At 66.4% G+C, this 57,671-nt stretch carries 49 protein-coding genes (1 of these 49 running past the window's edge); 30 read left to right on the top strand and 19 right to left on the bottom strand.

From position 1 onward, the window contains the following. Positions 1-1,723 carry the 3' portion of a glycosyltransferase gene (locus tag A9J21_RS11205; RefSeq protein ID WP_066735561.1) on the top strand. Its footprint begins 266 nt before the window's first position, so the window shows 1,723 of its 1,989 coding nt (coding positions 267-1,989); its start codon lies off the left edge, out of view; the stop codon is at positions 1,721-1,723. 22 nt (positions 1,724-1,745) lie between these two features. Next, positions 1,746-3,659, top strand: coding sequence for an efflux transporter outer membrane subunit (locus A9J21_RS11200; RefSeq protein ID WP_156545791.1), 1,914 nt, complete (start codon positions 1,746-1,748; stop codon positions 3,657-3,659). Between the two features lie 129 nt (positions 3,660-3,788). Here the strand turns inward: A9J21_RS11200 and A9J21_RS11195 are convergent, their stop codons facing one another. Further along, positions 3,789-4,337 (bottom strand): ferritin-like domain-containing protein, encoded by a 549-nt coding sequence (locus A9J21_RS11195; protein WP_231906884.1) that lies wholly within the window; start codon positions 4,335-4,337, stop codon positions 3,789-3,791. Positions 4,338-4,556: 219 nt separating this feature from the next. On the opposite strand from A9J21_RS11195, the gene A9J21_RS11190 reads away from it, so the two are divergent. The 5 genes from A9J21_RS11190 to A9J21_RS11170 all read left to right on the top strand — a co-directional run bounded on the left by A9J21_RS11190 (position 4,557) and on the right by A9J21_RS11170 (position 12,407). Next, on the top strand, positions 4,557-5,144 hold the full coding sequence (locus A9J21_RS11190; protein ID WP_066735555.1) for a sigma-70 family RNA polymerase sigma factor: 588 nt from the start codon (positions 4,557-4,559) through the stop codon (positions 5,142-5,144). After that, positions 5,141-5,893: an anti-sigma factor domain-containing protein gene (locus A9J21_RS11185; RefSeq protein WP_066735547.1), complete on the top strand. Its 753-nt coding sequence runs from the start codon at positions 5,141-5,143 to the stop codon at positions 5,891-5,893. Before A9J21_RS11190 ends, A9J21_RS11185 begins: the two co-directional genes overlap by 4 nt. Before the next feature lie 273 nt (positions 5,894-6,166). Beyond that, positions 6,167-8,116 carry a hypothetical protein gene (locus A9J21_RS11180; protein WP_066735544.1) on the top strand — a complete coding sequence of 650 codons (1,950 nt, stop codon included), beginning with the start codon at positions 6,167-6,169 and terminating at the stop codon, positions 8,114-8,116. A 107-nt stretch (positions 8,117-8,223) separates the two neighbouring features. Next, entirely contained in the window at positions 8,224-10,593 is a 2,370-nt protein-coding gene (locus tag A9J21_RS11175) for a DNA polymerase II (protein WP_066735542.1), read from the top strand. A 176-nt stretch (positions 10,594-10,769) separates the two neighbouring features. Further along, positions 10,770-12,407 carry an MBL fold metallo-hydrolase gene (locus A9J21_RS11170; protein ID WP_066735540.1) on the top strand — a complete coding sequence of 546 codons (1,638 nt, stop codon included), beginning with the start codon at positions 10,770-10,772 and terminating at the stop codon, positions 12,405-12,407. 161 nt (positions 12,408-12,568) lie between these two features. Here the strand turns inward: A9J21_RS11170 and A9J21_RS11165 are convergent, their stop codons facing one another. Both A9J21_RS11165 and A9J21_RS11160 read right to left on the bottom strand, forming a co-directional pair. Next, a complete protein-coding gene (locus A9J21_RS11165; RefSeq protein WP_066735537.1) occupies positions 12,569-13,942 on the bottom strand; it encodes an MmgE/PrpD family protein in 1,374 nt (457 codons plus the stop codon). An 84-nt stretch (positions 13,943-14,026) separates the two neighbouring features. Next, positions 14,027-14,998, bottom strand: a complete 972-nt coding sequence (locus tag A9J21_RS11160; protein WP_066735530.1) for a tripartite tricarboxylate transporter substrate binding protein — start codon at positions 14,996-14,998, stop codon at positions 14,027-14,029. A 126-nt stretch (positions 14,999-15,124) separates the two neighbouring features. Between A9J21_RS11160 and A9J21_RS11155 the strand changes: the two genes are divergently transcribed. The 3 genes from A9J21_RS11155 (at position 15,125) to A9J21_RS11145 (ending at position 18,572) form a co-directional block, all read left to right on the top strand. After that, positions 15,125-16,120: a LysR family transcriptional regulator gene (locus tag A9J21_RS11155; RefSeq protein ID WP_066735527.1), complete on the top strand. Its 996-nt coding sequence runs from the start codon at positions 15,125-15,127 to the stop codon at positions 16,118-16,120. A 103-nt stretch (positions 16,121-16,223) separates the two neighbouring features. Then, positions 16,224-16,664 (top strand): hypothetical protein, encoded by a 441-nt coding sequence (locus tag A9J21_RS11150; RefSeq protein WP_066735524.1) that lies wholly within the window; start codon positions 16,224-16,226, stop codon positions 16,662-16,664. 750 nt (positions 16,665-17,414) lie between these two features. Next, on the top strand, positions 17,415-18,572 hold the full coding sequence (locus A9J21_RS11145; RefSeq protein ID WP_231906882.1) for an AI-2E family transporter: 1,158 nt from the start codon (positions 17,415-17,417) through the stop codon (positions 18,570-18,572). A gap of 25 nt (positions 18,573-18,597) precedes the next feature. On the opposite strand, the gene A9J21_RS11140 is transcribed toward A9J21_RS11145, so the two are convergent. Continuing rightward, positions 18,598-19,128 (bottom strand): riboflavin biosynthesis protein RibA, encoded by a 531-nt coding sequence (locus tag A9J21_RS11140; protein ID WP_066735519.1) that lies wholly within the window; start codon positions 19,126-19,128, stop codon positions 18,598-18,600. Between the two features lie 304 nt (positions 19,129-19,432). Here A9J21_RS11140 and A9J21_RS11135 point away from each other — a divergent pair, with 304 nt between their 5' ends. The 7 genes from A9J21_RS11135 (at position 19,433) to A9J21_RS11105 (ending at position 27,613) form a co-directional block, all read left to right on the top strand. Then, entirely contained in the window at positions 19,433-20,212 is a 780-nt protein-coding gene (locus A9J21_RS11135) for an IclR family transcriptional regulator (RefSeq protein WP_066735517.1), read from the top strand. A 3-nt stretch (positions 20,213-20,215) separates the two neighbouring features. Next, complete coding sequence (locus A9J21_RS11130; RefSeq protein WP_066735509.1) at positions 20,216-21,274, top strand: cyclase family protein; 1,059 nt, start codon at positions 20,216-20,218, stop codon at positions 21,272-21,274. Between the two features lie 81 nt (positions 21,275-21,355). After that, positions 21,356-22,579 (top strand): ABC transporter substrate-binding protein, encoded by a 1,224-nt coding sequence (locus A9J21_RS11125; RefSeq protein WP_066735507.1) that lies wholly within the window; start codon positions 21,356-21,358, stop codon positions 22,577-22,579. Then, positions 22,576-23,751, top strand: a complete 1,176-nt coding sequence (locus A9J21_RS11120) for a thiolase family protein (RefSeq protein ID WP_066735504.1) — start codon at positions 22,576-22,578, stop codon at positions 23,749-23,751. The genes A9J21_RS11125 and A9J21_RS11120 overlap by 4 nt, the downstream gene beginning before the upstream one ends. Further along, positions 23,748-24,122, top strand: a complete 375-nt coding sequence (locus tag A9J21_RS11115; RefSeq protein ID WP_066735502.1) for a Zn-ribbon domain-containing OB-fold protein — start codon at positions 23,748-23,750, stop codon at positions 24,120-24,122. Before A9J21_RS11120 ends, A9J21_RS11115 begins: the two co-directional genes overlap by 4 nt. Positions 24,123-24,258: 136 nt before the next feature. Then, positions 24,259-26,355, top strand: coding sequence for an acetate--CoA ligase family protein (locus tag A9J21_RS11110; protein WP_066735498.1), 2,097 nt, complete (start codon positions 24,259-24,261; stop codon positions 26,353-26,355). Positions 26,356-26,506: 151 nt separating this feature from the next. Next, positions 26,507-27,613, top strand: coding sequence for a porin (locus tag A9J21_RS11105; RefSeq protein ID WP_066735494.1), 1,107 nt, complete (start codon positions 26,507-26,509; stop codon positions 27,611-27,613). A 135-nt stretch (positions 27,614-27,748) separates the two neighbouring features. Here A9J21_RS11105 and A9J21_RS11100 read toward each other — a convergent pair whose 3' ends face one another. The 3 genes from A9J21_RS11100 to A9J21_RS11090 all read right to left on the bottom strand — a co-directional run bounded on the left by A9J21_RS11100 (position 27,749) and on the right by A9J21_RS11090 (position 31,109). After that, entirely contained in the window at positions 27,749-29,107 is a 1,359-nt protein-coding gene (locus A9J21_RS11100; RefSeq protein ID WP_066735493.1) for a VOC family protein, read from the bottom strand. A gap of 157 nt (positions 29,108-29,264) precedes the next feature. Next, on the bottom strand, positions 29,265-30,176 hold the full coding sequence (locus tag A9J21_RS11095; RefSeq protein ID WP_066735492.1) for a LysR substrate-binding domain-containing protein: 912 nt from the start codon (positions 30,174-30,176) through the stop codon (positions 29,265-29,267). A gap of 42 nt (positions 30,177-30,218) precedes the next feature. Then, positions 30,219-31,109 carry an RNA polymerase sigma-70 factor gene (locus A9J21_RS11090; protein WP_066735490.1) on the bottom strand — a complete coding sequence of 297 codons (891 nt, stop codon included), beginning with the start codon at positions 31,107-31,109 and terminating at the stop codon, positions 30,219-30,221. Between the two features lie 188 nt (positions 31,110-31,297). On the opposite strand from A9J21_RS11090, the gene A9J21_RS11085 reads away from it, so the two are divergent. After that, positions 31,298-31,660 carry a hypothetical protein gene (locus A9J21_RS11085; protein ID WP_082926347.1) on the top strand — a complete coding sequence of 121 codons (363 nt, stop codon included), beginning with the start codon at positions 31,298-31,300 and terminating at the stop codon, positions 31,658-31,660. A gap of 115 nt (positions 31,661-31,775) precedes the next feature. Here the strand turns inward: A9J21_RS11085 and A9J21_RS11080 are convergent, their stop codons facing one another. Further along, positions 31,776-33,452, bottom strand: a complete 1,677-nt coding sequence (locus A9J21_RS11080; RefSeq protein ID WP_066735485.1) for a thiamine pyrophosphate-binding protein — start codon at positions 33,450-33,452, stop codon at positions 31,776-31,778. A gap of 263 nt (positions 33,453-33,715) precedes the next feature. Here A9J21_RS11080 and A9J21_RS11075 point away from each other — a divergent pair, with 263 nt between their 5' ends. From A9J21_RS11075 to A9J21_RS11055, 5 genes are read left to right on the top strand one after another with little or no spacing between them, the layout of a single operon-like run. Then, a complete protein-coding gene (locus tag A9J21_RS11075) occupies positions 33,716-34,711 on the top strand; it encodes a tripartite tricarboxylate transporter substrate binding protein (RefSeq protein ID WP_066735482.1) in 996 nt (331 codons plus the stop codon). A gap of 2 nt (positions 34,712-34,713) precedes the next feature. Next, complete coding sequence (locus A9J21_RS11070; RefSeq protein WP_066735478.1) at positions 34,714-35,808, top strand: malate/lactate/ureidoglycolate dehydrogenase; 1,095 nt, start codon at positions 34,714-34,716, stop codon at positions 35,806-35,808. A gap of 15 nt (positions 35,809-35,823) precedes the next feature. Beyond that, positions 35,824-36,615, top strand: coding sequence for a 2-dehydro-3-deoxyglucarate aldolase (gene garL, locus A9J21_RS11065; protein ID WP_066735475.1), 792 nt, complete (start codon positions 35,824-35,826; stop codon positions 36,613-36,615). A 24-nt stretch (positions 36,616-36,639) separates the two neighbouring features. Further along, entirely contained in the window at positions 36,640-37,539 is a 900-nt protein-coding gene (locus A9J21_RS11060) for a 2-hydroxy-3-oxopropionate reductase (protein ID WP_066735472.1), read from the top strand. Positions 37,540-37,547: 8 nt separating this feature from the next. Then, positions 37,548-38,486, top strand: coding sequence for a LysR family transcriptional regulator (locus tag A9J21_RS11055; RefSeq protein ID WP_066735611.1), 939 nt, complete (start codon positions 37,548-37,550; stop codon positions 38,484-38,486). A 166-nt stretch (positions 38,487-38,652) separates the two neighbouring features. Here A9J21_RS11055 and A9J21_RS11050 read toward each other — a convergent pair whose 3' ends face one another. Continuing rightward, the gene (locus A9J21_RS11050) at positions 38,653-39,012 is read right to left on the bottom strand and encodes a hypothetical protein (RefSeq protein WP_066735470.1); all 360 of its coding nucleotides are present in this window, start codon (positions 39,010-39,012) and stop codon (positions 38,653-38,655) included. 249 nt (positions 39,013-39,261) lie between these two features. Between A9J21_RS11050 and A9J21_RS11045 the strand changes: the two genes are divergently transcribed. Continuing rightward, positions 39,262-39,747, top strand: coding sequence for a GFA family protein (locus tag A9J21_RS11045; RefSeq protein WP_066735608.1), 486 nt, complete (start codon positions 39,262-39,264; stop codon positions 39,745-39,747). 193 nt (positions 39,748-39,940) lie between these two features. Further along, positions 39,941-41,245, top strand: coding sequence for a sorbosone dehydrogenase family protein (locus tag A9J21_RS11040; RefSeq protein ID WP_066735606.1), 1,305 nt, complete (start codon positions 39,941-39,943; stop codon positions 41,243-41,245). 138 nt (positions 41,246-41,383) lie between these two features. Here the strand turns inward: A9J21_RS11040 and A9J21_RS11035 are convergent, their stop codons facing one another. After that, entirely contained in the window at positions 41,384-42,430 is a 1,047-nt protein-coding gene (locus A9J21_RS11035) for a porin (protein WP_066735466.1), read from the bottom strand. 205 nt (positions 42,431-42,635) lie between these two features. After that, entirely contained in the window at positions 42,636-43,700 is a 1,065-nt protein-coding gene (locus tag A9J21_RS11030) for a porin (RefSeq protein WP_066735458.1), read from the bottom strand. 203 nt (positions 43,701-43,903) lie between these two features. On the opposite strand from A9J21_RS11030, the gene A9J21_RS11025 reads away from it, so the two are divergent. Both A9J21_RS11025 and A9J21_RS11020 read left to right on the top strand, forming a co-directional pair. Next, entirely contained in the window at positions 43,904-44,605 is a 702-nt protein-coding gene (locus A9J21_RS11025) for a response regulator (protein ID WP_066735456.1), read from the top strand. Next, positions 44,602-45,978, top strand: coding sequence for a sensor histidine kinase (locus tag A9J21_RS11020; protein ID WP_066735453.1), 1,377 nt, complete (start codon positions 44,602-44,604; stop codon positions 45,976-45,978). The genes A9J21_RS11025 and A9J21_RS11020 overlap by 4 nt, the downstream gene beginning before the upstream one ends. A 7-nt stretch (positions 45,979-45,985) precedes the next feature. Here the strand turns inward: A9J21_RS11020 and A9J21_RS11015 are convergent, their stop codons facing one another. After that, positions 45,986-46,429: a MarR family winged helix-turn-helix transcriptional regulator gene (locus tag A9J21_RS11015; RefSeq protein WP_066735450.1), complete on the bottom strand. Its 444-nt coding sequence runs from the start codon at positions 46,427-46,429 to the stop codon at positions 45,986-45,988. A 136-nt stretch (positions 46,430-46,565) separates the two neighbouring features. Here A9J21_RS11015 and A9J21_RS11010 point away from each other — a divergent pair, with 136 nt between their 5' ends. From A9J21_RS11010 to A9J21_RS11000, 3 genes are all read left to right on the top strand, one after another. Further along, positions 46,566-48,113 carry a DHA2 family efflux MFS transporter permease subunit gene (locus tag A9J21_RS11010; RefSeq protein ID WP_066735447.1) on the top strand — a complete coding sequence of 516 codons (1,548 nt, stop codon included), beginning with the start codon at positions 46,566-46,568 and terminating at the stop codon, positions 48,111-48,113. 77 nt (positions 48,114-48,190) lie between these two features. Further along, positions 48,191-48,433: a zinc ribbon domain-containing protein gene (locus A9J21_RS11005; RefSeq protein ID WP_066735446.1), complete on the top strand. Its 243-nt coding sequence runs from the start codon at positions 48,191-48,193 to the stop codon at positions 48,431-48,433. A gap of 137 nt (positions 48,434-48,570) precedes the next feature. Then, positions 48,571-49,869 carry an Nramp family divalent metal transporter gene (locus A9J21_RS11000; RefSeq protein WP_066735444.1) on the top strand — a complete coding sequence of 433 codons (1,299 nt, stop codon included), beginning with the start codon at positions 48,571-48,573 and terminating at the stop codon, positions 49,867-49,869. Positions 49,870-49,887: 18 nt separating this feature from the next. Here the strand turns inward: A9J21_RS11000 and A9J21_RS10995 are convergent, their stop codons facing one another. The 7 genes from A9J21_RS10995 to A9J21_RS30870 form a co-directional block, all read right to left on the bottom strand. Next, complete coding sequence (locus tag A9J21_RS10995; protein WP_066735442.1) at positions 49,888-51,483, bottom strand: EAL domain-containing protein; 1,596 nt, start codon at positions 51,481-51,483, stop codon at positions 49,888-49,890. Between the two features lie 118 nt (positions 51,484-51,601). After that, on the bottom strand, positions 51,602-52,450 hold the full coding sequence (locus tag A9J21_RS10990) for a tetratricopeptide repeat protein (protein WP_066735440.1): 849 nt from the start codon (positions 52,448-52,450) through the stop codon (positions 51,602-51,604). A gap of 16 nt (positions 52,451-52,466) precedes the next feature. Next, on the bottom strand, positions 52,467-53,381 hold the full coding sequence (locus A9J21_RS10985) for a Ku protein (protein ID WP_066735438.1): 915 nt from the start codon (positions 53,379-53,381) through the stop codon (positions 52,467-52,469). Positions 53,382-53,505: 124 nt separating this feature from the next. Beyond that, a complete protein-coding gene (locus tag A9J21_RS10980) occupies positions 53,506-54,195 on the bottom strand; it encodes an LrgB family protein (protein WP_066735436.1) in 690 nt (229 codons plus the stop codon). Positions 54,196-54,199: 4 nt separating this feature from the next. After that, positions 54,200-54,652 carry a CidA/LrgA family protein gene (locus A9J21_RS10975; protein WP_066735603.1) on the bottom strand — a complete coding sequence of 151 codons (453 nt, stop codon included), beginning with the start codon at positions 54,650-54,652 and terminating at the stop codon, positions 54,200-54,202. Positions 54,653-54,840: 188 nt separating this feature from the next. Continuing rightward, positions 54,841-56,976, bottom strand: coding sequence for a DUF2235 domain-containing protein (locus A9J21_RS10970; protein WP_066735434.1), 2,136 nt, complete (start codon positions 56,974-56,976; stop codon positions 54,841-54,843). Next, on the bottom strand, positions 56,973-57,548 hold the full coding sequence (locus A9J21_RS30870) for a DUF3304 domain-containing protein (protein WP_156545799.1): 576 nt from the start codon (positions 57,546-57,548) through the stop codon (positions 56,973-56,975). The genes A9J21_RS10970 and A9J21_RS30870 overlap by 4 nt, the downstream gene beginning before the upstream one ends. Positions 57,549-57,671 lie beyond the last annotated feature (123 nt).

Below are 57,671 nucleotides of genomic sequence, written 5' to 3'. Positions count from 1 at the left end.
GCTGATCTCGATCATCACGCTCACACGCACCACCGACCATTCCGCCGCAGCCGATGCCGGCGAGCAGCGCCTGCGCGGCGACCGCGATGCCCCCGGCGTGGACATCTTCATCGCCACGTACAACGAGGGCCTGGACGTGCTGGAGAAGACCATCGTCGCGGCCAAGGCCATCGACTACCCGAATTTCCGCGTCTGGGTGCTCGACGACACCCGCCGCGACTGGCTCCGGGACTTCTGCCGCAAGGTGGGCGTGAACTATGTGACCCGGCCCGACAACGCCCACGCCAAGGCAGGCAACCTGAACAACGGCCTGTACCACAGCGCCCAGGGCGACGGCGGCGCACCGTACATCATGGTGCTCGATGCCGACTTTGCGCCCAACCGCAATATCCTGCTGCGCATCATCGGCCTGTTCGACGACCCGCGCGTGGGCGTGGTGCAGACGCCGCAGTTCTACTACAACGCCGACCCGATCCAGTACAACCTGCGCTCCACCGAATGCTGGGTGGATGAGCAGCGTGCGTTCTTCGACGTGATGCAGCCCGCCAAGGACGCCTGGGACACCGCGTTCTGCATCGGCACATCGTTCGTGGTGCGGCGCGAGGCGCTGGGCCATATCGGCGGGTTCCCCATCGGCACGGTGACCGAGGACATCCACCTGACCTACAAGCTGATGCCGTTCGGCTATGTCACCCGCTGGCTCAACGAGCGGCTGAGCGTGGGCCTGTCTGCCGAAGGACTGCCCGAGTACATCAGCCAGCGCAGCCGCTGGGGGCTGGGCACCATCCAGGTGGCGCTGACCGCCGACGGCCCCATGCGTGGCCGCGGCTACACACTGCGCCAGCGCCTGCACTACGTCCACGGCCTGCTGCACTGGCTCAGCCGCCCGTTCACGCTGATGCTGCTGGCGGGGCCGCTGCTCTACTGGTTCTTCAACGTGCCGACCCTCTATGGCGACCCGATGCAGTTCCTGGCCTACGGCGTCCCGGCGCTGCTGCTGTACTGGGCCTACAGCATCTGGATCACCGGGTCGCGGGCCATGCCGATCTTTACCGAGGTGACGCAGATCGTGGCGGCGATGGCCGTCACGGCCACGCTGGCGAGCGCCATGTTCAAGCCGTTCGGGCGGCCATTCAAGGTCACCAACAAGGGGCTGGACCGCTCGAAACTGACCGTGCATGGCAAGTTCGCGCTGCTCTACGGCGGGCTGTTCTTCCTGTCGGCCATGGGCCTGGCGCGCGCCGTGGCCGCCGATGGCAATGCGCCGGGCACCGTGTTCAACGTGGCCTGGACACTGGTGTCGATGGTGCTGTACCTGGCGTCGATGCTGGTCTGCTTCGAACTGCCGCGTCCACGCAAGGAGGAGCGTTTCCCGTTCCGCGTGGCCGGGCGCCTGCAGTTCTACGGCGCGGACGGGGTGTCGCGCGAGGTGGACGGCGTGACGCGCGATCTGTCCTGCAATGGCGTGGCCCTCGAATCGCATAGCGGCACGCGGGTGGAACCCGGTGCCGTGGGGGCCTTCTGGCTCGCGTCGCTGGGATGGGTGCCCTGCCGCGTGGCACGTACCGACGGCCAGCTGATTGGCATCTCGCTGGTTCCTGACATGGCGGCGCGGCACCGGTTGATCCGGCTGCTGTTCAGCGAGCCGCCACACAACATCGCGTATCGCGGCCTGCCTGGCACGGCCATCGTGCAACTGCTGCGCCGCGCGTTTACAGGTTGAATCACAAATGAAGACGATAACAATGCGCCTTTCCCCCGCACGCCTGCCGTCTCTGCGCTGGAGCGCCGGCATCCTGTTGCCCCTGGCACTGGCCGCCTGCACGCTCGAACCAAAGTACGAACGCCCGGATTCGCCCGTGCCCAACGCCTTCCCCGATGGTCCGGCCTATCAGACCACCCAGGGCGCCAATGGCGCGCCGCAATCACAGGTACCGGCCGCGAACCTTGGCTGGCAGGACTTCTTCACCGACGCGCGCCTGCGCCGGCTGATCGAACTCGGCCTGGCCAACAACCGCGACCTGCGCGTGGCCACACTATCGATCGACGAGGCCCGTGCGTACTACCGTATCCGGCGCGCGGCACAGTTCCCGGCCGTCGATGCCAACGTCGGCTTCAGCAGCACGCGTCTGACCGGCGACCTGCGCGCGCCGGGCCAGGACCCGGTGATCAACGCCTGGGGCGCCGGCGTGGGCTTTTCGTCGTTCGAACTCGACGTGTTCGGCCGCATCCGCAGCCTCAAGCACGAGGCCCTGGAGCAGTACCTGTCGATCGAGGAAGTGCGGCGCAGCACGCAGATCAGCCTGGTTGGCGAAATTGCCAATGCATATCTGACCTGGCAGGCCGACCAGCAACTGCTGAAGCTGTCGCAGGACACGCTCAAGATCCAGGAAGACGCCTCGGAGATGGTGCGCAAGAGCAAGGCGGCGGGCGGCATGGCCGCGATCGACCAGCACCGCACCCAGACCCAGGTGGAAACCGCGCGTGTCGACGTCGAGCAGTTCACGCGCCAGGTGGCGCAGGACGAAAACGCGCTGTCACTGCTGATTGGCGGACCAATTCCGGCCGACCTGCCGCCCGCCCAGCCGTTCGATGACAAGTCGTTTGTGGCGGAACTGCCGGCGGGCCTGCCTTCGCAATTGCTGGAACAGCGGCCGGACATCATGGCTGCCGAGCACCGCCTGAAGGCCGCCAACGCCAATATCGGGGCGGCCCGCGCGGCATTCTTCCCGCGGATTTCGCTGACCGCGGGGGTTGGCCTTGCCAGCACCACGCTGGCCGGGTTGTTTACGGGTGGCGCGGCCTGGGCCTTTGCGCCGCAGGTCACGTTGCCGATCTTCAATGCCGGCGCCAACCAGGCGAACCTCGATGCGTCGAAGGTCCGCAAGGAAATCAATGTCGCGCAGTACGAGCGCACCATCCAGGGCGCATTCCGCGAGGTGGCCGACGGTCTGGCCGCGCGCGGCACCTACGACCGCCAGACCGCTGCGCAGGCGTCGCTACAGAAGGAAGTGGCCGAGACACGGCGACTGGCCGAGATGCGCTTCAAGAACGGCGTGGACGACTATTTCCCGGTCTTTGATGCCCAGCGCCAGCAGTACGAGGCGCAGAAGAAGCTGGTGACGATCCAGCTGGCACGGCTGACCAGCCGGGCGCAGCTGTACAAGGCACTGGGCGGCGGCTGGTCGCAGCAGACCGTGACCAGCCAGCCGCCGGTGGCCGGCAAGCCCGCCCCGGCACGGGGTGCAGCGCCCCAGGCGGCTGCTCCGGCCGCACCTGCCGCAACGGCTGTCCCGTCGACGGCCAATACGCTGGTGGCACCCACCCGTGCGCCACAGGCCGCGGCACCGCAACAGCCGGCCCCTGCCGCACCTGTCCAGCCCGCGCGCGCGCCCCAGGCCGCAGCCCCTGCGCCAGCGCCAGCGCCAGCGCCCGCAGCACCGGCAACGCAGGCGGCCGCCCCGCTCACGCAGTCGCGCCCGCTCCAGCAGCCCGGGACGCCCGTCGCGCAACCTGCACCGGCGCCTCAGGCTCAGGCGCAGCCGCAACGCAAGACGCCGGATCCGGCCATTCCCGCCGACCTGAGAGCGGCACCCGACGTCACCGCCAAGCCCACTCCGCCGGGTCCGGCGGCGGCGCTGGCCGGTTCGGGATCGTAATAAGGCGGGATGGTTCGTTCCCCTCTCCCATTAACGGGAGAGGGGAACCAACCGATGGCAAATCAGCGCCATCGGTTGGCTCCCGACCCGTTCCCCGACTTCCCCGACTTCCCCGTCCTCGCCGTCCCCCTACCCCACAAACGCCCCCGGCACCGGATCTTCGCCAAGCGCGTGCAACAGCACGGCCCAGTGCATCGCCTCGTCGCCCAGGATGCTGCCCGCGGCCTTGCTCAGTTCACGGTTGTGGAAGCTCGGCAGCACGCCCAGATAGGCAGCCGTCGCGCCTTTTTCCAATCCGGCCGCAAAGCGCAGCACATCGGCCTGGGATTTCAGCGTCTGGGTCGGAAAACTGTATTCCCGGGTCGCCCTGGCCTTCACCGGGGTTCCGCCGAGCTTTTCCACGGTACCGGCCAGCACTTGCGCGTGCGCCTTGTGATGGGTCTGGAACTTGACCGCCGTATCGAGCACGGGCTTTTGCAGCAGGCCGCTTTCGGCGCCCACCTGATAGGCGGCGATGGCCTGGTATTCCAGGCCCAGCGCGGTATTCAGGATATTGATGTCGTCGCGCGTGCTGCCCGATTGCATCTGCCCCCACGCCGGCATGGCCTCGCCCAGTGCCACCGCCGCCAGCGTGCCCAGCGCAAAGGCGCCCGGCGCCATCAGCCAGCCACGGCGCATCAGGTCCGGCGCCAGCCGGGCATCGGCCAGGGCGGCATCGGCGGCGCCAGCCGGCGGCACGCGCGCGTTCGTTTTCGTTTCCATGGAAACCCTCCTTTGATCGGACGATGATCCACGCGGCCATGCGCGCCGCGTTACCGGCTTATACGCAGCATCCCGCCTTCCGGATGCAGGGGCGCTGCCTATAATCGGTACGTCACGCCATACACGGAGCCCCGTGTGGCCCTGCCCTCACCGCTGCCCGACGATCCAGACCCGCTCGAAACCCTGCTCGGGCGCGTAGCCATTGGCGACCGCCAGGCCTTGCGCGCGGTGTACGAGCTGTCCGCCCCGAAACTGTTCGGGCTGGCGCTGCGTATAACAGGCAAGCGGGATCTGGCGGAGGACGTGGTGCAGGAGAGTTTTGTCAGCATCTGGCACCACGCGGGCGACTACCGGCCACAACTGGCCGCGCCCATGACGTGGATGACCACCATCGTGCGCAACCGCGCGCTCGACGCCCTGCGCCGCACGGCCGCTGCGCGGCTGGGCGCCGCCACGCCGCTCGATGACGCGCCCGAGTGCGATCTGGCCGATGCCGCCGCCGGGCCCGCCGAACTGGCCCAGGCCAGCCAGCAGGCGCGCGCGCTGAACCGTTGCCTGCAGCGGCTGGAGCACGGCCAGCGCCAGGCCATCGTGCTGGCCTATCTGCAGGACATGAGTCATTCGGAACTGGCCGAACGCCTGCACACGCCGCTTGGCACCATCAAGTCGTGGATCCGGCGCGGCCTGGAACGCCTGCGCGCCTGCCTGGAGTCAGCCCCATGAATCTGGCGCGCAACCCGGACCTGCTTGACCGCATGGCGTCACAATACGCGCTTGGCGTGCTGCGTGGCGGCGCCCGCCGCCGCATGGAACAGCTGGCGCGGCAGGAACCCGCCGTGCATGCGGCCATTGCCCACTGGCAGCGGCGGCTGGCCGGCGTGGCGGAACTGCACGCGCCCGCCGTGCCCATCGAAGCGGTCTGGTGCGGCATCGAACGCCGCCTGGGGTGGAAAGCGGAAGACGCGTCAGGCCACGCATCCGCGAATGCACCCCACGACGCCGAGGCGCCTCCGGCCTGGTGGCACCGCTGGCATGGGCTGGCATTCTGGCGTGCCAGCGCGCTCATGTTCGCCACCGTCGCCGTGGTGGTCGTCGTCGGCAGCCTCGTACGCTGGCAGGCCACGCCGCCATCGCCGGGCGTGGTGGTGGCCGTGCTGCAGTCGCAGCATTCGCAGCCGGCCATGCTGGTGAGCTGGGACGCCCAGGGCCGCGCGCTGGTGGTGCGCCGGCTCGACGATCTGCCGCTGACGCCGCAACAGGCGCTGCAACTCTGGGCGCTGCCCCATGGCGGCAAGCCGATATCGCTGGGCGTGCTCGGCCATGCGCGCCAGGCCCGCCTGCCGCTCGATGCGTTGCCCGCCAATGTCGACGCCCTGGCCGTCAGCGTGGAACCGCCCGGCGGATCGCCCCAGCGCGATGCCCCAAGCGGGCCAGTGGTATTCCAGGGCGCGCTGCTCAAGGCCCCTGCCTGACACTCGTCACCGAAACTCCAGCAACAAATCCGACAACAGCCGTGGTTAACGCAAATTGACCATTTTTGTTATTTGCGTATCGTTTCGGCTGTGAAACGGACGCCTGCCCTCTGCGGATCAAGGATGGCGGCGTTCGCCACGGGGTCGCGACACCCTGGCCGACATCGGGCCAGTACGGGTATCGGTACAAAGACAAGACATCCGCATTTGCCGCGGGCTGTCCCGGCCAGGGCGGCGCCAGCAACGGCAGAGCGGGACAGGGAAAGACGGGACATGAAGAAGACAGGACTGACGCTCGCCATGGCGGGCCTCGTCGCCGCCTGTGGCGGCAGTGACAACACGACATCCACGGCCACGCCGCCCACGCAGAGCCCGGCCAGCTATTCGCTGGCCGTCCGCCCGCATCTGGGATCGATGATTCCGGGCGGCTCGATTTCGCTGCAGCCCTTGGCCGACCGCGACCCGCCGCTGCTCGCGCAGATTCCGGCCTCGGGCGATCCGCGATTCGAAATCCCGGAAGACCGCTGCGGCCCCGGCCTCGTCATGGTGGCTGGCGCGCCCGAAAACCAGTATTACAGCGAGGCGACCGGCAAGATCGAGGTGCTGCCCAAGACTGAAAAAATTCGCGCACTGATTCCGGACATCTGCGGCGGGAGCGCGCCAGTGCCAGTCAGCATTCTCGACGAAATGGTGTTGCACATGCCGGGGTGGTCGGACGCCTCGACGACAGCGTTCACCGAGATGATGACCGAGTTCCAGAAGCTCGCGGCCGAGCGCAAGTTCGCCACCCGCGACTATCGGGACAAGCTCGACGCCCAGATCGCGCTCATGACCGAACAGGCCCGCAAGATGCGCGAGGCCTCGGACCAGCAGCTGCTGGCGGCGCTGGGGGTGGGTGGCATCATGAAAAACGGCGTGATCGGGACACTGCCAACCGAGATCGGCCAGCCCAACACCACGCTGCCCTCCGATCCGAGTGGCCTGGCGGCGGCGATGATCGAGGCTGTCATGAAGCAGTATGGCAAGGTCAGCGGCGCTGCGATCAGCCCGGATGCCAACCTGATGGAACTGCTGGCGTCGATGCTGGCCCAATCGCTCGCCGCGCAGGGGGCCGCCGTACAGCAGGCCACGGCCGCGGCGCAGCTGAATGTGGTGCTGCCGCCCGCATCGCCCGCCAAATTCGACTTCGCGTCCGCCGCCGACGACGTGCGGGGCCGCACGATCCTTGGTGCGCGCGGCACGGCGCTGGCGCAGGATGTGGCTGGCATGCTGGATACCATGACGCAGCGGATGTCCGGCTTCGAGGAAGCGCGCAACGCACTGGCTGCCGCGCAGGCCCAGGCCCAGGCGCAGCAACCCGTTGCCAGCCCGGACCTGACCCTGACGCTACGCACGGCGCTGACACCGGTATTGTTGCGCGCCGAATCCCCCGACCGCCTGCGCAAGGCGGCGGCCGCAGGCGGCGCCAGTTTTGCCTGCACGGCCGGCGGCATCACGCGCGGCACGGTCGGCATTTCCTACAACGACGCCGATGGCAGCGGAACGCTGACCGCTGGCGACACGTTCCAGGCCCGCTACGACAATTGCGTGGTGGCCGAGCCGATCTCGGGCGTGACGCTGACCCGCAACGGTGTCATGAACCTGACCTACGATCCGCGCAGCGACACCGATATCCGGCTGCGCGCGAGCTTCGAAATGCTGTTCGGCAGCGGCGAATCGGACGCTTCCGGCACGCCGCAGTACGCTTACGGCGCCCACGGCAGCTGGAGCGACCGCGCCGCGTTCGGCTGGCCGGGCGACATACTGCCCGGTCAGTTGGGCAGCCGCTTGCCGGCCATGCTGGTGGAGGACGTCGCCGTAACGATCGAAAGTGCGGGCAGCGTGGCGTCGGTGCAGATGCAGACCGCCAGGCTCGACATGATCGGCCAGATTGCCGACGGCGGCGCAGGCCGCGCCGAATTCAGGAGCGGAGGCATGGCGGGCGGCACGTTCTATGGCAGCACGCTGCCGATGATCTTCGACCGTGGCAGCGACCTGCGGCTCACGATGGGCGACTTCTGGTTCAACCGCCAGGCCGAGATCGGCGGACAGCTCACGGCCGCCAGCGACGGGCGCATCAAGACCACCTTCACCCCCTTCGGCAGCACCACCGAAACCACCCGGACGCTGCCCTGGGCCACGATCGTTGCCACCTACCTGGCGCCCGCAGCCCAGCCTCGCTGACCTGCACCCCGGATCGCCGCCCGGCGATCCGCCTGCGGAGTCGTTGCGCCCCACGGGCCCGACTCCGCTAGAATCCACGCCAGAAACAATCCCCCAAGGTTTGCAGCGTGGCACTTCAGCAGGGCTTTATCCTGACCCGACACTGGCGCGATACCCCGGCCGGCACCGAGGTCGAGTTTTGGCTCGCCACGGACGACGGGCCGCGCCGGCTGCGCCTGCCCTGGCAGCCCTCCACCGCCTTTATCCCCGAAGCGCAACGCGCCACCGCCGAGGCCTTGCTGCAGGGCGAGCGCGACGTGGCGCTGCGTCCGCTGCAGTTGCAGGATTTCCAGCAGCGCCCGGTGCTGGGGCTCTACTGCCAGCAGCACCGGCAACTGATGCAGCTCGAACGGTCCCTGCGCGAAGCCGGGGTGGATGTCTACGAAGCCGATGTCCGCCCGCCCGAGCGCTACCTGATGGAACGCTTTATCACCGCGCCCGTCTGGTTCGACGGCGATCCCGGCGCTGACGGTGTGCTGCGCAATGCGCAGATGAAGCCGGCCGCCGACTATCGGCCCACGCTGCGCCTGGTCTCGCTCGACATCGAGACCAACGCGTTCGGCGACCTTTATTCGATTGCGCTGGAAGGCTGCGGCCAGCGGCAGGTCTACATGCTCGGACCTGCCCCGCAGAACGCCCCGGCCGATGCCGACTTTGCGCTCGAATACTGCGCCACGCGCCAGCAGCTGATCGAGCGGCTCAACGACTGGCTGGCCCGGCACGATCCCGACGCCATCATCGGCTGGAACCTGGTGCAGTTCGACCTGCGCGTGCTGCGCGAGCACGCCAAGCAATACCAGATGCCGCTGCGGCTGGGCCGGGGCGGCGCCGAATTGGAGTGGCGCGAGCACAACCGGCAGCAGCACTACTTTGCGGGTGCGGCGGGCCGGCTGGTGATCGATGGCATCGAAGCGCTGCGCTCGGCCACCTGGAGCTTCCCGTCGTTCAGTCTCGAAGCGGTGGCGCGCACGCTGCTGGGCGAAGGCAAGGCCATCGACAATCCGTACGACCGCATGGACGAGATCGACCGGATGTTCGCCGAAGACAAGCCGGCACTGGCGCGCTACAACCTGCGCGACTGCGAACTGGTAACGCGCATCTTCGAGGCCACCGAACTGCTGCACTTCCTGCTGGAGCGCGCCACGGTCACGGGGCTGCCCGCCGACCGCAGCGGCGGATCGGTGGCCGCGTTCACGCACCTGTACATGCCGCTGATGCATCGTCAGGGCTACGTGGCGCCGAATCTGGGCGACAAGGCGCCCGAGGCCAGTCCCGGCGGCTTTGTCATGGATTCCCGGCCGGGGCTGTATGAATCGGTGCTGGTGCTCGACTACAAGAGCCTGTATCCATCGATCATCCGCACGTTCCTGATCGACCCGATCGGGCTGGTCGAAGGCCTGGCGCATCCCGACGATGCCGATTCAGTGCCCGGCTTCCGCGGCGCGAGGTTTTCGCGCACGAAGCACTGCCTGCCAGCCATCGTGGCGCGCGTCTGGCAAGGCCGCGACGCGGCCAAGCGCGACAGGAACAAGCCGTTGTCGCAGGCGCTGAAGATCATCATGAACGCGTTCTACGGCGTGCTGGGGTCCAGCGGCTGCCGGTTTTTCGATCCCCGGCTGGCGTCGTCAATCACGATGCGCGGGCACGAGATCATGCGCCAGACCCGCCAGCTGATCGAGGCGCGCGGCTACGAGGTGATCTACGGCGACACCGACTCCACCTTTGTCTGGCTGCGCCGCGCCCGCACCGAGGACGACGCGGCGCAGATCGGGCGCAGCCTGGTGGCATACGTCAACGACTGGTGGCGCGACCACCTCTGGCAGACCTACGGGCTGGAAAGCGCGCTGGAGCTGCAGTTCGAAACGCACTTCCGGCGTTTCCTGATGCCGACCATCCGCGGCACCGACCAGGGCAGCAAGAAGCGCTACGCGGGCCAGGTGGTGCGCGCGGACGGCCAGGCCGAGATGGTGTTCAAGGGACTGGAGACGGTGCGTACCGACTGGTCGCCGCTGGCGCAACAGTTCCAGCAGACGCTGTACGCGAAGATCTTCAACCGCGAACCATACCAGGACTACGTGCGCGATACGGTACGGCGCACGCTGGCCGGCGAACTGGACGCGCTGCTGGTCTACCGCAAGCGGCTGCGCCGGCAACTGGACGAATACCAGCGCAATGTGCCGCCGCACGTGCGTGCCGCGCGCATTGCCGACGACTACAACGCGCGCCACGGGCGCCCCACGCAGTACCAGAACGGCGGCTGGATCAGCTACCTGATGACCATGGCCGGGCCCGAGCCGCTGGAAACGCGCGCCGCCCCGATCGACTATGACCACTACGTCACGCGCCAGCTGCAGCCGATCGCCGATGCCATCCTGCCGTTCCTGGACGATGATTTCGAGACCCTGCTGACCGGCCAGATGGCCCTGTTCCCGCAATAGTTGCGGGCAAGCAGGGTAATTGCTGCATCGCGGCGAGGCCGCAACCCGCTAGAATGGGCCGGATCTGCCGATAAGAGAATCCGAAGAGACTTCGCCCGCCGCACATGTCCGCCGCCTCGACCTCCCCAGCCCAGACGCCCTCCGCCCAACCCGCCGACGCCCCTCGTTCCAAGGCCATGCGCTTCGCCGCCAGCATGCTCGTGCTGCGCGACGGGCCCCAGGGCATGGAAATCCTGATGATGCGCCGCCCGCAGCGCGACGACGACCGCAGCGCCGGCGCGTTCGTGTTTCCGGGCGGGGTGCTCGATGCCCAGGACGCCGCGCTGCATCCGCTGTGCGCCGGTCTGGACGACGCCGCGGCCAGTGCGCGGCTGCAGGTGCCGGGCAATGGGCTGGACTACTACCTGTGCGCCGTGCGCGAGGCGTTCGAGGAAGCCAACCTGCTGTTTGCCTACGATGCCAGCGGCCGGATCGTGCGGCTTGACGACCTGGGCCCCGAAGTCCACCAGCAGCTGCGCGAGGCCGCCAGCTACGGCGGCAAGGGCCTGGCCCATGTGTGCGAGATGCTGGGGCTGCGGCTGGCGGTGGACCAACTGGCCTACTGCGCCTACTGGCTGACGCCGCCCGGCCTGCCCAAGCGCTTCGACACCCGCTTCTTCATGACCGTGCTGCCCGCCGGGCAGACCGCGATCCACGACGGCGTGGAGGCCGTGGAGCACCGCTGGATGCGTCCGGCCGATGTGGTCAACCCGGCCAACAACCTTACGCTGGTCAACGCCACGCGCAAGATCCTGCAGTCGATTGCCCATTTCGAGTCCGCGCAGGCATGTTTCGACTATGCCCGCCAGCAGCGCAATATCGCGCTGGTGATGCCGCGCCTGGCCCACGGCCCCAAGGGCCAGCGGCCCGTGATGCCCGAGGAGCCCAGCTACGCGGAGGTCGCCCGCATCGACCCCGACGGCGCGGGCCATGCGCGCTACGCGCTGGAACCGGGCCTGGCGGTGAAGCTGTCGGAGCGGGTCTGGCGCGTGACGGCCAACAACGGCAACGTGATGACCGGGCCAGGCACCAACACGTATTTCGTGGCCGGGGCCGACAACCAGTGGGCCGTCATCGATCCGGGCCCTGACGATGCCGCGCACTTTGCCGCCGTGATGGCCGCTGCGCCCGGCCCCGTGAAGTGGATCCTGGTCACGCACACCCATCTGGACCACTCGCCGGGGTCGGTGCGCATGCACGAGGCCACGTCCGCGCCAGTCTGGGGCCGCACCACCGATGTGGTGGATCGGCAGGACCAGACCTTCCGTCCCGACCACCAGCCCGAGCACGGCGACCGCATCGCGCTGGGCCCGCAGACCACGCTGCGCGTGATCCACACGCCGGGGCATGCGTCGAACCACCTGTGCTTCTTCCTGGAAGAAGAAAAGACCCTGTTCACGGGCGACCATGTGATGCAGGGTTCCACGGTGGTCATCAATCCGCCCGATGGCGACATGCGCGCCTATCTGGCATCGCTGCAGGCCTTGCTGAACGAGGATTTGGAATGGATCGCGCCGGGCCACGGCTTCCTGATGCCGCGCCCGCATGATGCGATCAGGCTGCTGATCCGCCACCGGATGCAACGCGAGGCCAAGGTCCTGAATGCGCTGCGCGCCCTGGCAGCAGCCGATGTCGGCACGCTGGTGGCCAGCGTCTACGACGACGTCCCCGTCACCAAGCACCCGATCGCCCAGCGGTCACTGATGGCCCACCTGCGCAAGCTGGAGGCCGATGGCGTGGCCGGCGAGGCCGAAGGGCTGTGGAAGCTGCTGTAGGACCGGAAGCGCCCGCCCTCTCCCCCGACCCCTCTCCCGCCGTGCGGGAGAGGGGAGAAAACCAAAGGCATATCAATCGCCGACGGTGTGCTCCCCTCTCCCGCCTTGCGGGAGAGGGGCCGGGGGAGAGGGCAGGCTTTCCAACCTGCCGCTGCACACGATCAGCGCGGCTGCGCCAGCGCGACCAGCGTCTTTACATCGGCCGCCGCACCCACCTTCCAGCACGCGGCTATCAGTTCCGCCACCTGGCCGGCGCCCAGCACCGGGTCGGCCAGCGCATGGAACTTGGCGTCGAGGTTCTGATCGGTCATCGGACGCTGGAGCGAACCGATGGCGTGCTCCACATGCACTTCCACCTGCCGGCCGTTCTTGAGCGTGGCCTTGACGAAGGCCGCCGCTTCATCGACACCGGCATCGGCCGTGGCAACCACCTTGCGGCGCAGGGCCACCACGTCGTCGCGCGTGACGATATGGTCGGAGAATTCCTCCTCGCCTGCCCGCCCGAAAATCAGCCCTGCCGCACAGCCGTGATAGACGCTGAACTTCGCCAGCAGCCCGTCGCCGGGCTCCTTCTTGCCGGTCAGTTCCAGCACCAGCGGGTGTACGCGCAGGTCGATCTGTTCCACGTCCTCGGGCTTCACGCCCTGCTCGCGCAGTTGTACGCAGGCATCGATGCTCGGGTGGATCACGATCCCGCACGCAAACGGCTTGTACGTATTGAACGAGATCTCGAAGCGTTGGCCCAGTTCGTCGGTAATCTCGTTCCAGTCGGCCTTGCTTGAAATCACCTGCATGAAGCCGCGCGGGGCCTCCAGTGCCCGGGCGCTGGACGTATAGCCGTGCCGCGCCAGCAGCGCCGACATCAGGCCAGCCCGTGCCGCGCCGCCCGGATGGAACGGCTTGGTCATCGTGCCGAACTGCTCGCGCAGCCCCACCGGCTGCGATGCCGCAATGCCCAGCGCCATCGTCATGCGCTCCTCATCCAGCCCCAGCAGCCGTCCGCAGGCCGCTGCCGCGCCGAGCATGCCGGTGGAGCCGGTGATATGCCAGCCACGGTCGTAGTGATCGGGGTACATCGCATTGCCCACGCGGCACGCCACGTCGATGCCCAGCACCAGCGCGTCGATGACGGCGCGCCCGCTGGCGCCGGTGTGCTCCGCCAGCGCAAGCGCAGCGGAAGCCACCGGCCCGGCCGGGTGGATGATGGTCTTCAGGTGCGTGTCGTCGAAGTCGAACGTGTGCGACGTAATGCCATTGACCAGCGCGGCGCTGGCCATGTCCACCTTCGTCCGGCGGCCCAGCACCGTGGCCTGCGCGGCCGGCTGCAACTCGGCCACGGCGGCCAGCGCGGCGTCTGCCGATGCGTGCCCGGCGGCGCCCACGGCGCAGCCCAGCCAGTTCATGAAAGTGCGATGGGCCTCGTGGTCCACCGCATCGCTCCATCCACGGGACGGATGCGTGGCAACGTACTTGCCCAGGATGCGGGTAACCGGCGGGGCGTTGTGGTCGGCGTCGACGTGGGTATTGCGGGCCATGCGAAAACTCCTTGATCGGATGCGGGGTGCGGATTGCAGAAAATTCGGAACGCAGTTTTTGGATAACAGTGCCAGCAGCCGGGCTCAGGTATCCAGATGGATCCCGCGGGCCTTCGCCAGCTGGCTCCAGCGCTGTACTTCGCTGGCGATGTACTGGCGGAACTGGTCAGGGGTCATCGGCTGCGGGTCCAGCGCCTCGGCGGCCAGCTTGTCCTTGAGATCGGGGCTCTTCAGCACCGTGGTCAGTGCGGTATTGAGCCGCGCCACCACATCGGGCGGGATGCCGGCGGGGCCGACCACGCCATACCACTGCATGGCGTCGAAGCCTTTCATGCCGGCCTCGTCCAGCGTGGGCACGTCGGGCAGCAGCGGATGGCGCCTGCTGCCGGTCACGGCCAGCGGCCGGACGCGGCCCGAGCGGATATTGGGCAGCGCAGCGGCCAGCCCCGGGAACATCGCCTGGGTCTGACCGCCGATCAGATCGGTAAAGGCTGGCGCGATACCCCGGTAGGCGGCGTGCGTCATCTTCACGCCAGCCTGCTGGGCAAACAGCTCCATGGTCAGGTGCGTCAGCGACCCCGGCCCGGCCGAGCCGTATGCCACCGGCTGCTTCTTCGCGTACTCGATGAACGCAGCCAGGCTGGGCGCCGGCACGTTGGCGTTGACCACCAGCACGTTGGGCGTGCCGCCGATCATGCCGATGGGCGTGAAGTCCTTCACCGGGTCGTAGGGCACGCGCCGCGTGGCAGGGTTGGTCCCGTGCGTGGCCACATAGCCCTGCATCAGCGTGTAGCCGTCGGCCGCTGCCTTGCTGGTCATCTGGCAGGCAATCACGCCGCCGCCACCGGCCTGGTTTTCCACCACGATGGACTGGCCCAGCACCTTGCCCCAGCGTTCGGCCACGGTTCGGCCAACAAGGTCGGACCCGCCCCCAGCCGAAACCGGCACGACATAGCGGATGGGCTTGCTTGGGAAGGTGTCCTGCGCGTCAGCCAGGCCAGGTACGGCCAGCAGCATCGCGCCGGCCTTGATCAGGGTACGGCGTTTGGGATTCATGTCTCCTCCAGGTGCGCCCTCTCGTCCGATGGCCGGATGGCGTCTTGCTCGTGGATGGCATGCATCATCGCCTGCCCGGTGTAGACTGTGAATTGCAAATTTCCTCACCATTGATGCAAGGCTTGCATGAATTTCAATCTGGCGGATCTGCGTGCCTTCGTGGCCGTGGCGGAACTGAGCAGCTTCCGGGCAGCGGCGGGCGAACTGCACCTGTCGCAACCGGCGTTGTCGCGGCGCATTGAAAAGCTGGAAGACGCGCTAGGCGTCAGGCTGTTCGACCGCACCACGCGCTCGGTGGAAATGACCGCGGTCGGACGCGAGTTCTCGCGCAAGGCGCGCGAGCTGCTCAACGGCCTGGAGGAATCGCTACTCGGAATTCGCGATGTCGCCACACGCATCACCGGCGAGGTGACCGTGGCCTGCGTGCCATCGGCCGTGCGCTATTTCCTGCCGGCGGTGCTGCGCCAGTATCACGCGCTGTATCCGCGCATCGTGGTGCGGCTGATCGACGAAGGCGCCAACGACGTGCTGAACCTGGTGGTGCGCAACGAGGCCGATTTCGGACTCAACTACATCGGCACGCAGGAGCCCGATGTCGATTTCCAGCCAGTGCTCAAGGAGCCGTTCGTGGTGGCATGCCCGCCCGATCATCCGCTGGCGCGCAAGCGCAAGGTCACCTGGGCCGAACTGGGCGAATACGACTACATGACCGTGGGCAAGGCCAGCGGCAACCGCATGCTGCTGGACCTGGCGCTGGGCAACATCCCCGCGCGGCCGCAGTGGTACTGCGAGGTGCGCCACGTGACCACGCTGGTGGGACTGGTGGAAGCCGGGCTGGGCATCGCCGCGGTGCCGCGCCTGGCGATGCCGCCGGGCGAGCATCCCGCACTGACCAGCGTGCCGCTGGTGGACCCGGTGGTGGAGCGCACGGTTGGCCTGATCCGCAAGCGCGGCCGGTCGCTGTCGCCGGCGGCGCAGCAGCTTTACGACATGCTGCTGTCTGCCAACGCAGCCATCGACCCGGCCAGCCAGCCTGCCAGGGCAGGCAAGGCAAGCAAGCCAAGCGGGTCCGCCGGAGGTGGTCGTAAGACAAGTTCACGCCCAGCGCAGCAGGCTTCGTAAGGCAATCGAAAGCTTGTGAAATATCTGGATACCTTGACGGCCTTGGCGGGGTCGCCGCGCACTGCCTACAGTGATCGCATCGAAACCTGCCGCGAGCCACGCCATGTCCAGACTCCTTTGCGCCTTCCTGCTATCCATGGCCGCCTCGGGCGTGGCGCAGGCCGCCGTGACCAAATGCGAAAGCCCGCGTGACACGCTGTACACGAACGGGCCCTGCCCGGCCGGCTACCAGAACGTCACCGGCTCGATGCGCGGCAATGTGACTACCGTCCAGAAGTCGGCCAAGATTCGCCAGGACGAACAGGCCTACCTGCAGAACCGCGCGCGCATGTCCGAGCAGATCCAGAATTGGGACGCCCGTCAGGACGAGGCCGACTGGCGCAGCCAGAACACGTTCTGGAACCAGTGCCGGGCGTTGGAATCCCAGGCCCGCGCCGCCGAACGCGCGATGCAGCACACCGAATACTGGAGCTACGCCGATCGCTATCGCGATGCCGCGCGCGCACTGCGCACCGAGCAGTACAGCATGGGCTGCTTTTTCTGACGCTGCAGACAGCATTGGATGTCCGGACATAGCACAACCTGCCGATATTAGTTGCGCTTAGATCGGCATACAGAAAATTTCAGGCGAAATCGGGTCGGAATCACGTCTGCTGTCACATACAATCCGTTCCCATCCGGCCCGCCACGCGCTGTCCTGCATCGTTCCGGATCCCGACGTGGCAACTGCGGTCGCAACCTACTCCTGTGATAGAAATATGCTGACTCTCACTGCGATCGTTGCGTATATGCTGGCCTGCATCGTTGCACTGGCTTTCGGTGTCCGCTGGATGATCAAGAACGACCCCCTGCTTAACCAGCAACAGTTCATGGATACCTCACCCGGCCCACGCGACGATTCTCCGCGCTAAGCAAGGCAAACGTACAGCACACGCAAGCAAGCATCCCAAGGCAACATCACCGAATCATTGCTTTACACGAAACGCCGGTCCACAAGACCGGCGTTTTGTTTTGTGCCCCGCCAACCCCGGTGCATTGTCAGGGCGCGCACCCTTTCCGGTGCTGCACCAGTTACGTATATCCGTCCTACACACCGACCCGGCTGGGCGCCGACACCCCGGGAATCCGCACGAGGCTATCCTCGAAGAATCCCCTTCTTCACCGTGCCGCCATGTCGACCGTTCCGCCCTCTCCCGCCTTGCGGTCCGCGCGGCCGTCAGAGACCAGCACGCCGACGCCTGCCGACGGCCTTCCCGCCACTGCGGCGTCCCTGCCTGCCGAACCGGCAGCCGCCGTGGCTGACGCCGCCGTCGCCGGGCCGATACCAACCGCCTCCGCCGCACCAATCACCAGCCCCGACTACGCGCCGCCGCCCTGGACCGAGTCCCTCGGACGCGCCAGCAAGGCGCTGATCGTGCTGGCGACGCTGGCGTCGCTCTACGCGCTGCATGTCGCCACCGCGTTCATCGTGCCCGTGGTGCTCGCAATCATCCTGGCCTATCTGCTCGACCCGCTTGTTGCGCTGCTTCATCGCCGCCGCATTCACCGCGCCATCGCCGCCACCCTGGTGCTGTTGGGCCTGCTGGCGTTGGGGCTGAGCTGCGCCTACCTTCTGCAGGGCCAGGTGTCGTCCATCGTTGACCGGCTGCCCGAGATTGCCAGCAAGTTGTCGCGTTCGGTCGGGGCGCTGATGAGCGGGGACGATTCCGTAGTCCAGAAAGTGCGCCGCGCCGCCACCATCCTCAGTGGCACCGGGCAGCCGCCCACGCCGCGCGGTGCGCCAGTGGTGGTCGAGCGCGCCGCAGACAACTTCAGCAATATGGTGTGGGCGGGCTGGGTCAGTGCCTTCGCGCTGATGGCCCAGTCCGTGGTGGTGCTGTTCCTGACGTGGTTCCTGCTGCTTGCGGGCGACATGTTCAAGCGCAAGTTCATCAAGATGGCCGGCAAGACGCTGAGCCAGAAGAAGATCAACGTGCACATGCTCGACGAGATCAACCGGCAGGTGCAGCGCTACATGGTCATGCTGCTGGTCACCAACGCGTCACTGGGCTTCTGCATCTATCTGCTGCTGAAGTATCTGTCGATCGACAATGCCGGCACCTGGGGGCTGGTGGCCGCCGTGCTGCACCTGGTGCCGTACTTCGGGTCGCTGGTGGTGGCGGTATGCCTTGGGGTGGCCGGCTTCATGCAAGCCGGCACGCTGGCCGTGGCCGGCGCCGCCGCGGGCGGTTCGATGGTCATTGCCACGCTGATCGGCAATGGCATGACCACCTGGATGACCGGGCGCCTGGCGCGCATGAATGCCGTGGCCGTCTTTGTGTCGCTGTTGCTGTTCACCTGGCTGTGGGGTACCTGGGGCATGCTGCTGGCGATACCGCTGGCGGTTATTGCCAAGGTGGTCGCCGACCATGTGGAGGGGCTGGAGGTGCTGGCCGAGTTTCTTGGCGAATAAGCTATGGCAAGCCGCCCCTCAGCCCTCACACCGAACGCATGACTTCGGCATGCGTGCCGCGCAGCGTACGCATGGCGTCGTCGCACTGCTGGGGAGACTCGGGATTGACCAGCACCGCCCAGCGCCCATGCAGGACGGCCTCGCGCACCGGCGCGATCACGGCCTGATGATCGGGGCGGGCCGTGATCAGGCCGCCGCCCATCATTCCCAGCATGGCGCCGATAAACGCACCCGCCAGCGCTGACGGCCACGGGTTCTGCGTTACCCATGCCACGTTCTGCAGATACAGCACGCCCGTCACCAGCAGGCCGAGTATCAGCCCGCAGGCCCCCAGCGTCAGATGCGAGCGGATCGCCGTGCGGGCAATGCCGTCTTCGTCGGGCTCCAGCTTGCGGCCAAAGTGGGCTTCGTGCGGGTGCACCAGTTTGACCTGTCCCGCGCTGAGGCCGGCGGTGTTGCAGACCAGATCCACCGCCTGCGTGGCATCCGCCTCGGTGTCGTAGAGCGCAGCGATACGGGTGTTGGCCGCTTCGCCGGAAATCAGGTTGCCTGTCATGTCGGGGCTCCTTGTGCCGGACGCGCGTCTGCCGGCCTGCATGTGGATGGCCCTCCCTCTCGGTTTTTCGTATTTCTTCTACCTTCTTCGTTCAATCGTAGGGTTCAGGCCGCTTTCGCCACGTCGGCATGCGGCCGCGCAGGCCTGTAGGACGACGCCGAAACTGGTGCGCCCTCAGAGTTTCATGCGGCAAAACTTTGATGCATCGCAGAATGACGAGTGCCCCTGAATCTCCTATAAAACAACGGCTGTCGCGCGCACCGAGGTTTCATTAGACAAAATCCGACCCGGAGGAGACGCATACGTGACTGTCCAGAGCACCTCGCTGCAAAAGGCCTGCCGGCTGCTGCGCGCCCTGTCGGATACCCGCAATGCCCGGCTGACCGACCTGGCGGCTGCGGCACAGGTCGACAAGGCGTCGGCCCTGCGGTTGCTCGACACGCTGATGGCCGAAGGCATGGTCGAACGCGATCCCGCCACCAAGGCGTTCTCGCCGGGGCCGGAATGGCTGGCCCTGCAGGCCGCGTCTCAACGCCGGCTCGACATGCGCCCGCTGGTGCGCCCCGCGCTGATCCGTTTAGCCAATACATTTGAAGATTCGGCGATTCTTTCGGTGCCAAGCGGCTGGGAATCGGTGTGCCTGGAATTGCGCCTGGGCACCTTCCCGATCCGCGCCAACTATCTCGATATCGGCAGCCGTCGTCCGCTTGGCGTGGGTGCCGGCAGCCTGGCGCTGCTGGCCGCGCTGCCCGACGACGAAATCGACGCGGTGCTGGCATGCATCGCGCCGTCGCTGAAACGCTATCCCCGGATCGATGCCGCCATGCTGCGCCGCCACGTGGAGACCACGCGGGCGCGCGGCTATGCCGTGTTGCTCGATGTCGTGGTGGAGCGCATGGGCGGCATCGGCATTGCCCTGCCCGGCCCCGACGGCTATCCGCTGGGCGCCATCAGCATTGCCGCCCTCAACGAACGCATTACCGAACGCGAGACCGCGCTGGCCCGCGCGCTGCGCCGCGAGGCCGACGCCATCGCCGCCGCCTGGCGACATCCCATCCGGCAACCACAACCGAAGGAGGCATGAAGCATGCGCTGGAAGCAACGTCCAGAAGGATCCAACTGGGGCGATTTCGGTCCCGACGATCAGCTCGGCCGCGTCAACCTGATCGGCCCGGAACAGGTGGTCAGGGGCGCCCGCGAGATTCAGGCCGGCATCAGCTTCTGCCTGTCGATGCCGCTGGACTACCCGGGCGGCAACAAGCTCAACCCGCGCCGGCATCCGCCGCAACTGCGCCCGACCTTCCGCGACGACATCCCGTACCTGAACTTTCCGCTGGCAAAGGTCAACCCGGCCGCCACCGACGTGATCAGCGACGACCAGGTGCTGCTATGCCTGCAGTACTCCACCCAGTGGGACTCGCTGGCCCATGTGGGCGCGTTGTTCGATGCCGATGGCGATGGCCGCCCAGAGCGCGTCTACTACAACGGCTACCGCGCCAATGCCGATATCGTCGGCCCGGTCGACTACGCCGAGGATGACCACTTCGAAGCGCATGACTGCGGCCACGGGCACGGCAGCCATGCCAATGCGCTGGGCATCGAGAACTTCGCCGTCAAGGGCATGCAGGGCCGGGGCGTGCTGGTGGACCTGGCCGATGTCTTCGGCACCGATTTCCGCAACGTTGGCTATGACGACCTGATGCGCGCCATGGAGGCGCACCGCGTGGAAGTGGAGCGCGGCGACATGCTGCTGCTGCGCACCGGCTTTGCCGAGGTGGTGCTGTCGATGCAGCGCAATCCCGACGAGGACGTACTGCACCACAGCTGCTGCGCGCTGAACGGACGCGACGACCGGCTGCTGAACTGGATTACCGACGCCGGCATCGCCGCATTGATCGCCGACAACTACGCCGTCGAGCGCTATCCGGCCCTGCCCCCGCCTGATGACGCGAATACCCATCCGCTGCTGCCGCTGCACCACCACTGCCTGTTCAAGCTGGGCCTGCCGCTGGGCGAACTCTGGTACCTGCGGGAACTGGCCGACTGGCTACGCGCCCACCGGCGCACGCGCTTCATGCTGACCGCCCCGCCGCTGCGTCTGCCCGGCGCGGTGGGATCGCCGACCACGCCGATTGCAACGGTGTAGCACCGAATGCGTCTTTCTCCTCTCGCCCATAAATGGGAGAAAGGGGAGAAAACACATTGACATAACAAAACGGAGGAGACCATGAAAACCACATACAGGCTCATCGCCGCTGCCGCGCTGGCCGCTGCATCGCTGGCGGCCCACGCCCAGCCCAAGGGCGGCATTTCCGACGATGTCGTCAAGATCGGCCTGCTGCTCGACATGAGCGGCCTCTATGCCGACGTTACCGGCCGCGGCAGCGCCACGGCGGCCCAGATGGCGATCGACGATTACGGTGGCAAGGTGCTGGGCAAGAAGGTGGAGCTGGTGGTGGTCGATCACCAGAACAAGGCCGACATCGCCGCCAACAAGGCGCGCGAATGGTTCGACCAGGACAAGGTCGATGCCATCCTGGACGTGGCCGCCTCGGCACCCGCACTGGCCGTGCTCGATGTCGCCAAACAGAAGAACAAGATCGTGGTGTTCTCGGGCCCGGGCACCGAGCGCATCACCAATGACCTCTGCACCCCGGTTTCGGTCCACTACGCGTACGACACCTATGCCCTGGCAAACACCACGGCCAAGGCCATGGTGCAGCGCGGCGGCAAGACGTGGTTCTTCCTGACCGCCGACTACGCCTTTGGCCACACGCTGCAGCAGTCCGCCACGACGGTGGTGACCGAGGCCGGCGGCCAGGTGCTGGGCGCCGCCCGGCACCCGATCAACACCAGCGACTTTGCCTCGTACCTGCTGCAGGCCCAGGCCAGCAAGGCGCAGGTGGTGGGGCTGGCGAACGCGGGCGGCGACACCGTCAACGCGATCAAGGCCGCGTCGGAGTTCGGGCTGACGAAGAACGGCACCCAGAAGATGGCCGGCCTGCTGCTCTATATCAACGATATCCACGCCATCGGCCTGAAGACGGCGCAGGGGCTGGTGCTGACCGAGGCGTTCTACTGGGACATGAACGACGCCACGCGGGCGTGGTCGCGCAAGTATTTCGACAAGGTCAAGAAGATGCCGAACATGAGCCAGGCCGGCGTCTATTCGTCGGTCACGCACTACCTGAAGGCCGTGCAGGCCGCCGGCACCGACGAAACCGCCGCGGTGATGAAGCAGATGAAGACGCTGCCGATCAACGACTTCTTTGCCAGGAATGGCCGCATCCGCGAGGACGGCCGCATGATCCACGACATGTACCTGTTCGAGGTCAAGAAGCCCGAGGAATCGAAGTACCCGTGGGACTACTACAAGCTGCTGGCGACCGTACCCGGCGACCAGGCCTTCATGCCGGTGGCGAAGTCGCAGTGCCCGCTGCTGAAGAAATGACGGCGGCTGAAACGGTGACGATATCCAGCAACCATTCCAGCTACGTGCGCGGGGTGGGCAATACCCGCTTTGGCCGCCTGCCCGGCAGCACGCCGCTGACGCTGATGGCCCAGGCCGCCGACGCGGCGCTGGATGCCGCCGGGCTGGCGCGCGGCGAGGTCGACGGCGTGCTGTGCGGCTACGCCACCACGCTGCCGCACCTGATGCTGGCCGACCGCTTCTGCGAGTTCGCGTCGCTGCAGCCGGCCTATGCCCACGGCATGGCTGGCGGCGGCGCCACGGGCGGGCTGATGGCGATGCTGGCCCATGATCTGGTGCGCGCGGGCCGCTGCCGCAACGTGCTGGTGGTGGCCGGCGAGAACCGCCTCAGCGGCCAGAGCCGCGACCAATCGGTGCAGACGCTGGCGCAGGTGGGCGAGCCCGGGATCGAGGTGCCGAACGGCGCATCGGTACCGGCCTACTACGCGCTGCTGGCCTCGCGCTATCTGCACGAGGTGGGGCTAGACGCCGATGCGCTGTCGGACTTCGCGGTGCTGATGCGGCGCCACGCCGCCGGGCATCCCGACGCCCATCTGCGCAATCCGCTGACGCTCGACACCGCCCGCCAGGCGCGCCCCATCGCGTCGCCACTGCGGCTGTCCGACTGCTGCCCGATTTCGGACGGCGCCGTGGCGCTGGTGGTTTCCGCCGAGCCGGGAGACGACACGCCGGTACGCATTGCTGGTGCCGGCCAGGCGCATCGGCACCAGCACCTTGGCGCACTGGACGACGTGATGCGCAGCGGCGCGTCCGATGCCGCTGGCCGCGCCTTTGCCGAAGCGGGCTGCGCGCTGGCCGATATCGACTATTTGGCGATCTACGACTCGTTCACCATCACGCTGGTCATGCTGCTGGAGGAAATCGGCATCGCCCCGCGCGGCCAGGCCGTGGCCCGCCTGCGCGCTGGCGAATTCGAGACCGATGGCGCACTGCCGCTCAACACGCACGGCGGGCTGCTGGCGTTTGGACATTCCGGCGTGGCCGGCGGACTGATGCATCTGGCCGAAGCCGCCCGCCAGCTGGCCGGACGGGCCGGTGCCCGGCAGTTGTCGAGCCGCCGCCATCGCGCCTTGTTTCATGCCGATGGCGGCGTGCTGTCGTCGCACGTAAGCCTGATCCTGGAGACCGCATGAGCGAACCGCTAATTCCCGCCACCCCGCCGTTTACCGAGGGCCTCGCCGCCGGCGTGGTGCGCTACCAGGCCTGCGAAACCTGTGGCGCGTGGCAGCCTTTGCAGCGCCACGCCTGCCGCGCCTGCGGCAGCCGGCAACTGGCCTGGCGCGATGGCAGCGGCCACGCCACCGTGTACGCCGTGACAGAGGTATTCCGCGCACCCACCGAAGCCTTCCAGGCGCTGGTGCCCTACACGCTGGTCATCGCGACGCTGGACGAAGGCCCGCGCGTAATGGGCCATGCCGACCCCGGCGTCGCCATCGGCAATCGCGTACTTGCCAGCGTGTTCCACCACGACGGGCAGCCGCTGCTGCGGTTCACGCGGCGTTAAGCCGCACGCTGAACGCGGCCTTGTTCCTGACCTGGCCTCAAGCCGTGCCCAGCTGTGCCCGGTTCTGAGACCGCCCGAACTTCCGCCCCCTTTTTCGCCTACTTTCGCCCCACAACGCCAACAGGCTTCCAGAACAATGTCCTCCACCCTCTCCGCCCTGCTCTCGCCCCGTTCCGTTGCCATCGTCGGTGCCTCCGACAACATCCACAAGATTGGCGGAAGACCGATCCACTACATGCAGACGATGGGCTACGCCGGCACCATCTACCCGGTCAACCCCCAGCGCGAATCGTTGCAGGGGCTGCGCGCATACCCGTCGCTCGAGGCACTGCCCGAAGCGCCCGAACTGGCGATCATCGTCGTCGCCGGCGACGCCGCCGTGCAGGCCGTGGCCGATTGCGCGCGGCTGGGAGTGGGCGCCGCCATCGTGATCGCTTCGGGATTCGGCGAGGCGGGCGAAGCGGGCAAGCGCCAGCAGGACGAGATGGTGCGCATCGCCCGCGAAGGCGGGCTGCGTATCGTGGGCCCCAACAGCCAGGGGCTGGCCAACTTTGGCAATGGCACTATCGCCAGTTTCTCGACGATGTTTATCGAGATTCCGCCGCAGGATGGGCCCGTGGCCGTGGTCAGCCAGAGCGGTGGTACGGCGGCGCTGGTCTATGGCCTGCTGCGCAACCAGGGCATTGGCGTGCGGCATGTGCATGCCACCGGCAATCAGGCCGATGTCACCGTCAGCGAACTGGCGCTGGCCGTGGCCCACGATCCCGATGTGCGCCTGCTGCTGCTGTATCTCGAAACGCTGTCCGACCCCGCAGTGCTGGCCGAAGCGGCCGCCGTGGCACGCGCGCGCGGCATCCCCGTGGTGGCGGTGAAATCGGGCCGCTCGCAGGCGGGCGCACGCGCCGCGGCCTCGCATACGGGCGCCATGGCCAACGAGGACCGCGCTGTCGACGCCTTCCTGGCCCGGCACGGCATCTGGCGCGTCGAAGACGCCCACGCACTGGCACGCTGTGCGCCGCTCTACCTGCGCGGCTGGCAGCCCGCCGGCCGCCGGCTGGTGATCGTCAGCAACTCGGGCGCCAGCTGTGTGATGGCGACCGATACGGCCGATACGCTGGGCATTTCGATGGCACCGCTGTCGGCCGCCACGCAAGCCGCGCTGGCCGAACGGCTGCCCGGCTTTGCGGCCACGGCCAACCCGGTGGACGTCACGGCCGCCCTGCTGACCAACAGCGGCCTGTTTGGCGACGTGCTGCCCGTGGTGGGAGCCGATCCTTCGGCCGACCTGGTTCTGCTCGACATCCCGGTTGCCGGCATGGGCTACGACGTGCCGCGCTTCGCGCGCGATGCGGCCCGGTTTGCGGATCAGGCCGGCAAGCCGATTGCCGTGGCAGCCTGGCAGGACGCGGTGGTCAGCGAATTCCGCGCGGCCAACGTGCCGACTTTCGTCCACGCAACCGACGCACTGGCCGCCTTCCATCAGTTGACCGCGCACCAGCAATTACTGCGCGACGTGGCCGGCGAACCCGCCGTTCCACGTGCCGGGCGCCCCGTCATGCAAACCGACGAGTCCTCGCCATCGCACACGCTCAGCGAGGCCGCCAGCCTGGCGCGGCTGGCCGAAGCCGGGGTACCGGTGGTCGAACACTACCTGTGCCAGACCGCAGAAGAGGCCGTGGCTGCCTGGCAACGTATCGGCGCCCCGGTGGCAATCAAGGCCAGTTCCCCGGCCGTGCCACACAAGAGTGAACACGGCCTGGTGGCCCTGAACTGCAACAGCCGCGAGGCAATTGTCGAAGCCTTCACCAGGCAAACGCAGACACTCGACACCATGCACGCCCCCTGCGAAGGCGTGATCGTTGCCCGCATGTCGCGCGGCCAGCGCGAATGCATGGTGGGGGCCCACTGGGACCCGGTCTTTGGCGCGGTGCTGCTGGTGGGCGACGGCGGCAAGTATGTGGAAGTCGTGCGCGATACGGCGGTGCTGCTGGCCCCTGCCAGCCCGGCCGCCATCGAACGCGCCGTGCGCAGCCTGCGCATGGCGCCGCTGCTCGACGGCGTACGCGGCGATGCCCCGCTGAACGTGGCCGCGCTTTGCGACGTCGCCGCAAAGGTCGGCAATCTCGTGCACCGGGCACACGGCCAGATCCGCTCGGTGGATCTGAATCCGGTGATGCTGGGGGCCGACGGTGCTGTGGTGGTGGATGGGTTGATGGAAGTGGTGGCCGGCTGACCCCGCGCTGATTGTCCACACCTTAAGACAAACTGTCAGGCGATTCGCTCTTCTTTGCTTCGACATCAATCGTTACATTTCAGGCGCCGCATCGCGCCTGAGCCCTTACGGAGGTGCGCGTGCGCGCGTCTCACTACAAGGATAACGAAGCATGAAGACCCGTCTTGCCTGCCTGGCCGCCATGGCCGTTCTGCCTGCCCTGCCCGCTGCGGCGCAGGCCCAATCGAGCATCACGCTGTATGGCGTGGTGGACGCCGGCGTGGAGTTCCTGACTCACGCGCCGAACACCGCCACCGGCGGCAGCAACAACGTGGTGCGCATGTCGGCCGGCAACCTGTCGACCTCGCGCTGGGGCCTGCGTGGCGCCGAAGACCTGGGTGGTGGCCTGAAGGCGGTCTTCACGCTGGAGAGCGGCTTTGACCTGGACACCGGCAGCCTGAACCAGGGCGGCCGCCTGTTCGGCCGTCAGGCGTTCGTGGGTCTGCAGAACCAGTACGGCACGCTGTCGCTGGGTCGTCACCAGACGGTGCTCTACGATTTCTCGCTGGCCTATGATCCGATGGCCATCGCCACGCGCTACTCGGTGCTGATGCACGACAAGTGGATGTCGGGCCGCGCCGACAACTCGCTGAAGTTCACGGGCCAGACCGGCGCGTTCTACTACGGCCTGTTCTACAGCACGGGCTATGACAGCAGCGCCGGCGGCGAAGTGCCGGGCGACTACAAGGCCGGCCGCAACTGGTCGGTGGCCGGTGGCTACGATGCCGGCCCGGTGTCGGCCCGCGTGGTCTATGACGAAGTGCGCGGCAGCACCATCGCCACCGACGACAACCGCGAGCGCCGCGCCACCATCGGCGCCAGCTACAACTTTGGCCGTGGCCGCGCGTTTGCCGGCTATCGCTGGTACTACGGCGATTTCGCCAGCAGCTCGCTGCGCACCAACCTGTACTGGGTGGGCGCCACCTACCAGGTGACCCCGGCCATCGCGGTGACCGGCGCCGCCTACTACACCGACGTGCGCAACAGCAACGCCGATCCGTACAGCTTCGTGCTGTCGGGCACCTATGCGCTGTCCAAGCGCACCGACCTCTACGCGATCACCGCCTACGCACAGAACCGCAACGGTTCGGCAATGGGCCTGTCGGGCTTTGGTCCGTCGCTGAACGGCAGCGCCACCACGCTGACCGCCACCAGCGAGCAGGTGGGTGCCGGCCAGAGCCAGTTCGGCGCCATCATCGGCGTGCGCCACCGCTTCTGATCGTCGCGATTGATCTTCATCTGAACGCGTAAAGCGTCCAGGCTCCACGGCGAAGACTTTCCCTTCGTCTTTCTATGGGCCCGCGCAGGTGTTTGCCTGTGCGGGCCTCTTTCTTTTTGATGGCTGCTTGCGGTCTCAGCCGGCCAGTCCCAGCGACTTCAGCGCGGCATCCAGCGACGCCTGCTGCTCGGCCGCGTACAGCGCCAGTTCGTCGCTGACCGTTGCGCCCAGCGCCTGCTCGAAGGCGGCGCGATTGGGCGATGCCTGCAGAACGTCGCGGTTCTCGTCGCCAAGGTTCGATTGGAAGATACCGGCGGCGCTGACCGGCAGGAAGTCTTCGTAGGTAATCGGTTCGGCCACCAGTGCGCCAGCGGCAATCAGTGCCTCGACATCGCCGCCATCGGCCGCGGCATTGCCAACCGCATACCGGTAGTACGCCAGGCCTTGCTGGCGCAGCGACTGGTGATCGTCCGGAAACGCCTGGAACACGTCGCCCAGCGTCTTGCGATAGGTATCGGCGTTCGAACCGTCACCGGCCGGGGTGATGACCTTGCGCACCTCGTTGAGCAGTTCGTCGTAGAGCTGGCGGCCCTTGGGCGTCAGCGCCACGCCGCGCTGCTCGATCTCGCCGAAGCGGGCCGTATGGGTACCGGCTTCGCCGCCATCGCGGAAGGTGACCGGTTCGCTCAGGGCCAGGAAGCTGGTCTGGCGCAGCAGGATCGGGCAACGGCGCGTGGGCGGGCCCTCCACCACGGCCTTGGGCTGGATGCCACGCGCGGGCATCTGCTGCTGCACGATGTCGATGTCCAGCGTGCGCGGCGTCAGGTGGTTGATATGCGGCCCGGGGAAGCACACGATGTCGGCGATCAGCGGATGCGTCTTGCGCAGCTTCCAGTACAGGTCGGCATCGACCGTGGACTTGCCGTGCCAGCGGAACGTCTCCAGCGCCTCGGCCACGAAGCGGGCGGCGTCTTCGGCAGCCAGGCCGCCCTGCTGCTCGGCACGCTCGATCATTGCCAGGCAGCCCGGCGTGAAGATCGACCGGGTAGCCAGCACCGATGCGGCGGCGTCGCGCAGCGCGGCGTCCTGGATCAGGTCAAGGCGCAGCAGCGACGTGAACACGCGGAACGGGTTCTCGGCCAGGCCGGCGGTGTCCCTGGGCCGGAAGGCCGTGGAGTGGACCGGCACGCCAGCCACCGACAGGTCGTAGTAGCCCACCGGGAACATGCCCATGACGGCGAACAGGCGACGGATCGTAGCCAGTTCGGCCGGCGTGCCCACGCGGATGGCGCCGTGGCGCTCCACCTCGATGCGCGATTCCTGGCCGGCCGCACCGGCGGCAGCAGCGCCGACGCTCGCCAGCACCTCGGCGTTGACGTCCGATACCAGCGACATCAGCGTGCCGTACTGCGGCACCTCGGCACGGTACATATCGGACATGGCGCGCGAGAACTGGGCGCGGATCTGGCTGGGGGACGTGAAGGCGGCAGACATGTTGTTCGGGGGACGACTCAAGTGACTGAAAAGAGCCGCCAAGTGTGGTGGGCCGGGTTCGGGTCGACAAGCGATTTTTCCGGCCGACTTGATGCGGTTTTCGCATCAAGTTGATGCCCACCTGCCCCCGGGCTGCGTCAGCGTGCGCCCTTTCGTATTACGTCCCTTCGCATTGCCGCAGCAGCCAGTCCGCAAACAGGGCTGCCTTGTCGCGAACGCTGCCATCGCCGGGTTTGGCCTGCCGGTAGGTCAGGAAATAGGCGCCGTTGCGGCCAGAGCCCGGCGCTTCGGCAAACGGCAGTGCCGCGAGCCTGCCGCTTTCGATTTCCGTGCGCACCATCATTTCTGGCAGAACGGCGATGCCGAGTCCGCAGATGGCGGCGCCCGTGACCATTGTGAACAGGTCGTAGCGCGGCCCCAGACGGGCATGGCGCCGGATCGCCTCGTCATCGCCCCCGAACCAGTCCGGCCAGGCGTCGGGCCGGCTCGCCAGGTGCAGCAGCGGCAGTTTCAGCAGGTCTTCCCGCTCGCGCAGGGGCTTGCCCTGCAGCAACTGCGGGCTGCACACCGGGATCGACGGGCCCTCTTCCAGCAGCTTGGCGGACGGATGCCCGTCCCAGGCGTCGTCGCCAAAGTAGATGGCCGCATCGAACAGCGAATCGGCAAAGTGGAACGGCTCGGGCCGCGCGTGAATATTGACGACGATGCGCGGATGCTCGGCGCGGAACGCCGCCAGGCGCGGAATCAGCCATTGCGTGGCGAAGGTGGGCACCACGGCCAGTTCAAGCACCTCCATGCCGCCCGCGCGCGACGCCAGGTCCTTGGTGGCGCGTTCGATGGCCTTCAGTTCGGCGCGGATTTCACGCACATAGCGGTCGCCGTCAGGCGTCAGCACCACGCGCTGGCGCACCCGTTCGAAGAAGCGCACGCCCAGCCGTTCCTCCAGTGTCTGGATCTGCCGGGAAATTGCGCTTTCGGTGACGTTCAGTTCCGCCGCGGCGCGCGTGAAGCTGCCAAGTCGGGCAGCGCACTCAAGCATCTGGAGCGCGATCAGGCTGGGCAGGCGCATGGTTCGGGGGCAGGCAATCGAAAGGAAATCGGATACGGAAAATCAGGCGCGCGCGATGGCGGCCAGAATGCGCTTGAGCTTGTCGGGGTTGCGTTGTGCGTGGATGCCGACGATGCGCTCGCCATCGGTCTCGATGCTCTGGGCCGATTCGAGCTGCCCGTCCACAAAGCGCAGCAGCGCCCACTGGCCGTTGAGCACCACCATCTGCACGCGCACCGCCAGGCCGCGCCGCTGGGCCGCGAAAAAGACCTGCGCGATCTTGCCGCCGCCGACCAGCGGCTTCGGAAAGCTCGACACCTTGCCGCCACCATCGCCAATCAGCGTGGCCTCGTCGGCCAGCAGGCCCCGTATCGCATCGAAACTGCCCTGCTCCAGCGCCTGGGCGAACCGGCGCACCAGGTTCAGGTGCATGTCCTTGCGCGCGGGCTGGCGTGGCCGGGCGTCGCGCAACTGGACCTTGGCACGGCTTACCAGCTGGCGGCAGGCCGTCTCGCTCTTGCCGATGACCGCCGCCACCTCGGCATAGTCGGCATCGAAGACTTCACGTAGCAGAAACGCCGCGCGCGCTTCGGGCGTCAGGCGTTCCAGCAGGAACAGGAACGCCACCGACACATCGTCGGCACGTTCGTGAATGGCTTCGGGCGTATCGGCACTCTCGCCCAGCAGCGGCTCGGGCAGCCAGATCCCGGCGTAGTGCTCGCGCTGGAGCTTGGCCGCGCGCAGATGGTCGATGGCGAGCCGTGTGGTGACGGACACCAGCCAAGCCTCGGGGTTGTCGATCACGGTGCGATCGGTGCCGTGCCAGCGCAGCCAGGCGTCCTGCACCACATCCTCGGCCTCTGCCACGGTACCAAGCATGCGGTATGCAATGGCCAGAAGACGCGGCCGAAGCGGGTCGAAGGTCTGGGTGAAATCTGGGGCGGGCGCGGCCATGGCGTGGAAGTCCGGCGGTGGGGCCGTCATTGTGGCATTGGCGCCCCACCGGCGTCTCGCGCGGCGACCGACTGCGGGCTTGAAATTTCCGAACTACTGTATATATTTACAGTGTACTGTATGGATAGACAGTACCAAGAGACGTATCGGGATGGATTGAACAGTGTCGGAACCTTCGGAGCCCTGAAATGGAACACCTGATCCGTGTGCAGAACGAATATGACCGCCAGGTATTGGTCTGGCTGCGCGGACGCATTGGTGATGCAGCCTTGGTGTCGGCCGCGCGCCGCACCGCTGCGGATGGAAAAAAGCCTTATCTGTCAACGATTTGCCGGCTGCTGAACATTCGGCCGCCGTCGCGGCGCAGCTTTGCCGACGAGGCCCGCAAGACCCATCGCGCGGTGGGCGAGCGCTATCTGGCGCAGATCCGCCAGATTCTTGCAAAGCCGGTTGCCCAAGGCGGGCAACATCCGGAACATCCGCAACTTGCGCAATATTCCCAACGGGAAACCACCGGGCATGAAGCCCGGCCCCAGGGTTCTCTCTTCTAGGTATCTTCCGTGCCCTTTCGGAACCGGCTGACGTTTAGTCCGAATTATTGAATTTCCATAATTTGGACTAAACGTCTTTCACGTCACTTGCTTTTGCCACCCTTACCTGTCTGCCTTACCTCGGCAGTTCGCTGACACGCATCACAGGCGTGATCTGCAGCGGGTCGGTCATCAACTCCAGCACGGCAGGCTTGCCAGCCTGCTGCGCCCGCTCGAAGGCGGCGGCGAAATCCTCGGTCCGTTCCACGCGCTCGGCCCAGGCGCCGCAGGCCTTCGCCATCTCCACAAAATCGGGATTGACGATGGTCGTGCCGCTCTGGCGGCCCGGATAGCGGCGTTCCTGGTGCATCCGGATCGTGCCGTACATGCGGTTGTTCACCAGGATCACGATCAGGTTCGCGCCATGGGCGGCGGCCGTGGCGATTTCCTGCGGATACATCAGGTAGCAGCCGTCACCGGCAAAGCACACCACGGTCTTTTCCGGAAAACGCAACTTGGCGGCGATGGCAGCCGGCAGGCCGTAGCCCATTGCGCCGCAGGTTGGCGCCAGTTCGGTACGGGGCTTCCTGTAGGCATAGAAACGGTGCAGCCATACCGTGTAGTTGCCCGCGCCGTTCGACAGCATGGCGTCCTCGGGCAGCACCTGGTTCAGGTGCGCCATGGCGGCGGCCATGTCCACGCCGGTCAGTTCCGCATGCGGCTTCGGGGGCGTGACAAAGGCCTCGTGGTCGGCGCGCGCGCCTGCGGTCCAGTCCTTCCAGGCCACCGTGGCAGGCGCAGCCAGCGTTGCGAGCATTGCGGCGCCCGGCTCCACGCCTGCATGGATCGGCAGCGCGGCCTGGTAGACACGGCCCAGTTCGAAGCTGTCGGCATGGATATGCACGAGCTTCTGCTTCGGTTGCGGCACTTCCAGCAGCGAATAGCTGTCAGTGGCGATATCGCCAAGCCGCGTGCCGAAGGCAACGATCAGGTCGGCCGTCTTCACGCGTTCGGCCAGCTTGGGGCTGACGCCCAGGCTCAGGTGGCCCACATAGTGCGGGTCGCGGTTGTCGATCACGTCCTGGCGGCGGAAGGCGCAGGCCACGGGCAGGTCCCAGGCCTTGACGAATGCGGCGAAGTCGCGCACGGCCTGGTCGGTCCAGTTGGCGCCACCGGCAATCACCAGCGGGCGCTGGGCGGCGGCCAGCGCGGCCGCCAGCGCCTGGGCGCCCTCGGGACGCGGGGCGGCGGCCACGGCACGGTACGGCGCGGCGTCGGTCACTTCCACCAGGCCATCGAGCACATCCTCGGGCAGCGCCAGCACCACCGGGCCCGGACGGCCCGACGTCGCCACCTGGAAGGCACGCGCCACCATTTCCGGGATACGCGCCGGATCGTCGATCTCGGCCGCCCACTTGCACATCGACCCGAATACCGCCGCGTAGTCGACTTCCTGGAACGCCTCGCGACCCTTGTGTTCGCGGGCGATCTGGCCAACGAACAGGATCATCGGCGTGGAGTCCTGCTGGGCGATATGCACGCCGATGCTGGCATGCGTGGCGCCAGGGCCGCGCGTCACGAAGCAGATGCCGGGACGGCCCGTCAGCTTGCCGTCGGCTTCGGCCATGTTGGCGGCCGCGCCTTCGTGCTTGCACACCACCAGGTCGATGGCCGGCTGGTCATGCAGCGCGTCCAGAACGTCAAGGAAGCTCTCGCCTGGCACGCAGAAAATGCGTTCGGTGCCATGGATGCGCAGTTGGTCGACAAGTACGCGGCCGCCGGTGCGGGCCGTCTGGGAAGCGTTGGAGGTCATGTTGGGCGTTGGGCGCGTTATCGGCTTGTTTATCGCAATGTCTGCAATTGTTCCGTTTGACGTGCGCGGCTGCGCGGCCTATCGTGCATTTCTGTTATGCGAATTCTGCAAGTCGGCACGGCGTGGGTCCGTGTAGATTTGCGGACGAGGCGCAGCACAAGACGCCCCGCCTGGCTTGGGTTTCCATCCGGAAACCGTCAGGCAGAACGGCAGCCCGCCAAGGGACTGCCGCACACGAACGTTCGCGCTACAGGAGACATGATATGAATTTTCCCCATCGCCTGATGCGGCCGATGCTGGCCGTGCTTTGTACCGGATGCATGGCCGTTGCCTCGCAGGCCGGCGCCCAGGGCGCCGATCACTACCCGACCAAGCCCATCACCTATGTGGTGCCGTTTGCTGCCGGGGGCACCACCGACCTGCTGGGCCGCCTGATCGGCCAGCGGCTGTCGCAGGTGCTGGGCCAGTCCGTGGTGGTGGAAAACCGCGCCGGCGCCGGCGGCAATATCGGCTCCGACTACGTCGCCAAGGCCCCCGCCGATGGCTACACGCTGCTGGGCGGCACGATCAGTTCGCACGCCATCAACGTGAGCCTGTACCCGAAGATGCCGTATGACCCGATCAAGAACTTCCAGCCGATCGCGCTGATCGGCACGCTGCCGAACGTGCTGGTGGTGAACGCCAGCAGCCCGTGGAAGAGCGTCCAGGACGTGATTGCCGCTGCCAAGGCCAAGCCGGGCACGGTCAACTTCGGCTCGTCGGGCAACGGCACGTCGCAGCACCTGGCCGCCGAACTGTTCGCCAACATGGCCGGCCTGCGCATGACCCATGTGCCATACAAGGGCAGCAGCCAGGCCGTGCAGGCGCTGCTGGGCAACCAGGTGGACCTGGTATTCGAGAACAGCGTGGCCGCCATGCCGATGATCCAGTCCGGCAAGTTCCGCGCGCTGGCCACCACCGGCGCCAAGCGCGCAGCCGAACTGCCCGACGTCCCGACCATGGCGGAGTCTGGCCTGAACGGCTACGAGATCGTGTCGTGGCAGGCCATCTTCGCGCCGGCCGGCACGCCCAGGCCCATTGTCGACAAGCTGTCGACCGAAATCGGCAAGATCATCCGCCAGCCCGACGTGCGCGCCAAACTGGCGTCGATGGGCGTGGAGCCCTCGGGCGCCGGCCCCACCGAACTGGGCAATTTCCAGAAAAGCGAAGTTGCCAAATGGGCAAACCTGATCAAGGTCGCCAATATTCACCTGGAGTAAGCATGAGTGATCACCGCATCCCGACTGCCGGCCTGCACCAATGGGTGGCAGACCTCTGGCTGGCGGCGGGCTCCGACGCCCGCGAGGCCACGCTGACCGCCGATCACCTGGTGGGCGCCAACCTGTCCGGCCACGATTCGCATGGCGTGGGCATGATTCCCAAGTACGTGATGTCGTGGCAGGCCGACCAGCTCCAGCTGAACCAGCAGGTCAGCGTGGTGCATGAATCGGGCGGCATCCTGAGCCTGGACGGCAACCGTGGCATGGGCCAGGCCGTGACCGAACAGGCGATGGGCCTGGGCATCGAACGCGCCAGGGAACACGGCGTGTGCGTGCTGGGCCTGCGCCGTTCGCACCATCTGGGCCGCGTCGGCCACTGGGCCGAGCAGGCCACGGCGGCCGGCATGATCTCGATCCACTTCGTCAATGTGCTATCCAAGCCGATTGTCGCGCCGCATGGCGGCTACGATCCGCGCTTTGGCACCAATCCGTTCACGATTGGCGTGCCGGTGGCCGGGCAGCCGCCGCTGGTGCTGGACTTTGCCACCAGCGCCATCGCGCTGGGCAAGGTGCGCGTTGCCAACAACAAGGGCGTGCCGGTGCCGCCAGGCTGCCTGATGGACCCGCAGGGCCACCCCACCGACGACCCCGCCGTGATGTTCCCGCACCCGGGCACGCCGCAGGGCGCGCTGCGCACGTTCGGCGAACACAAGGGCTACGTGCTGGCCGTGATGTGCGAACTGCTGGGCGCGGCCGTGACCGGCGGCCATACCATCCGCCCCGAAACGCTCACGCACGAGCATGCGGTGTGGAACAACATGCTGGCGATCATCTTCGATCCGGCGCGGCTGGGCAGCAGCACCACGTTCGGCCACGAGGTGGAGTCTTTTGTCGAATGGATGAAGGCATCGCGCCTGCAGCCGGGCAATGACGCCATCCGCCTGCCCGGCGACCCCGAACGCGCATGGCGCCGCGCCCGCGCCGAATACATTCCCGTGGATAGCAGCACGCTGGCCCAGCTTGACGACGCCGCCGCACGCGTGCTGCAGGCCCGCGGCAAATCGCCGGGCCCGCTTTCCGCGCTGGCGGCCGACTGATCCAGGAGACTTACGATGTCCACCACCCCTCACCTGCCCCAGATCCACCCGCTGCCCAACAAATTCCGGGCCGATGTGCTTGCGCGCAAGCGCCTGATCGGCCTGTGGAGTTCACTGGGCCAGCCCGTGACCAGCGAAATCGTCGGACTGGCCGGCTTCGACTGGCTGCTGCTGGACGGCGAGCATTCGCCCAACGACGTCCTGACCTTCGCGCCGCAGCTGATGGCGCTCAAGGACAGCACCAGCGCGCCCGTGGTGCGTCCGCCGTGGAACGATCCGGTGATGCTCAAGCGCCTGCTCGACATCGGTTTCTACAACTTCCTGATTCCGTTCGTGGAATCGGCCGAGGAAGCGCGCCGCGCGGTGCGCGCCACGCGCTATCCGCCCGACGGCATCCGTGGCGTGTCGGGCGTGCAGCGGCAGAACCGCTATGGCACGGTGCCCGACTTCTTCAAGACCATCAACGACAATATCTGCGTGCTGGTGCAGGTGGAAAGCCGCAAGGGCGTGGAAGCGATCGACGAGATCTGCGCAGAACCGGGCGTGGACGGCATCTTCATCGGCCCCAACGACCTGGCCGCGGCCTACGGGCACCTGGGCAACCCGAACCATCCCGATGTGCAGGCGGCGGTCAAGCAGATCTACGATGCAGCCAACCGCGCCGGCAAGGCCATCGGCACGCTGACCCCCGTGGAAGCCGACGCGCGCCGCTATCTGGACATGGGCGCGCACTTCGTGGCGGTCGGCATCGATCACGTATTGCTGCGCGACGCGGCACGCTCACTGCGCGACCGCTTCGCGGCCTGAAGCCATTTTCAACAGGAAGGAATCATGAGCAAGCTCGGATTTATCGGATTGGGGGTCATGGGCAAGCCCATGGCCGAACACCTGCAGGCTGGCGGCCATACCGTCTACGCGCATACGCGCAGCGGCGTGCCGCAGGACTTGCTGGACCGCGGCATGCAGCAATGCGCCAGCGCCACCGATGTGGCAAAGCAGGCCGACATCATCTTCCTGATGCTGCCCGATACGCCTGACGTGGAGCGCGTGCTGTTCGGTGACAACGGCGTGGCCGCCGGGCTGACCAAGGGCAAGGTCGTGGTGGACATGAGCTCGATCTCACCCATCGACACGCGCGAGTTTGCCGCCAGGATCGAAAAGCTTGGCTGCGACTACGTGGATGCGCCGGTGTCCGGCGGCGAGGTCGGCGCCAAGGCTGCCACGCTGTCGATCATGGCCGGCGGCAAGCAGCCGGTGTTCGACAAGGTTCTGCCGCTGCTGGAACTGATGGGCAAGAACATCACGCTGGTGGGCAATGTCGGCGATGGTCAGGTGGCAAAGGTCGCCAACCAGGTGATCGTGGCGCTGACCATCGAGGCCGTCAGCGAAGCGCTGGTGCTGGCCGCCAAGGCCGGCGCCGACCCGGCACGCGTGCGCCAGGCACTGATGGGAGGTTTTGCCAGTTCCAAGATCCTCGAAGTCCACGGCGAACGCATGATCAAGCGCACGTTCAACCCGGGCTTCCGCATCGAACTGCACCAGAAGGACCTGAACCTGGCGCTGTCCACGGCCAGGCAGCTGGGACTGGGCCTGCCCAATACGGCATCGACGCAACAGCTGTTCAACGTCTGCGTGGCCCAGGGCGGCGCTGGCTGGGATCATTCGGGGCTGGTCAAGGCCATCGAGCACATGTCGTCGTTCGCCATCGGCGACACGCCAAAGCAGGCCTGATGACCGCCATGTCGGCCGCGCTGAATTCCGACGACCTGGCGTGCTTTGTCTGCGTGGCGAACACGCAGAGCATTTCGCGCGCCGCGCTGGAGCTTGGCGCAGACCAGTCGACCGTCAGCCGCCAGATCGCGCGGCTGGAGGCCGCACTCGATACGCGGCTGTTTCACCGCAGCGGCCGTGGCGTCGTGCTGACCGAGGCCGGCAGCACGCTGCTCGGATACGCGCGGCAGGTGGCCGCCACGCTGACCGAGGCCCGCGCCGCGGTGCGGGCGTCCACCGCGCAAGGCCCGGCGCAACTGGTCATCGCGGCGCAGCCGACCATCGCCAACACCGCGTTCGCGGCCATCGGCACGGCGCTCAAGGCACGTTTTCCGGCGACAAAGATCCGTTTTGTGGAAGGCCTGGCCAACCCGGTGCTGGCCTGGCTGGCGGCTGGCGATATCGATGTCGCCCTGCTCTACCTGCCCGAACAGCAGGGTGCGCTCAAGGTGGACGTGCTGCTGGAAGAAGACCTGACGCTGGTCACACCCACATCATGGAGCCACCTTGGCCCCGCGTTCCAGGCGCGGCGCCTGGGCGAGGTGCCGCTGATCCTGCCCAGCACATCGCACGGGCTGCGCGTGCTGGCCGAATCGCTGGCGGCGCGCGTCGGTACCACGCTGAACATGGCGATGGAGTGCGATGCATCGAATACGGTCGCCATGCGGCTGGTGGAAGACGGCTGTGGCGCCACGCTGCTGCCGTTTGCTGCCGTGGCAGACCGCGTGGCCCAGGGCCGGCTGCATTCGGCGCGGCTGGTTGACCCGGTGGTGACGCGTCAGGTGGCGATGACCACGGCGCGCAACCGCCCGGTGGTGCCTGAGCTTTGGGACATCATGCAGACAGTGCGGCAATCCGTGCGCAATATCGTGATGTCGGGGGCGTGGCCGGGGGCCCGGCTGGTGTAGACGCCGGTTCCCGGTTGTTTTTGCGCCCCTCCCCCGCATACGGGAGAAGGGTTGGGGGAGACCGGCACGGCAGCTAAATTCACGACCTGCCTCAGATCGAGCCACCGTCCCGCTCCCCTGCCCCGCCCCCTGAATGAGAACGGGACCATAGCCCTGTCAGGGGCCTTTACTGCTTGGTCGTACCGTTCGTCGTACCGTTCTGCAGTTCCGCCTTGGCCGTCGCGTCGGCGGCCTTCTTGGCGTCCTTGCGTTCCGACTTGGCGGCGTTCACGTCCTTGTTGTACTCGCCCTTGGCGGCCTTCTTCTCGGCCTTGTACTGGTCATTGGCGGCCTTGCGGGACTCGCGGCGCTCCACGAGCGGGTCCTTCGGCGGCTGGACCTGGGTGGTGACCGGCGGGGCCGCCGTCGTAATGTCGGCCGGCGGCGCCGGGGTCTGGGCGGTCTGTGCAAAGGCGGTGACAGAGATCATGCCGGCTGCCAGGGCGCCAATCAGGGACGTGGTGCGAATGGTTCGTTGCTTGGACATATGAGACCTCTCAGGTGGTTGTTATCGAAAACGACGGGTGCGTTGTTTCCCACCGCGTGCCCAGTTTAGAAGTCACATGGTGCCCCGCGTGCCGCATTCACACATCTCCTTACAAAACCTCGCCTGCGCTGACAGACAACGCCCGACAACACCACAGTTTCTGGCAAATTTTGTGATTTCCCGCGCTTGATCGACGCCCGCACGTCGACCACACTGAACCGCATCGATCAACGATTCCGAGGAGCCACCATGCATCTCGACGGTTCGTGCCAATGCGGCGCCGTGCAGTTCAGCCTGGAGTCCGATTCACCCTACCCCTACATGCACTGCCATTGCTCGATCTGCCGCAAGACCGGTGGCAGCGGCGGCTATGGCATCAATCTTGGCGGCGATGCCCACACGCTGCGCGTGGCCGGACAGCAGCACGTGGCGCATTTCCATGCCGTGATCCGCGAGCCCGGCCAGCGTCCAAAGCGCTCCAAGGGGTACCGGCACTTCTGCAAGCTGTGCGGCAGTCCACTGTGGATGTGGGACCCGCGCTGGCCCGACCTGGTACATCCCTATGCGGGCGCCATCGATACCCCGCTGCCCCGCCCCCCCGATGTGGTGGAAGCCGGGCTCGATTACGTGGCACCGTGGGTCGACGTCCCGCGCGGCAAAGGCCACCGCCACGTGGGCACCTGGCCACACGAATCCCTGCGCGAATGGCACGCGCGGCATGACCTGCTGAAGTAGCGTCGAAGCAGTTGCCAGCGGTCGCCACGGCTGGCGAAGCAGCGCTGACAAAGGTGGCCCGGAAGTGGTCGGACGGCCCCCGACAGGGTCTTGCACCGGCGCTGACATACATCGCGCAAGTGCGCTCCTATGCTCTGATCAAAGGCATCAGGAGACCGCCATGCGCGAATATCGCCAATATCTGATCTATCCGATGGCATCGCTGTTCGCGATCGTGGCGGTAACGCTGCTGGTCGGTTGCGGCGAATCGGCCAAGCTGCCCGACACCGCGGGCATTGGTCCCAACCCGCAACTGCCCGCGCCGCACAAGACGCTGATTCCGACCATCCATGTCGCCCCGGCCGAAGGCTGGAAAGACGGCAAGATGCCCGTGGCCGCCGACGGCATGCGCGTGGCGGCCTTTGCCGACAAGCTGGACCATCCACGCTGGATCTACGTGCTGCCGAATGGCGATGTGCTGGTGGCCGAAACCAACGCGCCGCCCAAGCCCGATGACCACAAGGGTATCCGGGGGTGGGTCATGAAGAAGACGCAGGAGCGCGCCGGTGCAGCTACGCCCAGCGCCAACCGCATCACCCTGCTGCGCGACACCAATGGCGATGGCGTGGCCGATCAGAGATCGATATTTCTTCAAAATCTGCATTCGCCGTTCGGCATGGTGCTGGTGGGCAATGACTTCTACGTGGCCGATACCGATGCCGTACTGCGCTTCCCGTACACGCCGGGCCAGACCAGCATCACCGCGCCGGGGCAGAAGCTGGTGGACCTGCCGGCCGGCCCGATCAACCATCACTGGACCAAGAACATCATCGCCAGCCCCGACGGCAGCAAGCTCTATGTCACGGTGGGATCGAACAGCAACGTCGGCGAGAACGGCATCGACAAGGAAGCCGGCCGCGCCGCCATCTGGGAGGTCGATCGACAGACGGGGCAACATCGCATTTTCGCCAGCGGCTTGCGCAATCCAAACGGCATGGCGTGGGAGCCGACCACCAAGGCGCTGTGGACATCGGTCAATGAGCGCGACGAAATCGGCAGCGACCTGGTGCCCGACTACATCACGTCCGTGCGCGACGGCGGATTCTATGGATGGCCGTTCAGCTACTACGGCCAGCATGTGGACGACCGCGTGAAACCGCCCGCCCCGGACATGGTCGCCAAGGCCATCGTGCCCGATTACGCGGTGGGCGCGCATACGGCGTCGCTGGGCATGACCGGCGCATCGGGCAACAGCCTGCTGCCGCAGTTCCACGACGGCATGTTCGTCAGCCAGCATGGATCGTGGAACCGCAAGCCGCGCTCGGGCTACAAGGTCATCTTCGTGCCGTTCGACCACGGCCAGCCACACGGGGCGCCGTTCGACGTGCTGACCGGCTTCCTGGACCAGGACGGCAAGGCACAGGGGCGCCCGGTGGGCGTGGCCGTCGACAAGACTGGGGGGCTGCTGGTTGCCGACGATGTTGGCAACGTGGTCTGGCGCGTGAGCGGGGCCAGGTAGCCATGGGCCCGGCCAATGGCCGCATGGCGGGGAAGCCAGGGGGAAATAGCAGAGGCGCGGGCGGCGCAAACGAAAACCGGCGGCACGATCGCTCGCGCCGCCGGAAGACCATCCGTCATGACAGCCCGATAAAGACGATCAGAAGCGGTGCTGCAAGCCCGCCAGCACGCCGACCTGGTTGTCGGCATAGCCAGCGAAATCCCGCGAGACACTTACGCTTTGACCATTCCGCGCACTGGCATACGCCGCTGACAGGTACGCCAGGGTGCGTTTGGAAAAGCTGTATTGGGCGCGCAGCGCGACCATGATCGGGTCGGCGTTGGTGTCGCCCTTGATGTTCTGCTTGTAGACGGCGCCGTACAGGGCGAAGGCGGGCGTGAAGTCGTACGCGGCGCCTACCCAGTACATGTCGCTCAACTGGTTGGGGGCCGTCGTGGTGAAGGTCTTGCGGTAATTGCGATAGCCCGCGTAGAGCTTCAGCGCGCCAAAGTCATAGTTGGCGCCGGCATTGAGCCCTTGGGCGTAGTCGGTTGGCTGCCCCGCCGCCCCGTTGACGCGATCCCACGCGACCACGGCCGAGAAGCCGCCCGCCGTGTAGCCAATCGCCACATCGGATTTCAACGAGGATTTGAAGCTTCCCGGGTCTTCGCCAAACGCAAGCGTAGTGCCCAGCTTCACGGGCCCGAACTGACCGTCATAGCGCACGACATTTGACGATCGCACGAACATGGGGTCCTGCCGGTCGCCGGAGCCTGTCGAGGCCATGACCCAGGAATAGTTTTGCGCGTAGTCCATGGGGTCGAATGCCGCCATGTAGTCGAACGTCGTGGAGTAGTCCGCGCCCATCCGGATGCTGCCAAGCGTTTCGTGCGCCAGGCCAACCCACGCGCGGCGGTTGAACAGGGGGCGGTTGCCATAGAACTGCCCCGTGTCGGCTTCGAAACCCGACTCCAGCCTGAAGATGGCCGTCAGTCCGTCTCCGAGCGGCTCGGCGCCGCGCAGCCCCCAGCGGGAAATATTCTTGCCGCCCGAGACCAACCCCACCTTCGATTTACCATCGGGACCGGCATTGCTGATGTACTCGACGCCAACGTCGAGCAGCCCATACAGCGTGATGCCGGACTGCGCCTCTGCTGCTGCCGAAACCAGGCCGGTTGCGGCCAGTACCACTACCTTGCGCTTCATTGCGAGACCTCCTTCCACGTTCCTGCTTGGACGTGAAGCACGAGGTCAGGTGCCGCCACAAGGACGCGCTTTCGCATGCCCTTTTGATCCACCGCATGCGCGGCATCGATTCAAGGCATCATGCAGCGCCAAAAACGAAAAACCGGCGGCGCGAGCCCCTCGCACCGCCGGAAGGCCGCCCACCACGGCAGCCTGGAAACAACGATCAGAAGCGGTGCTGCAGGCCTGCCGTCACACCGACCTGATTGTTGGCATAGCCAACGAAATCACGCGAGACACTCACGTTCTGACCGTTGCGCGCCTTGGCATACGCTGCGGACAGGTACGCTGAGGTGCGTTTGGAAAGATTGTATTGGGCGCGCATCGAGATCATGATCGGATCTCCATCCGTGTCGCCCTTGATGTTCTGCTTGTAGACCGCGCCGTACAGCGTGAAAGCCGGCGTGAAGTCATACGCGGCGCCCACCCAGTACATGTCGCTCAGCTGCTTGGCAGCCGTTGTGGTGAACGTCTTGCGGTAATTGCGATAACCGGCGTACACCGACAGCGCGCCAAAGTCGTAGCTGGCGCCGGCGTGGATGCCCTGGATGTAATCGGTGTTGTCGGCCGGCGTGGTGCTGGTGCCCGCGCCCATCTGGCGGTCCCAGGTCACGGCCGCGGCAAATTTGCCGGCGTTGTAGCCCAGGCCCAAATCATATTTCGACGAACTCTTGAAGCTGCCCGGCACTTCGCCGAACGCCATCGTGCCGCCCACCTTTACCGGGCCGAACTGGCCGTCGTAACGCACGATGTTGGTCGAACGCGAGAACATGCCATCCTTGCGGCCGCCCGTGGCCGTCGACGACGTCGCCCACGAGTAGTTCGGCGCATAACCCATCGGGTCGAACGGCAGCATGAAGTCATAGGTCGTGGTGAAGTCACGACCCATGCGGATGCTGCCGAGGTTCTTGTCCTGCAGGCCCACCCAGGCGCGACGGTCGAACAGCGTGTTGTCGGTGTCGAGCTTGCCGGTATCGACGGCGATGCCCGATTCCAGCGTGAAGATGGCCTTCAGGCCGCCGCCCAGGTCTTCGGTGCCGCGCAGGCCCCAGCGCGACGTGTTCTTGCCGCCCGAGGTCATTTTCACCAGCGAGTTGCCGTTGGCGCTGGCATGGTTCACGTACTCGATGCCCGAATCCACCAGGCCATACAGCGTCACGCTCGATTGCGCCGCGGCGCCGCCCGATACCACGCAACCCAACGCGGCCAGGGCCACTGCCTTCCGTTTCATCCTCAGTCTCCTTTGTTGTTCTGGTTCGTCTTGAACGGAGCGGATGGTATGGGGACCTCACTTTCAGTTCGCTTTCGAAGCGCTTGCGATTTTTGCCGTGGGGGATGCACCACGATTGGGAGTTTCCCCATCTAGGCACCGGCACCGCTTACAGGTATCACTCCAGCGCGATATCCGTAGACCCCCTGTTGCCGTAGCCCCCCATGCGTATCCTGCTTGCCGAAGACAACCTCAAACTGGCCGCTTCCCTGACGGAATCCCTGAGCCAGAGCGGATTCACGGTCGACTGCATGCATGACGGCGCCAGCGCCGATCACCTGTTGACCACACAGGACTACGCGCTGGCCATCCTTGACATCGGCATGCCGCGCCTTGACGGCCTGGAAGTGCTGCGCCGCCTGCGCGCCCGCCGTAATCCGCTGCCGGTACTGATCCTGACCGCACATGGATCGGTGGAAGACCGCGTGCGCGGCCTCAACCTGGGCGCCGACGACTACCTGGCAAAGCCCTTCGCGCTGACCGAACTGGAAGCCCGGGCCCGCGCGCTGATCCGGCGCAGCCACGGGCACGACCGCACCGAACTGTCGTGCGGCCCGCTGCACTACGACAGCGTGAGCCGCGCCTTCACGCTCAATGGCGAACTGCTGCAACTGACCGGCCGCGAACGGGCCGTCCTGGAGATTCTGCTATTGCGGGACGGCCGTGCGGTCAACAAGGCCGCCCTGTCCGAGAAGATTTTCGGCATCGATGAGTCCGTCAACGCCGATGCCATCGAGATCTACGTGTACCGCCTGCGCAAGAAGCTGGAAGGCTCCGGCGTCAGCATCGTCACGCTGCGCGGCCTGGGCTATCTGCTCGAAGCGCAGGACAACGCTGCGGCCGTCGGCGCGCACACGCGCACATGAAGACCGGCAGCCTGCGGCTGCAACTGACACTCTGGCTGTTGCTGCCCCTGCTGGTACTGCTGGCGCTCGACGCGTGGCTGACCGACCGCCGCGCCATGGCCGCCGCGCATCAGGCCTTCGACCGCACCCTGGCGGCATCGCTGAAGGCCATGCGCGAGGGCATCAAGCTGCGCGACGGCCGCGTCGAGGTAGAGGTGCCGTACCTGGCCCTGGAAGTCTTCGATGCCGAAGCGGGTTCGCGCGTTTACTACAAGATTCGCGACGAGCACGGCACCACGATCACCGGTTATGACGACCTGCCGATGCCCTCCGGGCCGGTGCGCTCGCTGTACCGCACGCAGTTCTACGATGCCGAGTTCCGTGGTACGCCCGTCCGCATGGCCGCGATGGCCCTGCCGCTGCACGATGTGCGCTCTGCGCGCACCCAGATGGTCTGGGTGCTGGTGGCCGAATCCACCGAGCCACGCGAGCATCTCGCCAACGAGATCCTGATGGGGTCGCTGCTGCAGGAACTGATGCTGGTCAGTCTGGCCCTGGTTATCGTCTGGTTTGGCGTGCGGCGCGGTCTGCGGCCCCTTCAACGCCTGTCCGACACCGTGGCCGCACGCGGGCCCGATGACTTGGCCCCCATCGGCGATGCCACGCTGCCCGTGGAAATCCGGCCGCTCGTGACCGCCGTGAACCAGTATGTGGCGCGTCTGCACCGCATGGTGCAGGGACGCAAGCGCTTCTTTGCCGATGCCGCCCACCAGCTGAAGACCCCGCTGGCGGTGATCCAGGCCGAATCGGAATTGGCGCTGCGCGAAACGGACCTGGCCGGCGTGCGGGGGCATGTGTCGCGACTCAATGGATCGGTCCGGCAGGCGGCGAAGGAAGTGGCGCAATTGCTATCGCTGTCGCGGCTCGAAACCGACAGCGGCTACGCGCCGACGCTGCGTCCGCTGCGTCTGGGCCCGCTTGCACAACAGGTGGCACTGGATTGGGCGCCGCTGGCCCGCCAGCAGGATGTCGATCTGGGTTTCGATGACGGCAGCGACATCGGCGCCGAATTCAATGGCCAGCCGGAACTGCTCCAGGAACTGATCGGCAACCTGATCGACAACGCCGTGCGCTATGCGGGGCCTGGCGCCATCGTGACGGTGCGCGTGGCCGGGCACAGGCTGCTGGTGGAAGACAACGGCCCCGGCGTGGCGCCGTTCGAGCGCGAATCGGTCTTCAAGCGCTTCTATCGCGGCGAAGCCAGCGCCAGCCGCGAAGGCAGCGGCCTGGGCCTGTCCATCGTCCGGGAAATCGCACGACTACATGGCGCCAGCATCACATTGACCGACACGCAGGGCGGCGGGCTGACGGTGGGGGTGGATTTTCCGGGGTGACCGGGTGTTAGCCCTGCTGGGGCCTCGACAAATTGGCGCGGGCGCGCCGCAGGAATTCGACAAATTGCTCGGACTCGGCTTCGGTAAAGCCGTCCAGGGCCAGGCCGGTGACCACATCGCCCACGTGCTGGGCGGCGTCCAGGGCCTGGTCGGCCTTTTCCGTCATGCGCACCATGCGCTCGCGGCGGTCTTCGGGGTTGGGTCGGCGCGCGATCCAGCCGCCCTCTTCCATGCGGTCGAGCAGCCGGCCGGCGGAAATCGGCGCCACTTCCATCAGGTCGGCCAGCGCCGCCTGGTTCATTTCGCCGTGATACGACAGGTAGGCCAGCGCCCGGTACTGGGCACGCGTGAGATCGAGCGTGGAGCGCGACAGGTCGTCGAACCGCTTGCCGGACAAGCGGCCCACGTCCGACACCAGAAAGCCGAAGCGCTTTTCGAGATTCTTTTCCATGCGCGGGATTATAGGGAGTCGCGCGGTTCGGTTTGGTGTCGAAAACCCTGAATCGCACACAACCCCACACACCGTTCCATCGACATATAATAAGCACGCTTATTAATTAGACGCCCCAACTCCCCCCTCGCTCCCCATGTCTTCCGTGGTTTCCGCGCCTGCCGCAGCAGCCGGCCAGCCGATCAACCGGCCCATGATCACGTTGTCGATCATGCTTGCCACGCTGATCCAGACCCTCGACAGCACCATCGCCAACGTGGCGCTGCCGCATATGCAGGGCACGCTGTCGGCCTCGCAGGACGAAATCACCTGGGTGCTGACCTCGTACATCGTGGCCGCCGCCATCGCCACGCCGCTGACCGGCTGGCTGTCTGACCAACTGGGCGTCAAACGGCTGCTGGCGATATCGATTGGCGGTTTTACGATTGCTTCAGCCCTCTGCGGCATGGCCGATTCGTTGACGCAGATCGTGGCCGCCCGGCTGCTGCAGGGCATCTTTGGCGCCGCGCTGGTGCCGCTGTCTCAATCGATCCTGCTCGATATCAACCCACCGTCGCGCCAGGGGCAGGCCATGGCCGTATGGGGCATGGGCGTGATGGTCGGGCCGATCCTGGGTCCGACGCTGGGCGGCTGGCTGACCGACAGTTACAACTGGCGCTGGGTGTTCTTTATCAATGTGCCGATCGGCGCTTTTGCGCTATTTGGCGTGCTGAGCACACTGCCCGATCGGGCGCCCACCCGCAGCATGCGCTTCGACGCCTTCGGCTTTGCCACGCTGAGCCTGGCAATTGGCGCGCTGCAGGCCATGCTGGACCGTGGCGAGCAACTCGACTGGTTCAGCTCGCTGGAAATCCGCATCGAGGCACTGGTCTGCATCGTCGCCTTTGCCTATTTCGTGGTGCATACGGCCACGGCAGGGTCGCGGTCGTTCTTCCGCTCGGCGCTGCTCAAGGACCGGAATTTCGTCACCGGCGCGTGCTTTATCTTCGTGATCGGCGCGGTGATGTACGCCACCCGCGCGTTGCTGCCGCCGATGCTGCAGAACCTGATGGGCTACCCGGTTGCCACCACGGGTCTGGTCACCGCGCCGTCGGGCATCGGCACCATGGTCGCGATGATGCTGGCCGGCCGCCTGCTGCGCCGCGTGGATGCCCGGCTGCTGTTGCTGGCGGGCTTCCTGGTGTCGGCATTCGCGCTCTGGCAGATGATGGGCTACACGATCGTGCTGTCGGTCTCGGACATCGTCTGGCCCGGCGTGATCCAGGGCTTTGGCCTGGGGCTGGTGTTCGTGCCGCTGTCCGCGCTGACCTTTTCCACATTGGAACCCGCCCTGCGGGCCGATGGCACGGCCACCTACAGCCTGATGCGCAATATCGGCAGCAGCATCGGCATTTCGCTGATCCAGACGTTGATGACGCGCAATTCGCAGATTGCACACAGCGACCTGGTGGCGCACGTCAATCCCTACAACCCGGCCCTGCAGTCGATGCTGTTGCACGGCTCGCGCGTCGACATCGCGCTGCTGAACCAGACCATCAACCAGCAGGCGGCCATGATTGCCTACCTGAACGACTTCAAGGCGATGTTCATCGCCACGCTGGTGGTGGTGCCGCTGATCCTGCTGATCCGGCCCGGCCGCAAGCCTGCCGATGACGACAACCTTGCCCACGCCGCCATGGATTGAGCTAAGCTGGTCGCCAACCCGGGCCCCGAAGCTGGCCCAACACTGACCCTGAACCTGGCCCTGTCCCTGGAGCGGCAATGCCGACCTACGACTACCGTTGCCCCACCTGCGGCGACTTCTCTGAACTGCGTCCGATAGCCCGTCGCGATGACCCCGCCATCTGCCCCGACTGCGGCCAGAGCGCCGCGCGCGCTTTGGTGGCCGCCCCCGGCCTGGCCGGCGGCAGCACGGACGGCGGCGCGAGCCATGGCGCATCGTGCGCCTGCTGCGGCCCGGTCAAGCTGGCCGGGCGTGCCAGCGGCGGCGGGTGGAGCCGCTGAGACCCATCTGCAAATTCCTCCGGGCAAAGACGAAAGCAATCCCCCAATTAGGCAAAGCCAATTGGGAATAATTCTCAACAACGTCCTAGAATGCAGCATGGGGGTCACCCGGCCCCACGTGATCGGACCCCGACACCATGCCGCCACCACCTGTAGACACCGCCACCCTGCCCGCAGCGCAGCCGCCGCAGCGATCGCGCCTGGCTTTCCTGGGCGCCGGCGCGCTGGTGGCCGTGGGGTACATGGACCCTGGCAACTGGGCCACGGCCATTGCGGGCGGCGCCAGGTACGGCTACAGCCTGCTCATCGTGATTGCATTGTCGAGCCTGGTGGCGATGCTGCTGCAATGGATTGCCGCGCGTGTAGGGGTGGTCACCGGCCGGGATCTGGCGCAGCTGTGCCGTGATCGCTTTCCGCGGCGCGTCACCATTGGCCTGTGGGTTGCCAGCGAGATCGCGATCATTGCGTGCGATGTGGCCGAGGTGGTTGGCAGTGCCGTGGCGCTGCAGTTGCTGTTCCACGTCAAGCTCTGGGTGGGTGTGCTGATTGCCGCCGTGGTGACGCTCGTCATGCTTGCCGTGCAGCGCTATGGACAGCGCACCATGGAAGCCATGGTCGCCGGGCTGATCCTGCTGGTGGCGCTGTGCTTCGTGGCCCAGCTGGCGATGGCCCAGCCAGAGTGGGCCGCCGTGCTGGGCGGCATGGCGCCGTCCGCCGATCTGGTGCGCGATGCGGGCATGCTCTGGCTGGCGGCCGGTATCGTGGGCGCCACGGTGATGCCGCACAACCTTTATCTGCATTCCTCGCTGGTGCGCCGCTTTACGCCGCCACCTGGCAGCCGCGTGGCACGACGCCGGTCTTTCGCCGAAATCCTGCGCGGCATGAGCCTCGATACGTTCGGCTCGCTCGGCTTTGCCTTCCTGATCAATGCGGCGCTGCTGATCCTGGCTGCCTCGGTGTTCCACGCCAACGGGCTGACCAATGTGGAAGACCTGGCGGACGCGCACCGGCTGCTCGCGCCGCTGCTGCATTCCGATCTTGCCAGCCTGCTGTTCGCCGTGGCGCTGCTGGCGTGCGGCCTCAATTCGACGCTGACCGGCACGTTGGCCGGCCAGGCCGTCATGGAGGGATTTCTCGACCTGCATATGTCGCGCTTGCGCCGCGCGCTGCTGACGCGGGCCGTCGCCATCGTGCCTGCGCTGGCCGCTGTCTGGGTGTTTGGCGAGCACGGCTCCGCCAGCCTGCTGGTGGCAAGCCAGGTCGTGCTGAGCCTGACGCTGCCGCTGGCCGTGGTGCCGCTGATCCTGTTTGGTGCCGACCGCCGCCTGATGGGTGCCTGGCGCGTACGCGGCATCCCGCTCGCGCTGGCAGGCGCGTCGGCCGCCGTCATCATCCTGCTCAACGTGGCGCTGCTGTGGCAGACGGCCCTGAGCTAGACGCGGGCCTGCCTGCCCCTACACCGCTTCTGTTTCGCTGATGTCGTCGCGCTCGTTGACCCAGATTCCGCGGCGCGCCAGGATGCTGGCCGGCGCGGCGGGCCGCTGGTAGAGGTAGCCCTGCGCCCAGTCCACTCCCGCTTCGACGATCAGCGCGTGCTGGGCCTCGGTCTCGATCCCTTCGGCGATCACCACCAGATGGAAATGATGCGCCATGCTGACAATGCCGCGCAGCAGCGCCTGCGCGTTGGCGTCCACGTCCTGCGTGAACTGGCGGTCGATTTTCAGGTAGTCGAACGGAAAGCTCTTGATCAGGTCCAGATTGCTGTTGCGTGTGCCGAAGTCGTCCACGGCCAGGCGGATACCGGCCTGGTGCAGCCGGTCGAACGCCTCGCGCGTGGCCCCGCTGTCCGCCAGCAGATGGCGTTCGGTGATTTCCAGCACCAGGCCCGACCCGTCCGGCATGGCCCGCTGCAAGGCATCGAGATCGCCCAGGAAGGTGCGCCGCCGCAAGCTTAGCGGCGCCGCATTGACCGCCACGTGCAGCGGTGCCGACGGACCATAGCGGTTGATGTCCTCCACCACGCGGCGCAGCACGAAATGCGTGATGTCGTCGATCAGCGGCGTCGACTCCACCGTCTCGATATACGACCCGGGCGGAATGCTGCCCCAGCGCGGATGCTGCCAGCGCAGCAGCGCCTCGGCACCCATCCACTGCCGCGAATGCACCTCGACGATGGGCTGGTACACCAGGTGGAATTCGCCACGCTTCAGCGCCTGCCGCACGGCTTGCAGCAACAGCCGGCGCGGCGCCGCCACCAGCAGGAACACGGCCACCACAAGCAGCCCGGCCAGCAGGCCGATGGCGCCATACAGCAGGTCATACTTGCGGTGCATCGCCGTGACGTACTCGAAGGACGCCAGCACGTTGACCTGCATCGGCCATGCCTTCGATAGCGTAGCCTCGCCATCGGTCGCCGCCATCGGCGCAGGCAGATATGTCCCATCGTGATAGATCGACGCCTGCCCCACGGTCAGCACGATCTCCGACGCGCCGAACCCTAGCCCGTGCGACAGCGCATCGGTGACATAGCGCCCTTCGATCAGCAGGAAGCTGCCGCCGTCGGGCTGGCCCGGCTGCGGCAGGAACAACGCCAGCGCCGGCGCATACGCGCGGAACGGCGTGCCCTGCACAAGCATCAGCCGGTGCGCCACGCCCGGATGCGGATCGGCAAAGTAGTAGCTCAGCGGCACATTGACCGGACCTCGCGTGCCCGAGCAATAGATGACTCCCCGCTCGACGATGGCGGCGGTACGGACGTACGGGATGAAGCTGTGCGAGGTGGCGAGCGCCCGGTTGACGTCGGCGCACGGCTTGCCGACGAGCGGCGTCAAGTGCTGGCGGCCCTGCGCCTCGACCGTTTCGGCCACGCGCTCAAGGCTTGCCACGATCTCGGTGCCGATGCGGGCCTCGCGCTGCGTGACCAGATGATCGGCATGCTGCCGGCCAAGCCAGACCGCCACCGCAACAAAGCACAGGCAGGTACACAGCCACCCCAGCAGCGCCAGCGGCGACACATGCCAGCCGCCAAAGCGCTCCTGCCAGAAATTCAAAGCCAAAGTCCCCTCGTTGTCGTCGTGTGCCCGTTTCCGCAGATTGTGAAGCGGACGGGCGTGTGAAAGCTGTCGGCTGCGCGCCTACACGAAGGACGTGACCACGACATTGTGCCGGCTAAACCACCGGCTCGAGCTTGCGGTACTGGTTGTAGTGCCGGATGGCCCGATGTGGGTCGCCGAGCGCCTCGTGCAGCCGCGCGGCGTTGTAATGGGCGTCGGCAAAGTCGGGAGCCAGTTCGATGCACGCGTGATAGCTCTCCAGCGCCTCACGCTTCGCACCGGCATCCTCGAGTGCGACGCCAAGATTGAAATGGATTAACGGTTGATATGGCAGATAACTTAGGGCTGAACGGTACTCGGCGGCCGCTTCGGCCAGGCGGCCCTGGTCGCAGAGCAGGCATCCCAGGTTGAGCCACGCATCAAGGAAATCGGGCGCCTGCGCCAGTGCGTGGCGATACGCGGCTTCGGCATCACCTGGCGCCACGTACTCCAGCGAAACGCCGCGCTCGAACCAGTCGGACGGCCCGGTCTCGTTCTGCGCCGGCGGGTTGGGCGTCTGCCGCGTGGCATGGCGCCGCATCTCGACGACTTCGGCCCCGGTTTGCCGCTTGTCGGCGTCGTCCAGATCCAGCACGAACTGCCCCGATTCCACGTGCCAGCGCCCGCGACGGTCCTGTACGGCGACGTCGCCACCAACCGCCGTCACGCGCAGGCCGGTGGGCGGCCTGCCTTCTTCGCCCAGCCCCTGCAGATGCCGCAGCGACCGCGTGACATGGCGCGTCGGAACGCCCGCCTCGCGCAGCGACTGCGCCGTACGCAGCAACACCACATCCTGGAAGCTGAACCGGTATTCCTGGCGCGCGCCGCGCCGGGGCGCGATTACGCCGGCGGTCATCAATGCCGTGATGACGCTGCGCGAGATGCCCAGCAGCGCCTGCACGTCACGCATCGAATAGGCTTGCATCGCCGCCCCAGGCGCCCTACTTGCGCGCGGCGCGCTTCGGCGCTTCCGCCGGGGCCGCCGTGGCCCGCCGTGCGGTCTTGCGCGCCGGGGCTTCGGGGGCCGCCGCCTTGGCGACGGCAGCCTTGCCGGCCATCTTCGCTGCGGGTTGCCGCTTGTTGTTGCCGATGCTCTTGCGTAATGCCTCCATCAGGTCGATCACCTCGCCGCCGGACGGCGCCGGCGTCTCGGCCGCCACCGTGATCTTCTTGCCGGCGATCTTCTTGTCGATCTGCTCCAGGATGCGCTGCTTTTCCTCGTCCACATAGGCGCTGGCATCGTAGCCATCCACCGCGTTCTGTTCGATCAGCTGCTGGGCCAGCTTGAGTTCGGCGGGCGCCACGTCGGTGCGTTCGACATGCAGGTCGGCCATGTCGCGCACTTCGTCGGCATAGAGCAGCTGCTGCAGTATCAGGCCGTCGTCGCCCACGCGAATCTGCACCATGTATTGCTTACCCTTCCAGGCCCACTTTGCCAGCGCACAGGTGCCGGTTTCGCGCATGGCCTCGGCCAGCAGGTTGTAGGGCTTGCCGCCGCGCTTGTCCGGGCCCAGGTAGTAGGCCTTGTCGTAGTAGATCGGGTCGATGGCGCCCACCGGCATGAACGATACGATATCGATGGTCTGTTCGGCCGCGTCCTCCAGCGCCTTGAGCTCCTCTGGCGTAAAGGTCACATAGCGGTCCTTCTCGAACTCGTAGCCCTTGACCATATCGGCCCGCTCCACCACCACGTCTTCCTTCAGGCAGATGTATTGCTGGCGCAACCGCGACCCGCAACCCTTGTGCAGCAGGTTGAAGCTGATCGCCGACTTGCTCTCGGTGGCCGAGAAGACCTTCACGGGGATGGAAACCAGCCCGAAGCTGATCGACAGCGAAGCAATGGAACGTGCGGCCATGGCGACATCCTCCCGCCCGAAGGAACTGGTCATCGTCCAGCCAGTCTAGTCCGCGAGACACGGGCCCTGCCAGTGAGCAGGACCGGTGTGCGGTGTCAGACGCGTCCTACGCGTCCGCCCGAGGTCAGCCGACCACGGCGGTGACCCATCCGGTCAGTGCGGGCCCGGCGATCACCATCAGCACGCCGGCCAGCACCATGGTCAGGCTCGCCACCACGCCCTCCTCGGTGTGACGCTGGCGTGCCCGCGCAGTGCCGAACCCATGCGCGGCGGCGCCCAGCGATGCGCCCTGCGCCACCGGTGAGCGCAGTTTGAGCAACGCCAGCACGGTATCGCCGACCAGCATGCCCACCAGCCCCGTCATGACCGTGAACAGCGAAACGAGATCGGCCGATCCGCCGGTGTGCGACACCACGGCGACCGCGAACGGCGTGGACACCGAGCGGGCCATCAGGCTGCGCGACACCTCGTTGTTGAAATGGAACGCTTCGGCCAGCAGGCGCGCGCTGACCATTGCCACAAGCATGCCTGCCACCACGCCCAGGGCCAGCGCCAGCCAGTGGCGCCGCACGATGCCGCGGTGCTCGTAGATCGGCACCGCAAAGGCAATCGTGGCGGGGCCCAGCAGCCAGACCATCCAACGCGTATCGGCCACGTAGGCCGCGTATGGGATATCGGCCATCAGCAGCACGGCGATGGACAGCAACGGCACCACGATCGCTGGCGAGTACCAGATCCGCGGATTCCGGCGATACAGCGGCTTGATGGCGAAATAGAGGGCGATGGTCCAGGCCAGGCACAGGAAGGACATCATGGCGTCACTCCGCGTCCGGCCGCCCACGCATGCGCCGGATTTTCCGTTCGAGGCGGCATCCGGCATGCACGGCCAGCGCGGTGGCGGCCATTACCAGGACCGTGCCCACCGCAACGGCGATGGTCAGTTGCACGCCTTCGGAACGGAACAGCGGCAGGTAGTTGACCACGGCCACCACGCAGGGGATGAAGAACAGCACCAGTTCGCCCAGCAGCCAGTCGGCGCCATCCTTGACCCAGCCCACATCGGCCTTGCCTGACAGCAGCAGGCCCAGCACGGCCAGCAGTCCCACCACGCCCGGCGACATCGACCAGCCCAGCGTGCGCGTGAGCCAGTCGGCGGCAAACCAGATGCCAAGCAAGGCGGCTACCTGTGCGGCGGTGCGCACCAGGCGGCGGAAACGGGACGGAGCAGGAAGGCCGCCATCGGCGGCGGGGACAGCGGGGGCGGCAGGCACGGCGGCAGCATCAGTGATGAAAACGCCACCATTATTGGCCGGGTTTCCGCACAACGACAGCCCTAAAATCCGCATCGGTTGTGCAGGAATGCACAGCCGCCAGGTCTGGGCCGCTCGCTCGCCGATTTATGAAGCGCCCGACTGCCCGCGATCGCCCACTGGCTTGTGATCCCCATTCAACAGGCGATTCAGGCCACTGCGTAGCCGTCGCCCAATTGATTTACTGCGGGTGCAAGGGCCAGGTAAAGCGTTCGTTGGCTCTTGCCCGTGAAAATCACCCGCGGCCAGCCGTAACCGCCCGGCGCGTACTCGTGAAAATGCGGGATGCGGAACCAGATACGGCTGTCATGCACGTAATCGTCGTAGAGGACGATGGCCGCCTTGTCGAGCCTGGCCACGGCTTGCGGGTCAGTATGCTGCCGCAGGAAGTCCTCGATGCCGGGCGTGGGCTCCGTCACCAGATCGTCGCCGGAGCGGTAGATCTGCAGGACCGTCGTGCGCAGGATGTTGAAAATGGTGCCGGTGCTGGCCAGCGTGACCGCCTCGGATTCTGCTTGGGGCTGCTCATGTCTGACCGACAATACCGGCTCACGCTGCGGCCGGTGATTGTCCGGGTTCCAGGGATACTCCTGCTTTCGAACCTCCCACCGCTCCAACTGGTCACGATAGAGATGACCGAGCAGCAGGCGCATCTGCTCGGCGCTCTCTCGCAGGTCGCGCTGATCATTGGTCACCATGTCGGCGGCCCCTTCGCCGGGTCGGCATGGCTCGCCCTTGCCGGCCTGCTGTCCATACAATACTTCGCGCCGACGCTGCAACGCCGTCTCGGCCGCTGCCAGTTCGGCGTCAATCTCATGCAGATATAGCGGGTTCTGCCCCGCGTCGGATCGTTCGCCCCGTAGCCGCGCCCTCTCGGCTTTCAGGCGCTGGCACTCGGGGTCCGAGGCTTCAGCCTTGCGGACGTCCGCCTCAAGCTTGCGCGGCGTCTGGGGGTCTTCCTTCGCCGCCTTGAAGAACGCGCGCTCGGTGACATACTGGCCCGTGCGAACCTGCGCGCGCAGGGTGCGCCAGGTCAGCAACTGTCCCATGCCATATTGCAGTGCCTTCTCCACGCTATCCGCCTCGGCAAGGTTGCGCCGCCACGCATTGAAAGCGTTTATCGTGGCGGGGTGGATGGCGAAGTCCTTGGACAGCACAGTGGACTCACGAATCTCATCCTCGAGAATCAGCGGCACCCCTTCGCGCAGCGCCGCGATATACATATCGTGCAGCGGTATCTGGCTGAGCTTGCTACTGTCGCCGTCGCGCGCCTTGCCCTGTTCGCCGGGCGCATAGCCACCGCCCACATCGGAATGCACGCCGGGATAGCCGACCTCGGCGCGGCCCAGCGCGTTTGGATAGACCTGGCCTTCCCGGATCGTATCGAGCGGGAAGCTCATGCGCTGCTCGTGGATCGAATAGAAGTGGGCGCACCGCCTGACCGACGTCGGCACGTCCAGCGCGCCACCACTGGCGAAGTGAAAATGGCCGTCGAATACATCGAGCTTCAGTGCAGCGCGGGTCGAGTCGGGCATGCCGACCGAAGCGACGGTATCGAACAGCCCGAGAAAATTGACGGCATAAGGCAATGCCCGGTGTCCGGCCTGGTCGCTGATCTGGTCATTCCTGCCCCATTTATTGATCAGGTTGTGGACAAAGGCGCGCGCGCACGCCGCGCCTCGCGAAAACCCAAAGGCGTTGATCCAGATCTGCTGGATCGCGCGGCTTTGCGGGCCGTCGTCGATGCGATTGCTGTGTGTGATGCCCAGGATTCGGATCTTGTCCATCAGCCTGGACACGTTGCCGTTGGCTGCGGCATCGCAGATGGCCTTGGCTTCGCTATCGCGAACGAGGGGATTGGTAACATCTCGCGTAATCGCGTAATGCACCGCATTCAGGACCCGCGTCATGCCCCAGACGCAACGCTGACCGAAGCCGTCAGCGAACGCCTTGCCATCCTGTGAGTAATCTGGCTCGCCCAGTTTTGGGAAAGGCGTGCCGACTCCCGGAATGTAGAACCTAAATATCCCCTCGTTCGGCGCATCCCTGGCGACGTTATATAGCCGTGCGACGTTCGTATGGGTTTCGGTGAGCGAATCCCGCCATTTCATGTTGTCTTCGTCGTCGTTGTTGTTCGTGCCGTCGAAGAACAGGCTGATGTGGATGGTCTGACGACATTCGCATCGGGGATCGGCCACCTTGCCTGCGCCCCACTCCCTGGCAGCCTTGCTTTGCGGCAGGCGCCCACCCTCGGGCATCAGTTCCGGCCAGCGTGCGGCATTCATTGAAGGCCTCCCTTGCGATATTTGAGATTCCACTCGTCGTCGCGCACGCCTTGTGCAATCAGGGGATCGTCGTCAGGCGGACGATTGTTCGCGTTGTTGCCGCCGTCGTGATTGCCATCCACGATCATGAGTCGGACGCGGTCGCGAGGCAGGAAGATGGCGATGGCACCTCCGGTGCGTTCGCCGTCGTATTGCGCGATACGTACGTTCTCGGCCTTGTACCAATAGCCCGGGGTCTTGCCGTCTTTCACCTTCTCTACCAGCCAGCGCACCGTGACGCGCAGATCCGGCTGCCATTGGCGTGGATAGGTCAGGCAGCAGGATTCTGCTCCGCCACCGGAGGGGCCTTTGCCTGGTTTTGCAGGCATGACATTCGGCCCGCCGCCACGAACTGGGTCAGGCCCTTCGATATTGATCCTGTGGATGTAATAAGGCGTGTAGTTGAGCGCCTTGACGCCGCCGCTGAGGTATTTGGACGGCCGCTCGTAACCGCGTCCCGCACCAGTACAACCGGCCAGTGTCACTGCCAGGCCAGTCAATATGGCAGGCACGACGCCAAATCGCCGTTTCATGAAAAAAGAGGACAGTGGACGATTGCCCATGGGCGCGGTTCCAGCGAAGGTCAACGAGCCCTTTTTCGACAAGTTTTCCCCAAGGAACGCTCTACCTGGCACTTGCCCCCGCTCGTCGTCGTT

The organism is Cupriavidus sp. D384 (assembly GCF_001652915.1).
GTDB lineage: Bacteria > Pseudomonadota > Gammaproteobacteria > Burkholderiales > Burkholderiaceae > Cupriavidus.
Note: the sequence above shows the minus strand (reverse complement) of the source record. Positions and strands in the feature narration are given on the sequence as shown.

Excerpts from the sequence above, each read along its gene's own strand:
- A9J21_RS11200 (WP_156545791.1), top strand. The coding sequence starts at position 1,746 with ATGCGCCTTTCCCCCGCACGCCTGCCGTCTCTGCGCTGGAGCGCCGGC.
- A9J21_RS11025 (WP_066735456.1), top strand. The coding sequence starts at position 43,904 with ATGCGTATCCTGCTTGCCGAAGACAACCTCAAACTGGCCGCTTCCCTG.
- A9J21_RS11155 (WP_066735527.1), top strand. The coding sequence starts at position 15,125 with ATGAATTTCAATCTGGCGGATCTGCGTGCCTTCGTGGCCGTGGCGGAA.
- A9J21_RS11180 (WP_066735544.1), top strand. The coding sequence starts at position 6,167 with ATGAAGAAGACAGGACTGACGCTCGCCATGGCGGGCCTCGTCGCCGCC.
- A9J21_RS11005 (WP_066735446.1), top strand. The coding sequence starts at position 48,191 with ATGCCGACCTACGACTACCGTTGCCCCACCTGCGGCGACTTCTCTGAA.
- A9J21_RS11070 (WP_066735478.1), top strand. The coding sequence starts at position 34,714 with ATGAGTGATCACCGCATCCCGACTGCCGGCCTGCACCAATGGGTGGCA.
- A9J21_RS11195 (WP_231906884.1), bottom strand. The coding sequence starts at position 4,337 with ATGCGCCGTGGCTGGCTGATGGCGCCGGGCGCCTTTGCGCTGGGCACG.
- garL (WP_066735475.1), top strand. The coding sequence starts at position 35,824 with ATGTCCACCACCCCTCACCTGCCCCAGATCCACCCGCTGCCCAACAAA.
- A9J21_RS11040 (WP_066735606.1), top strand. The coding sequence starts at position 39,941 with ATGGCATCGCTGTTCGCGATCGTGGCGGTAACGCTGCTGGTCGGTTGC.
- A9J21_RS11100 (WP_066735493.1), bottom strand. The coding sequence starts at position 29,107 with ATGTCTGCCGCCTTCACGTCCCCCAGCCAGATCCGCGCCCAGTTCTCG.
- A9J21_RS11090 (WP_066735490.1), bottom strand. The coding sequence starts at position 31,109 with ATGGCCGCGCCCGCCCCAGATTTCACCCAGACCTTCGACCCGCTTCGG.
- A9J21_RS11000 (WP_066735444.1), top strand. The coding sequence starts at position 48,571 with ATGCCGCCACCACCTGTAGACACCGCCACCCTGCCCGCAGCGCAGCCG.
- A9J21_RS11125 (WP_066735507.1), top strand. The coding sequence starts at position 21,356 with ATGAAAACCACATACAGGCTCATCGCCGCTGCCGCGCTGGCCGCTGCA.
- A9J21_RS10970 (WP_066735434.1), bottom strand. The coding sequence starts at position 56,976 with ATGAATGCCGCACGCTGGCCGGAACTGATGCCCGAGGGTGGGCGCCTG.
- A9J21_RS10990 (WP_066735440.1), bottom strand. The coding sequence starts at position 52,450 with ATGCAAGCCTATTCGATGCGTGACGTGCAGGCGCTGCTGGGCATCTCG.
- A9J21_RS11115 (WP_066735502.1), top strand. The coding sequence starts at position 23,748 with ATGAGCGAACCGCTAATTCCCGCCACCCCGCCGTTTACCGAGGGCCTC.
- A9J21_RS11120 (WP_066735504.1), top strand. The coding sequence starts at position 22,576 with ATGACGGCGGCTGAAACGGTGACGATATCCAGCAACCATTCCAGCTAC.
- A9J21_RS11160 (WP_066735530.1), bottom strand. The coding sequence starts at position 14,998 with ATGAATCCCAAACGCCGTACCCTGATCAAGGCCGGCGCGATGCTGCTG.
- A9J21_RS11110 (WP_066735498.1), top strand. The coding sequence starts at position 24,259 with ATGTCCTCCACCCTCTCCGCCCTGCTCTCGCCCCGTTCCGTTGCCATC.
- A9J21_RS11095 (WP_066735492.1), bottom strand. The coding sequence starts at position 30,176 with ATGCGCCTGCCCAGCCTGATCGCGCTCCAGATGCTTGAGTGCGCTGCC.
- A9J21_RS11015 (WP_066735450.1), bottom strand. The coding sequence starts at position 46,429 with ATGGAAAAGAATCTCGAAAAGCGCTTCGGCTTTCTGGTGTCGGACGTG.
- A9J21_RS11080 (WP_066735485.1), bottom strand. The coding sequence starts at position 33,452 with ATGACCTCCAACGCTTCCCAGACGGCCCGCACCGGCGGCCGCGTACTT.
- A9J21_RS11055 (WP_066735611.1), top strand. The coding sequence starts at position 37,548 with ATGTCGGCCGCGCTGAATTCCGACGACCTGGCGTGCTTTGTCTGCGTG.
- A9J21_RS11050 (WP_066735470.1), bottom strand. The coding sequence starts at position 39,012 with ATGTCCAAGCAACGAACCATTCGCACCACGTCCCTGATTGGCGCCCTG.
- A9J21_RS11105 (WP_066735494.1), top strand. The coding sequence starts at position 26,507 with ATGAAGACCCGTCTTGCCTGCCTGGCCGCCATGGCCGTTCTGCCTGCC.
- A9J21_RS11045 (WP_066735608.1), top strand. The coding sequence starts at position 39,262 with ATGCATCTCGACGGTTCGTGCCAATGCGGCGCCGTGCAGTTCAGCCTG.
- A9J21_RS11140 (WP_066735519.1), bottom strand. The coding sequence starts at position 19,128 with ATGACAGGCAACCTGATTTCCGGCGAAGCGGCCAACACCCGTATCGCT.
- A9J21_RS11170 (WP_066735540.1), top strand. The coding sequence starts at position 10,770 with ATGCGCTTCGCCGCCAGCATGCTCGTGCTGCGCGACGGGCCCCAGGGC.
- A9J21_RS11020 (WP_066735453.1), top strand. The coding sequence starts at position 44,602 with ATGAAGACCGGCAGCCTGCGGCTGCAACTGACACTCTGGCTGTTGCTG.
- A9J21_RS30870 (WP_156545799.1), bottom strand. The coding sequence starts at position 57,548 with ATGAAACGGCGATTTGGCGTCGTGCCTGCCATATTGACTGGCCTGGCA.
- A9J21_RS11185 (WP_066735547.1), top strand. The coding sequence starts at position 5,141 with ATGAATCTGGCGCGCAACCCGGACCTGCTTGACCGCATGGCGTCACAA.
- A9J21_RS11130 (WP_066735509.1), top strand. The coding sequence starts at position 20,216 with ATGCGCTGGAAGCAACGTCCAGAAGGATCCAACTGGGGCGATTTCGGT.
- A9J21_RS10985 (WP_066735438.1), bottom strand. The coding sequence starts at position 53,381 with ATGGCCGCACGTTCCATTGCTTCGCTGTCGATCAGCTTCGGGCTGGTT.
- A9J21_RS10980 (WP_066735436.1), bottom strand. The coding sequence starts at position 54,195 with ATGATGTCCTTCCTGTGCCTGGCCTGGACCATCGCCCTCTATTTCGCC.
- A9J21_RS11060 (WP_066735472.1), top strand. The coding sequence starts at position 36,640 with ATGAGCAAGCTCGGATTTATCGGATTGGGGGTCATGGGCAAGCCCATG.
- A9J21_RS11010 (WP_066735447.1), top strand. The coding sequence starts at position 46,566 with ATGTCTTCCGTGGTTTCCGCGCCTGCCGCAGCAGCCGGCCAGCCGATC.
- A9J21_RS11030 (WP_066735458.1), bottom strand. The coding sequence starts at position 43,700 with ATGAAACGGAAGGCAGTGGCCCTGGCCGCGTTGGGTTGCGTGGTATCG.
- A9J21_RS11035 (WP_066735466.1), bottom strand. The coding sequence starts at position 42,430 with ATGAAGCGCAAGGTAGTGGTACTGGCCGCAACCGGCCTGGTTTCGGCA.
- A9J21_RS11165 (WP_066735537.1), bottom strand. The coding sequence starts at position 13,942 with ATGGCCCGCAATACCCACGTCGACGCCGACCACAACGCCCCGCCGGTT.
- A9J21_RS11085 (WP_082926347.1), top strand. The coding sequence starts at position 31,298 with ATGGAACACCTGATCCGTGTGCAGAACGAATATGACCGCCAGGTATTG.
- A9J21_RS11150 (WP_066735524.1), top strand. The coding sequence starts at position 16,224 with ATGTCCAGACTCCTTTGCGCCTTCCTGCTATCCATGGCCGCCTCGGGC.
- A9J21_RS11075 (WP_066735482.1), top strand. The coding sequence starts at position 33,716 with ATGAATTTTCCCCATCGCCTGATGCGGCCGATGCTGGCCGTGCTTTGT.